This window comes from Actinoalloteichus caeruleus DSM 43889 (genome assembly GCF_000429185.2).
Taxonomy (GTDB): Bacteria; Actinomycetota; Actinomycetes; order Mycobacteriales; family Pseudonocardiaceae; genus Actinoalloteichus_B; species Actinoalloteichus_B caeruleus.
In genome coordinates this window covers 4,375,815-4,432,734 of record NZ_AUBJ02000001.1, presented here as the reverse complement: position 1 = coordinate 4,432,734, position 56,920 = coordinate 4,375,815, and the positions used below count along the sequence as shown (strand labels likewise).

General features: G+C 72.5%; 53 protein-coding genes and 4 tRNA genes (1 of these 57 running past the window's edge). 25 read left to right on the top strand and 32 right to left on the bottom strand.

The annotated features are described in order from the left end of the window. Positions 1-168: 168 nt before the first annotated feature. From G443_RS17665 to G443_RS17645, 5 genes are all read right to left on the bottom strand, one after another. Positions 169-242 (bottom strand) — tRNA-Phe (locus G443_RS17665). Positions 243-273: 31 nt separating this feature from the next. Beyond that, positions 274-350 (bottom strand) — tRNA-Asp (locus G443_RS17660). A gap of 22 nt (positions 351-372) precedes the next feature. Then, positions 373-445 (bottom strand) — tRNA-Glu (locus tag G443_RS17655). A 437-nt stretch (positions 446-882) separates the two neighbouring features. Next, positions 883-1,518: a ScbR family autoregulator-binding transcription factor gene (locus G443_RS17650; protein WP_162147322.1), complete on the bottom strand. Its 636-nt coding sequence runs from the start codon at positions 1,516-1,518 to the stop codon at positions 883-885. A gap of 352 nt (positions 1,519-1,870) precedes the next feature. Then, positions 1,871-2,107 (bottom strand): hypothetical protein, encoded by a 237-nt coding sequence (locus G443_RS17645; protein WP_016700499.1) that lies wholly within the window; start codon positions 2,105-2,107, stop codon positions 1,871-1,873. 817 nt (positions 2,108-2,924) lie between these two features. On the opposite strand from G443_RS17645, the gene G443_RS17640 reads away from it, so the two are divergent. Then, on the top strand, positions 2,925-3,221 hold the full coding sequence (locus tag G443_RS17640) for a hypothetical protein (protein WP_051314162.1): 297 nt from the start codon (positions 2,925-2,927) through the stop codon (positions 3,219-3,221). Between the two features lie 67 nt (positions 3,222-3,288). Here G443_RS17640 and G443_RS17635 read toward each other — a convergent pair whose 3' ends face one another. Next, positions 3,289-4,215: an LCP family protein gene (locus G443_RS17635; protein WP_030104579.1), complete on the bottom strand. Its 927-nt coding sequence runs from the start codon at positions 4,213-4,215 to the stop codon at positions 3,289-3,291. Between the two features lie 619 nt (positions 4,216-4,834). On the opposite strand from G443_RS17635, the gene G443_RS17630 reads away from it, so the two are divergent. Together G443_RS17630 and kynU are read left to right on the top strand one after the other, a co-directional pair. Next, positions 4,835-5,671, top strand: coding sequence for a tryptophan 2,3-dioxygenase (locus G443_RS17630; RefSeq protein ID WP_026419649.1), 837 nt, complete (start codon positions 4,835-4,837; stop codon positions 5,669-5,671). A gap of 5 nt (positions 5,672-5,676) precedes the next feature. Then, the gene (kynU, locus tag G443_RS17625) at positions 5,677-6,936 is read left to right on the top strand and encodes a kynureninase (protein WP_245588869.1); all 1,260 of its coding nucleotides are present in this window, start codon (positions 5,677-5,679) and stop codon (positions 6,934-6,936) included. Positions 6,937-6,991: 55 nt separating this feature from the next. Here the strand turns inward: kynU and G443_RS17620 are convergent, their stop codons facing one another. After that, entirely contained in the window at positions 6,992-8,260 is a 1,269-nt protein-coding gene (locus G443_RS17620) for a hypothetical protein (protein ID WP_026419651.1), read from the bottom strand. A gap of 790 nt (positions 8,261-9,050) precedes the next feature. Between G443_RS17620 and G443_RS17615 the strand changes: the two genes are divergently transcribed. Beyond that, a complete protein-coding gene (locus G443_RS17615; protein ID WP_026419652.1) occupies positions 9,051-9,668 on the top strand; it encodes a phosphoribosylanthranilate isomerase in 618 nt (205 codons plus the stop codon). Between the two features lie 93 nt (positions 9,669-9,761). Here G443_RS17615 and G443_RS17610 read toward each other — a convergent pair whose 3' ends face one another. From G443_RS17610 to xylA, 6 genes are all read right to left on the bottom strand, one after another. After that, positions 9,762-10,553: a cupin domain-containing protein gene (locus tag G443_RS17610; RefSeq protein ID WP_245588870.1), complete on the bottom strand. Its 792-nt coding sequence runs from the start codon at positions 10,551-10,553 to the stop codon at positions 9,762-9,764. Further along, positions 10,550-11,656 carry a DUF6807 domain-containing protein gene (locus tag G443_RS17605; RefSeq protein WP_245588871.1) on the bottom strand — a complete coding sequence of 369 codons (1,107 nt, stop codon included), beginning with the start codon at positions 11,654-11,656 and terminating at the stop codon, positions 10,550-10,552. Before G443_RS17605 ends, G443_RS17610 begins: the two co-directional genes overlap by 4 nt. Positions 11,657-11,778: 122 nt before the next feature. Beyond that, positions 11,779-12,867, bottom strand: coding sequence for a Gfo/Idh/MocA family protein (locus tag G443_RS17600; protein ID WP_026419655.1), 1,089 nt, complete (start codon positions 12,865-12,867; stop codon positions 11,779-11,781). A gap of 206 nt (positions 12,868-13,073) precedes the next feature. Then, positions 13,074-14,498 (bottom strand): xylulokinase, encoded by a 1,425-nt coding sequence (gene xylB, locus G443_RS17595; protein ID WP_026419656.1) that lies wholly within the window; start codon positions 14,496-14,498, stop codon positions 13,074-13,076. Then, the gene (locus G443_RS17590; protein ID WP_030226646.1) at positions 14,495-15,562 is read right to left on the bottom strand and encodes an alcohol dehydrogenase catalytic domain-containing protein; all 1,068 of its coding nucleotides are present in this window, start codon (positions 15,560-15,562) and stop codon (positions 14,495-14,497) included. Before G443_RS17590 ends, xylB begins: the two co-directional genes overlap by 4 nt. A 62-nt stretch (positions 15,563-15,624) precedes the next feature. Then, complete coding sequence (gene xylA, locus G443_RS17585) at positions 15,625-16,797, bottom strand: xylose isomerase (protein WP_026419658.1); 1,173 nt, start codon at positions 16,795-16,797, stop codon at positions 15,625-15,627. 208 nt (positions 16,798-17,005) lie between these two features. Here xylA and G443_RS17580 point away from each other — a divergent pair, with 208 nt between their 5' ends. Next, complete coding sequence (locus G443_RS17580; RefSeq protein WP_026419659.1) at positions 17,006-18,226, top strand: ROK family transcriptional regulator; 1,221 nt, start codon at positions 17,006-17,008, stop codon at positions 18,224-18,226. Positions 18,227-18,265: 39 nt separating this feature from the next. Here the strand turns inward: G443_RS17580 and G443_RS17575 are convergent, their stop codons facing one another. The 4 genes from G443_RS17575 to G443_RS17560 form a co-directional block, all read right to left on the bottom strand. Continuing rightward, the gene (locus tag G443_RS17575) at positions 18,266-19,309 is read right to left on the bottom strand and encodes a hemolysin family protein (protein WP_026065774.1); all 1,044 of its coding nucleotides are present in this window, start codon (positions 19,307-19,309) and stop codon (positions 18,266-18,268) included. Beyond that, entirely contained in the window at positions 19,299-20,753 is a 1,455-nt protein-coding gene (locus tag G443_RS17570; protein ID WP_026419660.1) for a hemolysin family protein, read from the bottom strand. Before G443_RS17570 ends, G443_RS17575 begins: the two co-directional genes overlap by 11 nt. A 140-nt stretch (positions 20,754-20,893) precedes the next feature. Further along, positions 20,894-21,910, bottom strand: a complete 1,017-nt coding sequence (locus G443_RS17565; RefSeq protein ID WP_155886207.1) for a GNAT family N-acetyltransferase — start codon at positions 21,908-21,910, stop codon at positions 20,894-20,896. Positions 21,911-22,402: 492 nt separating this feature from the next. Then, on the bottom strand, positions 22,403-22,921 hold the full coding sequence (locus G443_RS17560; RefSeq protein WP_155886208.1) for a nitroreductase family deazaflavin-dependent oxidoreductase: 519 nt from the start codon (positions 22,919-22,921) through the stop codon (positions 22,403-22,405). 144 nt (positions 22,922-23,065) lie between these two features. Between G443_RS17560 and G443_RS17555 the strand changes: the two genes are divergently transcribed. After that, on the top strand, positions 23,066-23,641 hold the full coding sequence (locus tag G443_RS17555; protein ID WP_051314164.1) for a Rossmann-fold NAD(P)-binding domain-containing protein: 576 nt from the start codon (positions 23,066-23,068) through the stop codon (positions 23,639-23,641). Positions 23,642-23,741: 100 nt separating this feature from the next. Here the strand turns inward: G443_RS17555 and G443_RS17550 are convergent, their stop codons facing one another. Further along, positions 23,742-24,458, bottom strand: coding sequence for a hypothetical protein (locus G443_RS17550; RefSeq protein ID WP_016697515.1), 717 nt, complete (start codon positions 24,456-24,458; stop codon positions 23,742-23,744). A 642-nt stretch (positions 24,459-25,100) separates the two neighbouring features. Here G443_RS17550 and G443_RS17545 point away from each other — a divergent pair. Together G443_RS17545 and G443_RS17540 are read left to right on the top strand one after the other, a co-directional pair. Continuing rightward, positions 25,101-26,249 (top strand): sensor histidine kinase, encoded by a 1,149-nt coding sequence (locus G443_RS17545; RefSeq protein WP_026419661.1) that lies wholly within the window; start codon positions 25,101-25,103, stop codon positions 26,247-26,249. Next, positions 26,246-26,905 (top strand): response regulator, encoded by a 660-nt coding sequence (locus G443_RS17540; protein WP_016697513.1) that lies wholly within the window; start codon positions 26,246-26,248, stop codon positions 26,903-26,905. The genes G443_RS17545 and G443_RS17540 overlap by 4 nt, the downstream gene beginning before the upstream one ends. A gap of 73 nt (positions 26,906-26,978) precedes the next feature. On the opposite strand, the gene G443_RS17535 is transcribed toward G443_RS17540, so the two are convergent. The 3 genes from G443_RS17535 to G443_RS17525 form a co-directional block, all read right to left on the bottom strand. Further along, complete coding sequence (locus G443_RS17535) at positions 26,979-27,884, bottom strand: alpha/beta fold hydrolase (RefSeq protein ID WP_026419662.1); 906 nt, start codon at positions 27,882-27,884, stop codon at positions 26,979-26,981. 803 nt (positions 27,885-28,687) lie between these two features. After that, entirely contained in the window at positions 28,688-28,894 is a 207-nt protein-coding gene (locus G443_RS17530; protein ID WP_026065773.1) for a DUF397 domain-containing protein, read from the bottom strand. A gap of 26 nt (positions 28,895-28,920) precedes the next feature. After that, on the bottom strand, positions 28,921-29,802 hold the full coding sequence (locus G443_RS17525; protein ID WP_026419664.1) for a helix-turn-helix domain-containing protein: 882 nt from the start codon (positions 29,800-29,802) through the stop codon (positions 28,921-28,923). A 429-nt stretch (positions 29,803-30,231) separates the two neighbouring features. Between G443_RS17525 and G443_RS17520 the strand changes: the two genes are divergently transcribed. Continuing rightward, on the top strand, positions 30,232-30,513 hold the full coding sequence (locus G443_RS17520) for a hypothetical protein (RefSeq protein ID WP_016697508.1): 282 nt from the start codon (positions 30,232-30,234) through the stop codon (positions 30,511-30,513). A gap of 167 nt (positions 30,514-30,680) precedes the next feature. Here G443_RS17520 and G443_RS17515 read toward each other — a convergent pair whose 3' ends face one another. The 4 genes from G443_RS17515 to G443_RS17500 form a co-directional block, all read right to left on the bottom strand. Continuing rightward, the gene (locus G443_RS17515) at positions 30,681-31,850 is read right to left on the bottom strand and encodes an erythromycin esterase family protein (RefSeq protein WP_016697507.1); all 1,170 of its coding nucleotides are present in this window, start codon (positions 31,848-31,850) and stop codon (positions 30,681-30,683) included. A gap of 436 nt (positions 31,851-32,286) precedes the next feature. Continuing rightward, positions 32,287-32,359, bottom strand: a tRNA-Lys gene (locus G443_RS17510). Between the two features lie 100 nt (positions 32,360-32,459). After that, entirely contained in the window at positions 32,460-33,389 is a 930-nt protein-coding gene (locus tag G443_RS17505) for an AEC family transporter (RefSeq protein ID WP_016697506.1), read from the bottom strand. Positions 33,390-33,440: 51 nt separating this feature from the next. After that, positions 33,441-34,388, bottom strand: coding sequence for a DMT family transporter (locus tag G443_RS17500; RefSeq protein WP_026419665.1), 948 nt, complete (start codon positions 34,386-34,388; stop codon positions 33,441-33,443). 407 nt (positions 34,389-34,795) lie between these two features. On the opposite strand from G443_RS17500, the gene dusB reads away from it, so the two are divergent. From dusB to G443_RS17470, 6 genes are all read left to right on the top strand, one after another. Beyond that, the gene (gene dusB, locus G443_RS17495; RefSeq protein WP_026419667.1) at positions 34,796-35,938 is read left to right on the top strand and encodes a tRNA dihydrouridine synthase DusB; all 1,143 of its coding nucleotides are present in this window, start codon (positions 34,796-34,798) and stop codon (positions 35,936-35,938) included. A 539-nt stretch (positions 35,939-36,477) separates the two neighbouring features. Next, complete coding sequence (locus G443_RS17490; RefSeq protein ID WP_051314165.1) at positions 36,478-37,281, top strand: GGDEF domain-containing protein; 804 nt, start codon at positions 36,478-36,480, stop codon at positions 37,279-37,281. Positions 37,282-37,492: 211 nt separating this feature from the next. Next, positions 37,493-38,446, top strand: a complete 954-nt coding sequence (locus tag G443_RS17485; RefSeq protein ID WP_253860240.1) for a hypothetical protein — start codon at positions 37,493-37,495, stop codon at positions 38,444-38,446. A 341-nt stretch (positions 38,447-38,787) separates the two neighbouring features. Then, positions 38,788-40,779 carry an LCP family protein gene (locus G443_RS17480; protein ID WP_051775673.1) on the top strand — a complete coding sequence of 664 codons (1,992 nt, stop codon included), beginning with the start codon at positions 38,788-38,790 and terminating at the stop codon, positions 40,777-40,779. An 85-nt stretch (positions 40,780-40,864) separates the two neighbouring features. Beyond that, positions 40,865-41,521, top strand: coding sequence for a phosphate signaling complex protein PhoU (gene phoU, locus G443_RS17475; protein ID WP_026419669.1), 657 nt, complete (start codon positions 40,865-40,867; stop codon positions 41,519-41,521). Between the two features lie 146 nt (positions 41,522-41,667). Beyond that, positions 41,668-42,516 (top strand): helix-turn-helix domain-containing protein, encoded by an 849-nt coding sequence (locus G443_RS17470; RefSeq protein WP_245588873.1) that lies wholly within the window; start codon positions 41,668-41,670, stop codon positions 42,514-42,516. A gap of 48 nt (positions 42,517-42,564) precedes the next feature. Here the strand turns inward: G443_RS17470 and pstB are convergent, their stop codons facing one another. The 6 genes from pstB to G443_RS17440 form a co-directional block, all read right to left on the bottom strand. Continuing rightward, complete coding sequence (gene pstB, locus G443_RS17465) at positions 42,565-43,341, bottom strand: phosphate ABC transporter ATP-binding protein PstB (protein WP_026419671.1); 777 nt, start codon at positions 43,339-43,341, stop codon at positions 42,565-42,567. Positions 43,342-43,357: 16 nt separating this feature from the next. Then, positions 43,358-44,269 (bottom strand): phosphate ABC transporter permease PstA, encoded by a 912-nt coding sequence (pstA, locus tag G443_RS17460; protein WP_026419672.1) that lies wholly within the window; start codon positions 44,267-44,269, stop codon positions 43,358-43,360. 5 nt (positions 44,270-44,274) lie between these two features. Beyond that, positions 44,275-45,180, bottom strand: coding sequence for a phosphate ABC transporter permease subunit PstC (gene pstC, locus G443_RS17455; RefSeq protein ID WP_035273710.1), 906 nt, complete (start codon positions 45,178-45,180; stop codon positions 44,275-44,277). Between the two features lie 209 nt (positions 45,181-45,389). Further along, on the bottom strand, positions 45,390-46,505 hold the full coding sequence (pstS, locus tag G443_RS17450; protein WP_026419673.1) for a phosphate ABC transporter substrate-binding protein PstS: 1,116 nt from the start codon (positions 46,503-46,505) through the stop codon (positions 45,390-45,392). 219 nt (positions 46,506-46,724) lie between these two features. Next, positions 46,725-47,687, bottom strand: a complete 963-nt coding sequence (gene mshD / locus G443_RS17445) for a mycothiol synthase (RefSeq protein ID WP_026419674.1) — start codon at positions 47,685-47,687, stop codon at positions 46,725-46,727. Positions 47,688-47,714: 27 nt separating this feature from the next. Continuing rightward, positions 47,715-48,485, bottom strand: coding sequence for a winged helix-turn-helix transcriptional regulator (locus G443_RS17440; protein WP_051314186.1), 771 nt, complete (start codon positions 48,483-48,485; stop codon positions 47,715-47,717). A 151-nt stretch (positions 48,486-48,636) separates the two neighbouring features. Between G443_RS17440 and G443_RS17435 the strand changes: the two genes are divergently transcribed. From G443_RS17435 to G443_RS17405, 8 genes are all read left to right on the top strand, one after another. Next, complete coding sequence (locus G443_RS17435; protein ID WP_245588874.1) at positions 48,637-49,413, top strand: alpha/beta hydrolase; 777 nt, start codon at positions 48,637-48,639, stop codon at positions 49,411-49,413. Further along, on the top strand, positions 49,410-50,201 hold the full coding sequence (locus G443_RS17430; protein ID WP_026419675.1) for an LmeA family phospholipid-binding protein: 792 nt from the start codon (positions 49,410-49,412) through the stop codon (positions 50,199-50,201). Before G443_RS17435 ends, G443_RS17430 begins: the two co-directional genes overlap by 4 nt. 120 nt (positions 50,202-50,321) lie before the next feature. After that, complete coding sequence (locus tag G443_RS17425; RefSeq protein WP_051314167.1) at positions 50,322-50,693, top strand: thioredoxin family protein; 372 nt, start codon at positions 50,322-50,324, stop codon at positions 50,691-50,693. A 53-nt stretch (positions 50,694-50,746) separates the two neighbouring features. Continuing rightward, complete coding sequence (locus tag G443_RS25890) at positions 50,747-50,941, top strand: putative leader peptide (RefSeq protein ID WP_372492987.1); 195 nt, start codon at positions 50,747-50,749, stop codon at positions 50,939-50,941. A gap of 138 nt (positions 50,942-51,079) precedes the next feature. Continuing rightward, a complete protein-coding gene (locus tag G443_RS17420; protein WP_026419677.1) occupies positions 51,080-51,550 on the top strand; it encodes a DUF4395 domain-containing protein in 471 nt (156 codons plus the stop codon). 29 nt (positions 51,551-51,579) lie between these two features. Continuing rightward, positions 51,580-52,422 (top strand): sulfurtransferase, encoded by an 843-nt coding sequence (locus tag G443_RS17415; RefSeq protein WP_026419678.1) that lies wholly within the window; start codon positions 51,580-51,582, stop codon positions 52,420-52,422. 2 nt (positions 52,423-52,424) lie between these two features. After that, positions 52,425-52,724, top strand: coding sequence for a DUF1416 domain-containing protein (locus G443_RS17410; protein ID WP_030104610.1), 300 nt, complete (start codon positions 52,425-52,427; stop codon positions 52,722-52,724). A gap of 247 nt (positions 52,725-52,971) precedes the next feature. Continuing rightward, on the top strand, positions 52,972-53,610 hold the full coding sequence (locus tag G443_RS17405; protein ID WP_026419679.1) for a heme-binding beta-barrel domain-containing protein: 639 nt from the start codon (positions 52,972-52,974) through the stop codon (positions 53,608-53,610). 127 nt (positions 53,611-53,737) lie between these two features. Here the strand turns inward: G443_RS17405 and G443_RS17400 are convergent, their stop codons facing one another. Further along, positions 53,738-54,595, bottom strand: coding sequence for an aminodeoxychorismate lyase (locus tag G443_RS17400; protein WP_026419680.1), 858 nt, complete (start codon positions 54,593-54,595; stop codon positions 53,738-53,740). 236 nt (positions 54,596-54,831) lie between these two features. Here G443_RS17400 and ygfZ point away from each other — a divergent pair, with 236 nt between their 5' ends. Then, positions 54,832-56,004 carry a CAF17-like 4Fe-4S cluster assembly/insertion protein YgfZ gene (gene ygfZ / locus G443_RS17395; protein WP_030104613.1) on the top strand — a complete coding sequence of 391 codons (1,173 nt, stop codon included), beginning with the start codon at positions 54,832-54,834 and terminating at the stop codon, positions 56,002-56,004. A gap of 93 nt (positions 56,005-56,097) precedes the next feature. Further along, positions 56,098-56,920 carry the 5' portion of a beta-keto acid cleavage family enzyme gene (locus G443_RS17390; protein WP_026419683.1) on the top strand. It continues 35 nt past the right edge of the window, so the window shows 823 of its 858 coding nt (coding positions 1-823); the start codon lies at positions 56,098-56,100; the stop codon falls past the right edge of the window.

Here is a 56,920-nt window from a genome sequence, read left to right as displayed (position 1 = left end):
GAGGTGCGGGGAGGTCGGGTGCGGAAGCCGCACCCTTCGCGAGTCGGTTCCCCGGGCCAGCAACGCGCGTCCGCCTGGGACCAGCACCCAGGCGGGGCCGCGTCCGGCACGCACGACGAAGGGCCCCACCCTGCTGGGTGGAGCCCTCTCGTTTCTGCTCGTCCGCTGTGGCCAGGGCCGGGGTCGAACCGGCGACCTTCCGCTTTTCAGGCGGACGCTCGTACCAACTGAGCTACCTGGCCGTTCGCTCCCGGTCATGCTGACCGATAGCTCTGGCGACCCCGACGGGACTCGAACCCGCGACCTCCGCCGTGACAGGGCGGCGCGCTAACCAACTGCGCCACGGGGCCTTGATGGCCTTGTGTTGTGCCGTGCTCCCAACGGGATTCGAACCCGCGCTACCGCCTTGAAAGGGCGGCGTCCTAGGCCGCTAGACGATGGGAGCGTGGCCGGACTAGCCTGACCCGGCCTCGCCCTCAACGATTTTGTTAACTTCTCTCGTTGGGAGCACGCATAGCTTAGGACACGTTCGAGGTGAATGCCAAAACGGGTGGTCAGAGGCCCGCGACCCCTCTGGGCACGCGAACGACAACCCCTTCCCCGTCCCGGCGATCGAGGGCATCTCCGCTGGTCAGAGGGCATTTTGACCCTTCAAGCCCTCCGCGGCGCCCCGGCGCGCGCCCCCCTCCCGAAGTGCCACGGGCGAACAACATCGCGAACGTGGCGCTGGTCACTCGCCAGATTACTCCGTTCGGCGTAGGGAACGAGTGGGGCCGCCCGGATGGCGACCCGGTGCCGGCGCGGGCCCCGATCGGCCACCCGGCCCCGTCGCCCGCCCCACCCGGCCGCGCCCCGTTGCCCCACCGGGGAGGGCGGACGGCGTCAGGCACCGACGAGAGCCGGGTCGCTGCCCTGGAACTCGCTCCACCACCCCGCCGTGGCCACACCGGGCAGCACCACGCGCCAGAGGCGGGAGACCCGATCCGCGAGATCGCCGCTCCCGGCGGTGCCGTGCGACACGGCTCTCGCCCCCACGACACCGGCGGCGATCACACCGGCCACGTCCCCCGGGTCGACGCCGGGCCGCAGCAGTCCCCTCCGCCCGGCGTCGGTCAACAACCGGCGCAGCAACCCCTCCCAACTGACGTACCAGGCCCCGAACAGCTCACCGGGTCCGCCGTCCTCCCCCAGGAGGCGGATCCCCGCCCAGGCGAGCTCGTCCTCGGTCAACAGGCGGGCGTAGTCGTCGACCATGAGGACCACGGTGCGCAGCGGGTCGGACGCGGCACGCAGCCGGTGCCGCTCGATTTCCATCCACCCCCTCCTTGAATGGTCAATTAAGTGCTGGGCGAGCGCCTCTTTCGACGGGAAGTGGAAATAGAAGGCGCCCTTGGTAACCCGGCTCCGTTCCAGAATGATGTTCAGCGAGGTGGCCCCGAACCCGAGACGGGCGAACTCCCTGGCGGCGGCCAGCACTATGGCCTCGCGGGTGACCCTGGCCCGATGTTGCTGCGGCATTGCGGCTCCAACATGGGGAAACACGGACAGGTGGACCCCGGCCGAGGCCCACACCGACGACATCGGTCGGTGATCAACAAAGTTACCGTGTCACCCACATTGGTGGCCCGAACGAGTAAGCCGCACGCCGGAACCATTACTGCCGATACGCGACCCGTTGCCGGGAAAGGGACCGGTCGGTATGTTTCCCCCGGGACGGTCGCCGCGTTTCGAGATCACCGATGCCTTCGCGGCCGCCAACCCGAGATCAGTCGCGCTCCGGGGGGTGCGCGCCTGGTTCGGCGCCCCGGCGCCGAACACGCGGCGGGGGTGGGCGCCAACGCGCCCACCCCCGCCGCTACCAACGTCGTGGTCACCGCCGCACGGGCGGCACCCCGTCCTCGCCGGGTGTCAGGCCGAGCATGTCCAGCAGCAACCGGCAGTCCTCCGCTCCGGTCGCGCCGGCCGCCACCGCCACCCGCGCCCGGTGCACCTGTTCCTCGGAGACCCTGGGCAGTTCGCCGTTCCGCGGCGCCGGCACCTGCGGCGTCGACGACAACGGCTCATCGCTCTGCCACAGGAACTTCCGCATGTCCAGTGAGCCGGCCATGACACCTCCCCGATCTGGTTTCGGCGCAGAGTATCTGCCCGCCGACCCCATCAGCAGCCCCCCGCAGGGGTGATTCGATTACTACCGTGTGTAGTGTGCTAACGCACCTCTGTCTTCGCTGTAGAGTGCCGCGCTGACGTCAGTTCAAACCACTCTTCCGGGGACAAATGGCTCCGCTCCCCGGAGTCGCCCACCCCGGTTGGGCGTGGCTTTCCCGGGCTTACCCCGCGCGGGCCCCGGAGACACCCTCCCGACCCCGCCTTCCCGACCCCTGGTCCCCACCACCCGCTTCGAACACGAAGAGTGACGCGTCGTCGGCGACAGGCGCGGTGGGCTCCCGGTACAACGGGGAACGCGTGGCCCCATCGTCGCCGCATGGCGGGCGGAGGTGACCGACCGCACCAGCCGGGGCCCTGGCTCAGGGCGGTCCGGGACCGAGTGCTCCGCTCGGCCCTCCCCACACGACCGTTGGGTGGTCATCAGCTGCCGCCCAACGGCGGCAGCTGGTCACCTCACGGAAAGATCACGAAGGAAAGTTGACGAATCCGATGCGGTATCACGGCCCGACGTGCGACAATTTCCCCGCTGGCAAACCCCCAGCCAGCACTGTGGAGATTCCCCTCCAGCCCCCGCGTTCCTCCCCCTGGCGCGGGGGCCTCCGCATTCCTGGGCCTCGCGCCACCCTCGGCCCCGGGCACGTCGAGTCCATTGAGGACGATGTGCTTGCCGCCGCCCACTTGGGCGACCGCAACCAAGTCGTTATCGTTGACGGGTGGCTTTCGGACGAGCGAAACCTTCAGGACGGCGGCGCCCCGCGGTGAAGCAGGGGACGGAGGCGGGTCCGGACAACGAACTCGACTCCTACCTGGCCGCGCTGGCGCCGGAGAGCGAGGAGGAGACGACCGCGACCGGGCTCCGCTTCGGCAAGGCCCAGGTGCTCCAGCTCCGGCTGCGACCGGAGTCCAGCGAGCAGCTGCGCCAGCTCGCCGAGGAGCTGGACACCGCTCCGACGACCCTGGCCCAGGAATGGCTTGAGCAGCGGTTGGCCTGGGAGGTGCGCCAACGCCAACAGCAGTGGACCGAACCGGAGAGCCAGCTGAGCGGCCAGATCTGACCGAGGCTCCACGCGAAGGGCGTCCGGGCGGGGACTCGTCAGCGATCCCGCCCGGACGCCCTCGTCATCAGCCGCCCACCAGTTCCGGCGGCACGGGGCGGTCCTCGGCGAGTGCGCCGAACAGCTGCTGGCTCGCCGCCTGGTCCCACAGCACCACAGCCATGCCCCGCCGGCGCTCCATCGACCCGATGGGCACCGTGGTGCTCACCCCCTCGCCGGAGGAGAAACTCCGCATCGCCAGGGCGAGCCCACCCAGGTGCCAGAGGTGGTCCCCCTCGGACACGGTCAGCATCTCGGCACCGTTGGAGGCGAGGGGGAAGACCCGGAAGGGGTTGGCGAGCACGCCCGCGCTGGTGGCCCGGTCCATCAACGCGGAGAAGAACTCCTGCTGCCGCTCGACCCGGTCGAGGTCCGCCCGCGCACTCGCACGGGTCCGCACGTAGCCCAGGGCCTGGGCGCCGTCCAGTTCCTGGCACCCCGCCTCGATGTCCAGTCCGGCCAACGGGTCCCGCATCGGCTCGTCCGGGCACATCTCGACACCGCCGACCGCGTCGACGATCCCGGCGAACCCGGCGAACCCCACCTCCGCGTAGTGGTCGATGCGCAGGCCCGTGGCGCCTTCGACGGTCCGGACCAGCAGTTGGGGGCCGCCGAAGGCGAAGGCCGCGTTGATCCGGTTGTCGTCGTACCCCTCGATCGGCACATAGGAGTCACGGGGCAGCGAGACCATCGTGGGCGGGGTGTCGTTGTCGGGGACGTGGACCAGCATGATGGTGTCGGTCCGCCGCCCCGCCGCGTCCCCGGCGGCGAGGTCGGAACGCTGGTCGTCGTCCAGGCCCTCCCGGCTGTCCGAGCCCACGATCAGCCAGTTGGTGCCCGCCGTGCCGGCGGGACGGCCGGGGTAGTCGGCGAGGATCTCCTCGCGGTTCAACCGGGTGTCCAACCAGAAGACCAGGGCACCGAGGCCGACCACGAGGACCAGCAGGAGGACCATCAGCCGCCGGCCCCAGCGCGGCCGCCGGCGCGCCCGGCCCCTCGGCGGCGGATGGGCGGTGCTGGTGGCCCGGGGTCGGTCCGCGTCGCCGGGGCGGGGCCGTCCACCCCCCGGGCGCGGCGGAGGACGTCGACCGTGCGGAGGTTGGGGCATCATCGCCGTCCGGTCCGGCGGCGGCTGTCGCGGGGGTCGTCTCGGGGGCTGCCGCGGACCGTCCCACCTACCACTCATACGCCTCGCACCCGCTACATCTCGGAATTCGGGCCGGTCGGCCCCCACGGAGAGTAGACGCGCCTTGACGCGGGAGGTTGCGCCGCCGGCGGCACCAACCAGGCGGTGCTCCCCGTCGAGGTGGCACATCAAGCACCATCGGATGCGCGTTCCGGCCCAGCTCAGGCGCCGTACAGCCGGCCTCGACCGGTCGAGGCCCGGCCCGTGGGCTCCCGGGGGCAGTGGGCGCGCGCCCCACCCGGCACCGGTGGACGCGGCCGCGCCGCGAACGGCGGGTGAGTCGCGGCGCGGTCCTTCCGCTTTCTCCGTCCAGCGGGTGGAATTGGGCGGGCCCCGCGGCGACCCCGAGGCGGTCCGACACCGACGCCGACACCGACAGGAGGACCCCATGCCGGTCGACGACGAATCCGAACCGAGGCTCGACTTCGGCGGAGCCACCCCGTACGAGGACTACGTGCGCGCATCCGTGCTGACCAGCCTCCAGCAACCCCGCTCCGGCGACCCGGCCGAGATGGCGTTCCTGGTCACCACCCAGGTGATGGAGCTCTGGTTCCGCCTGCTGACGCACGAGTGGGACCACGCGAGACGGGCGCTCCGGGATGACGACGTGGTCACGGGCGTGACCTCGTTGCGGAGGAGCCTTCCGACCCTCGCGGCGCTGGTCGCCTCCTGGCAGCCGATCGCCTGGCTCACCCCGACCCAGTTCAACTCCTACCGGTCGGCGTTGGGCGAGGGGTCGGGTTTCCAGTCCGCGCAGTACCGGCACCTGGAGTTCGTGCTGGGAGACCGCTCGACGAACTTCCTCACCCCGCACCGGGCCGATCCGGTGGCCCACGCCAGCCTGGAACGGGAGCTGGCGACCCCGAGCCTGTACGACGAGGCCCTCCGGCTGCTGCACCGTCGCGGCCACCGCCTCCCCGCGTCGGTGCTCGACCGCGAGCCCTCGCTGCGCCACGAGCACACGGAGGCCGTCGAACGCGCCTGGGCCGACATCTACCGCGCGGAGGGCACGGCCGACGAGGAGCGAGATCTCCTCTCGCTCGGCGAGGTGCTCACCGACGTGGCGGAGGGGGTGTGGCGGTGGCGGCAGGACCACCTGATGGCGACCCGGCGGGCGATGGGTGACAAGACTGGTACCGGTGGCTCCTCGGGGGTCGCCTGGTTGACGAAGCGAGCGGCTCGGCCGGTGTTCCCCGAACTCTGGTCCGCGCGAGGAAGGGTGTGAGGCACGTGGTGCCACAGCGAGTGGCTGACGGCCGGGACACGTCGGTCGCGGGGCTGGCCGCACGGGCGGCCGCCGCGGACACGGCCGACCCGCTGGCCCACCTCCGCGACCAGTTCGACCTGGACGAGGAGCTCGTGTACCTCGACGGCAACTCGCTCGGGGCGCTTCCCACCTCGGTCCCGAGCCGCCTGCGCGAGGTCGTCGAGCAGGAGTGGGGCCGGGGCCTGATCCGGTCGTGGCGCGACGCCGGGTGGTGGGACGCCCCGGAACGGGTGGGGGACCGGATCGCACCGCTCGTCGGCGCGGCTCCCGGCCAGATCGTGGTGGGCGACTCCACGAGCATCAACGTGTTCCGCCTGACCGTCGCGGGGCTGCGGGCGGCGGTCGGGCGGGACCCGCGTCGAACCGAACTCCTCGTCGACGGGACCACGTTCCCCACGGACGGCTACCTCGCGGAGTCCGCGGCCCGGCTCACCGGGGCAACACTGGTGCCGTGCCACCCCTCGGAGCTCGTGGACCGCCTCGACGACCGCACCGGGCTGGTGCTGCTCAACCACGTCGACTACCGCACCGGCGAGTTGTGGGACCTCCCCGCGCTCACCGCCGCCGCCCGGGGAGCGGGCGCCCTGACCCTCTGGGACCTCTCGCACAGCGCGGGAGCCCTGCCGGTCGGACTGGACCGGGCCGAGGTCGACCTCGCCGTGGGCTGCGGCTACAAGTACCTGAACGGCGGCCCGGGCGCGCCGGCCTTCTGCTATGCCAGCTCCGACCTCCAGGACCGGCTCGACCAACCGCTGGCCGGCTGGTGCTCGCACGCCGACCCCTTCGGCATGGAGCCGGAGTACCGGGCGGCCAAGGGGGCGACCCGCCTCCGCACCGGTACGCCCGAGATCCTCTCCCTGCTCTCGCTCGACGCGGCGCTGGACGTGTGGGCGGACGTGGACCTCGCCGAGGTCCGGCGGAAGAGCCTGGCCCTCACCGACTTCTTCGTGTCCTGCCTCGACGCCCTGGCGCCACCGGGCTCGTTCCGCCTCCTGACGCCCCGTGAGGACGGACGACGCGGGAGCCAGGTGGCGTTGGAGTGCGACGACGCGCGGGCGGTGATGGCGACGCTGGAACGCCAGGGGGTCATCGGGGACCACCGCCCGCCGAACGTCTGCCGGTTCGGCTTCGCGCCGCTGTACACGCGGTTCGTCGACGCGCTCACCGCCGCCGACGCGCTCTCCACCTGTCTGCGGGCACGGGTCGGCATCGGTCGCGCCTGAGGTGAGGAACGGTCGCCGGACGCCCCGCCACGGGTGGCGGGTCCGGCGACCCCCTTCAGCGGCGCGACTTCGCCGGACGCCGAGACCGGGCGCGTGCGTTGCGGTTCTTCTTCGCCGACTGCGCGGCGAGCGACTTCCCGGGTTGTTGCCGCGCGGGCGGGGCGTCGTCGTCCCCCTCCTCGGCGGCCTCGTCCGTCACCGCGCCGGGGGCCTGGTCCCGGCTGGCGGGTCCCGTCGTGGCCCGGGCGGGGAGGTCCGCCGGCGGGAAGGCACCCACCGTTCCCTGCTCGGCCGGGGGTGTTGGGCGAGCATCCGAGGGCTGCCGCGACGGCCGGGCGGCGTCCCGGCGCTCCGGCAGGACGTGGACGCTGTCCGCCGCCTGGTCGAGCAGTCGCCGGGCCACCTCGAACTGGGCGAGCGCGGAACGCTGGGCGTCCCGGACCTCGTCCTCCCTGTCCTGGGCGTGGCGCAGTCGGTTCTCGACGTGGTCGTCGACCTGCCTGGTCCTGGCGTGGAGGCGTCGTTCGACCTCGGCCTCGTGCTCGCGCAGCCTCCGCGCCGCGTCGCTGCGCCGCTTGGCCATCGCGATCTCGAAGTCCTTCTCCACCTGGCGTCGCCTGGCGGCGGAGGAGGACTCGATGTGGGTGCACCTGCGGGTGGCCTCGGCGACCATCCCCTCCGCGGTCGCGGTCGCCTCCGCGACCATCCGCTCCGCGGTGGTGGTGGCCTCGGCCACCGTCTGCTCCGCGGCGGCCGTCGCGTCGGAGACCAGCTGTTCGGCCTTGGCCTTCGCGTCCGCGAGGACCGCCTCCGCCTCGGCCAACATGCCGGCGTACCGGCGTTCGTACTCCCTGGCCATGTCGGCGACACGGCGCTCGTAGTCCCGCTCGACCTGGCGGCGATGCTCCTCCTGGCCGGCGACGAGTCCTTCGTACTCGCGGCAGAGGTCGTCGCGTTCGCGCTCCGCCTCCGCCCTGCGGTTGACGACGTACTCGTCGGCCTGGGCCCGCAGCGCGTCCGCCTCGGACTCGGCCAGGGCGAGCATCCGCTGGAGGCGTTCACTCAGCGTCGCGGCGCTGACCGGCTCCTGGACCATGCGGTCGGCGGCCTCCCGCGCCTGGTCCAGGTCCCGCCGGGTGAGTTCCAGGCTGTTCCGTAAATCGGCGCACTGCGATAACGCGGCGTCCCGGTCGGCCGCGATTATGCGCAGGTCGCCCTCCAGCGACCGAACGTAATCCAGGACCTGGGTTCTGTGGAAACCGCGATAGACGACGTCGAAGGGCGGGTTGAGAGGGATCAGTTCTCCATCCTCTTCGCGCGCCATCGCACGATTCTAACACCGTCGACGATTCCCGTTGTGCCTCCACCGAGCGGAGCGACCGGAGCGGCCGGGGGCGGTCCGTCCCGGAGGAGTCACGACGCGACGACCAGGCGAGATCACGTCGCGATCACGGCAGAGCGGGCATCGGCCACATCGGGTGCGGTTCTGACGAATGATCCATAACCCGGCCGGGGGACCGCTCGGCCGACGACGGCCACCACCCGGGGCTCGAGCGATCGACTCACCGGTTCCCGGGCGGCCCGCCCCCGGAATGGGGGACACTCCACGGGATGTCGCGGTCGATCAGGTGTTCGAAGGCGACGGGCGCGTCGACGGCGCCCCTCCCCCACGCAGGGTGACGGCGTCCCGGCCCGGCACCGCGCCGAGCACGGGCGCGCCCATCCCGGCCACGGGGCGGCACGAGCCGAGGAGCGCGCGCCGCCCATTTCCGGAGAAGCGGCGTCCCGTTATCGAGAAAGGGCGGAGCGCGAAACGTGATCCGGTTCCGGCGGCGGCGGAAAACCCGCGACCGCTCGCCCGCCACGAGAACCCGCACGACTCCTCGACGGATTGTTCCCAGCCGGCGCGGGGACCTGCCCGACCCGTTTCCGCATCCCGTCGGCGGAGGTGTTTTCCGAGGAACGGGTCCGACCACGAATGGGGTTGGCATTCCCATTCCCGTCCGCTGGGGTGCGGGCCCCGCGACCGGGCGCCCCCGAGAGGACGGGTCCCCGGGATTCGGGAGCCGGACCGGGCGCCACCGGGTTCCGCCCGGTGGCACTAGGCTTGGGGGGTGTTCGTCAAGATCTGTGGGCTCACGACCGAGGCCGCGGTCGAGGTGGCGGTGTCCTCGGGAGCGGACGCGATCGGTTTCGTGTTGACCGAGAGCCCGCGCCAGCTCGCGCCCGGACGGGTGCGTGAGCTCGCCGAACTGGTTCCCCCCGAGGTGCTCACCGTCGGAGTGGTCCGGGGTGTGTCCGCAGCCGGTGCGCGCGCACTGGCGGTGGAGTCCGGGGTCGGCGCGCTCCAGCTCCACGGCGACTACCCGGCGTCGGCCTTCGACGAGGTGCGCGACCTCCCCGTTCGGCTGGTGCGGGCCGTGCCGATCGACTCGGTTCGCGGTGGTCCCGCCGACGGCGAGGAACCTCGGGCGGACCTGCTGCTGGTCGACTCCCCGGTCGCGGGCTCCGGCGAGAGCTGGGACTGGTCCCCGACCGACGCGGAACTCCTCGCGGGCCGGCGGTGGCTGCTCGCGGGTGGTCTTCGCCCCGGCAACGTCGGAACCGCCGTCCGGGTGCTCCGCCCCTGGGGTGTGGACGTCTCCAGCGGCGTGGAGCGCGAACGGGGTGTGAAGGACCACCTCCTGATCGAGGAGTTCGTCCGCGCGGCGCGCGCCGCCGCCACCGACTGACCTCGGGACCAGCGCGCGGCGGAGCACGCCCTACCGGCCCGGTCGCGGGGAGCGGCCGGAACGGGGCCGTCGCCCGCGCCCCGGCCGCCGGTCTCAGTCGCCGCCGCCCGCTACCACGGCTCCATCCAGGTCCCAGACCCGCAGCCGGCCGCACATCCCGTATCCGAGGGGCCCGGTCCTCGGGAGCACCGAACGCACCCGCGCGTCCCTGAGGTGGGGGCCGCGCCCGCTGGCCAGGTCCGCCAACGCGCGCCCGGTGTGATCCGCCTGGGCGGCCGCGCCCCGCTCCCACCTCGACCGCCACTCGTCGATCCTGGGCGCCACGAGGCGGGCCGCCGCGTCGTGCAGTGGCTCCAGCGCGCCAGGGCCCTCGGCGCGAACCCGCTCCCGCAGCTCCAGGTAACCGCTGACGGCGAGATCGCGGCGGGCGCGGGCGGCCAGCGCGGCGGGGCTGTCGAGGTCCTCGGGTCCCTCGTCGGGTGCCGGGGCGGGGATGCGGTGCGCGTCGGCGTACCGCGCCCCGTCCGCCAGCACCTCGGCGGGGAAGGTGAGGACCGCGTCACCTGCCTCCGGAAGCCCGGCGTTCTGCATGACGACGAGGATCTCCAGGTCACCACTGAGGTTGACCAGCCGGTGCACCGTCCCCGGGGTGAACCACAACAGGGTCCCCCTGGTCAGCGGGGTCTCCTGGTATCCATCGGCGCCGAGCGTCTCCAGCCGGCCCTCGCCGGACAGCACGACGTAGCCCTCGCTCGAGGCCGTGTGCAGGTGCGGCGACCCGCCCCGCCGGCCGTCCTCGGCCGGCCAGTCGTACACGCGGAGGTGGGAGACGGCCGTCGCGCCGGGGAAGCCCTCGGCGGACCCGGGCTCGATCCCGCCAGTCACCGCTGGCCCCCCTCGTCCGACGCGAGCGAGGCGAGCGCGCGGACCCCGGCCTCGGCCAGACGAGCGCAGCCGTCCTGTCCCCGGTCCCCGTCCGCGATCACGACGGCGTAGCGCAGGGTGAGCGCCGCCCCCGGGTCGAGGTCGACTTCGGTGGAGAAGAAGGGAGCGGGGCAGACCGCCGCGAAGGGGTCCGACCGGAGGAACCACCGGGTGGGCCCGCCGGCCCCGGTGGCCGCCGCGTTGGACTCGTCGTCGACGAAGGTGAGCGTCGACCACCTGCCGTGGTCGTCGTGTTGGCCGACGAACGCCGCCCACGGCGCCCGTTCGCCCATGAGTTCGTCGGCTCCGGTGGTGCCGGGCAGCTCGATGCGCCCACCCGTGAAGGATCGGGGCCCCCGCCAGAAGAAACCGCCGTAGCCCGCGTTCTCCCTGCCCTTGGTGGTGGGGCTGCCGAAGGCCACGGCCTCGGCTCCGAGGTTGGTCATCGTCGACTCGAAGGCCAGCGCCCAGGCGTCGACCTCCGGAGCGAGCCCGACCGCGAAGCGGCGGTGTTCGGCGATCCTCGGCACGCCCTGTTGGGTGTGCCAGCGCAGCGCCTCCTCGACGACGGCGGTGCCCCGGGTGAGCTCGGCCCGGGCGAAGCCCTCGTGGTCCATCGACCCGTCGTTGTCCAGCTGCTGGTAACCGCTGCCCGTCACGTAGGTGGGGCCGCCCCAGAAGTTGTCCTCGCCGACGTGCGGCAGTGACCAGGCGATGCCCCGGTGCCACACGTGGTCGTGCGGGCGGAACAGGCTGACCAGGTCACCGCCGAGCGTCCGCAGCGGGTGGAAGAACGGTCGGGGGGACTCCAGTTGGACGTCCCAGGGCCGGTAGACGTAGCGGACGATCTCCCGACCGTCCACGGTCACCTGGAGCGAGCGCTCCGCGTCGTGGTGGAGGCCGAGGCCGGCCGGGGCTGGTTCTGTCGAGGTGGGCAGTGGCCGGTGTCCGGAGGCAGGTTGCTCCGGACGGGGGCTGGCGTACTCGGTGCGCACGGACGGCTCGCCTCCGCTGGTCGGGTCGGTGCTCTCGGGGTTCGGGTCCGGGGTCCCGGGGGCGGTCATCACCCGGGGAACGCTCTGGTCCGCTGGTGCCGGGGTGCCGGGTGCCGGGTGGCGGTCCGCACGGACGCGCTCGCCCCGCGCCAGACCCCTCTCGGGACGGATGTCAGGTGGACAACGCTTTCCTAGGGAGCTGGCCACGGCACCGCGCCACCGCTCATCCGGCCGTGGAAGGGGTGGCCGTCGGTGATCTCGCCCCGGCGGACCGGCGTGCCGGTGAAGGACGAGGCGTAGATCGCGGCCACCAGTTCCAGGGTGGACCGCGAGTCGGCGGCCGACACGGGGAGCGGCAGGCCGCCCTCGTGGGCCGTCAGCAGCGCGTCGAACTGGGCGCGGTGCCCACTGGCCACGTCCTCGTCCCCGGTGTCCCACGCCGCGCGCACCTCCGCCTCCCGCCCCGGCGCCGGGGTGACCCGCCAGTCCTGGTCCTGGTACCCGTACAGGTGCTCCACCTCGACGGTCGCGTGTTCGAGGTCGAACCGCAGGTAGCTCGTCTCCCTGGGCGACAGCAGCGAGTTCACCACGGTGGCCACGGCACCGTTCTCGAAGCGCACGAGGGCGCAGGACACGTCCTCGGTGGCCGTGGGGCGCGCCTTCCGGTCGGCGACGGCGGTGACCTCGGCCCACTCGCCCAGCACGGAGAGCAGGAGGTCCATCTGGTGGATGCCGTGGCCCATCGTGGGACCACCGCCCTCGATCTCCCAGTTCCCGCGCCACGGCACCGCGAAGTACTCGTCAGGCCGATACCAGAGCGTGTGGCAGACCGCCACGAGCGGCCTGCCGAGGTCACCGGCCTCGACCAGGCGGCGCAGCCGCAGCGCGGCGCTGCCGAAGCGGTGTTGGAAGACGGTGGCGAACCGGGCCCCGCCGGCCCGCTCGGCGGCCAGGATGTCGTCGAGTTCGGCCAGCGAGAGGGTCGGGGGTTTCTCGCACAGCACCGGGACACCCGCCGACAGGCAGGCGATGGCCTGCTGGTGGTGCGCCCCAGGGGGCGTGCAGAGGTGGACGAGGTCGGGTGCCGCCTCCCGCAACGCCGTGGCCAGGTCGGTGTACCGGTTCTCGATGCCCCACCGCTCGGCGAACTCGTCGAGCCGCCCCTGGTCCACGTCGACCGCGGCGACCAGTTCCGCACGCTCGGCCAGCCCGCTGAGCCCGTCGGCATGGGCGTGGGCGATGCCCCCCGTGCCGACGATGGCGATACGCGTTCGTCCCATCGTTCCTTTGTTTCACACCGACGTGGGAACGGACCGACCACGGCGGGACACGCGGCCGGTGCCGGCCACGAGCGGCGCGCCGGCGGCCCGGTTCCGCCGCGCCCGCCCGCGCCCGGAGCCGCTGGAACGAACGTCCCGGTGCCGCGGGTGGCCGACACCGCGACGGTCCCGAACCCGCATCGGCCCACCACCCGGGGTGCGCGAGGTCAACCGACCTGGGGCAGCACCTTGTCCCGGGCGGCGGCGTACCGTTCCCGCACCTGGGGAGCGGCGTCCTCCTCGTAACCGAGGGTGTCACCGATGGACCACTCCGGCGGCTCCGTGCCGCCCGAGAGCAGCCACGCGGCCTGCCGCGCCGCGCCGTCGGCCACGTACTCGCCGGGAGCGGGCACCACCACGGGACGTCCGAGCAGCGCCGAGGCGATGCGGCACACGGCCTCCGACCGCGCGCCCCCACCCACCAGGAGGACCCGGTCACAGCGGACCCCCTGGGCGATGAGGGCGTCGAGCCCGTCGGCCAGGCCGCAGAGCATGCCCTCGATCGCGGCCCTGGCCAGGTGCGCGGCCGTGGAGGTGCGCAGGGTCAGGCCGTGCACCGAACCGGTGGCGTCCGGGCGGTCCGGGGTGCGCTCTCCCTCCAGGTAGGGGACGACGACGAGCCCGTCGCTGCCCGCCGGGGCGGACAGCGCGAGGCGCCCCAGTTCGTCCAGGGTGACCCCGAGGGTGCCGGCGACGGCGTCGAGCACCCGGGCGGCGTTGAGGGTGCAGACCAGGGGGAGGTGCCGACCGGTGGCGTCGGCGAACCCGGCGACGATGCCGCTGGGGTCGGCGACGGCGTTGTCGGCGACCGCGAACACGGTGCCGGAGGTGCCGATCGAGATGACGACGTCACCGGGGCGCGCGCCGACACCGAGACCGGCGGCCGCGTTGTCTCCAGCGCCGGCCCCCAGGGCCGCCCCGGTCGGCGTGCTGCCCGCCGTGTCCCTCGGCCCCAGCACCGCCGGCAGCACCGCGTCGTGCCCGAGGCCGAGGGTGAGCAGGTCGCGCCGGTACTCCCCGGTCGTGGCCGACCAGTACCCGGTACCGCTGGCGTCGCTGCGGTCGGTGGTGAGGGTCTCGATCCCGGCGGCGCCGGCCAGTTTCCAGGTGAGCCAGTCGTGGGGGAGCGCGACCGCCGCGGTCCGTTCGGCCGCCGCCGGCTCGTTGCGCGCCAACCAGCGCAGCTTCGTCACGGTGAAGGAGGAGACCGGGACCACCCCGACCGCCTCGGCCCAGGCCCGGTCGCCGGCACCGTCCGCGCCCAGTTCGGCGCGGAGGTCGAGCGCGGCCTGACCGGAACGGGTGTCGTTCCAGAGCAGGGCGGGCCGGACGACCTCCCCCGCCTCGTCGAGGCACACCATGCCGTGCTGCTGGGCCCCCACCGAGAGCGCCTGGACGTCGTCCAGCCCTCCCGCCTGGTCCACCGCCTCGCCTAAGGCCCCCCACCACAGGGCGGGGTCGATCTCCGTCCCGTCCGGGTGGCTCGCCCGCCCCTGCCGGACGAGCTCCCCGGTGTCGGCGTCCCGCACCACCACCTTGCAGGACTGGGTGGACGAGTCGATGCCGGCGACCAGCGTGCGCTGCTCGGTCATGCCTGTTCTCCTGCTCGGTCGGAGGTGGTTGGTGCCGACGCCCGGGAGAGCCCTCCGGGGCTGACCACGGACTTGAGTGCGGTCGGGTCCCGGCGGGCGGAGAGGAGCGCGTCCTCCACGCCGTCGAGGTCGAACCGGCCGGTGACCAGGTCGTCGAGCTCGACGGCTCCCGAGGACGCGAGAGCGATCGCGGCGGGGTACGCGTGGGCGTACCGGAAGGTGCCGGTGATCCACAGTTCCCTGGCCTGGATCAGGTCGAGCGGCAAGGTCACCGTGGCGCCCATCCCGACCAGGACGACGGTGCCGGCCGGTGCGGCGCGCCGCACCGACCACTCGACCGCGCGGGCAGCCCCGCTGCACTCGAGCACCACCTCGGCGGGTGCCACGTCCGCGTCGGGTTCCTCCGCCACGTTCAGCACCTGGTGGGCGCCGAGGCGGGCGGCCACCCGCAGCCGGTGCTCGTTGACGTCGGTGACGGTCACCCGGCCGGCGCCCCTGGCCAGCGCGACCTGGGCGCACAGCAGTCCGACGGGCCCGGCTCCGCTGACCAGGACGCTCTGCCCCGGCTCCACCCGGGCCTTGGCGGTGGCGTGGACGGCCACGGCCAGCGGCTCGATCAGGGCGGCGGCCTCGTCGGACAACCCGTCGGGCACCGGGTGGGCCCGACGGGCGTCGACGACCACGTACTCGGCGAAGGCGCCGTCCACCGGGGGCGTCGCGAAGAAGACCACGTTGGGGCACAGGTTGTAGCGGCCCCGCGCGCACTGCTCGCAACGGTCGCAGGTGCTCTGCGGTTCCAGTGCCACCCGCTGGCCCACCTCCGGTCCGAGGACCTCCGGGCCGAGTCGGACCACGGTTCCGGAGGCCTCGTGGCCGAGGACCAGCGGCGAGTCGACGACGAAGTCCCCGATCCTGCCGTGTTCGTAGTAGTGGACGTCGGAACCGCAGACGCCGACGGCGGCGACCCGGACCAGGACCTGCCCCACTCCCGGTTCCGGTACCTCCCGCTCCTCGGTCCTGACATGACCGACGCGGTCCAGGACGGCCACGCGCTGCCTGGTCATCTTCACCCCCGTGCTCGGTGTGGCGCGCCCAGCCGGCCGCGCCACACCCAGGGCGTCTCGGGTCAGCCGCGAGCGCCGACCAGGTGCTCCAGCGCCAGCTGGGCCAGATCGACGTAACCGTAACCCCGGCGTGCCACGGCCTCCACGTCGAAGTCCTCGAACGCGGTGCGGTCGGCGCGGAAGGCGGCGACGGACTCGCCGGGCGCGAGGGTGGGCTGGGACAGCTCCGGCACCCGGGACGCCTCCAGGGCGGCCTGGACCTCGGGGTCGGCGCGGAAGGCGGCCGCCCGCTCCTTCAGCAGCAGGTAGGTGCGCATGTTCGCCGCGGCACTCGCCCACACGCCGTCGGTGTCCTCGGTGCGCAGCGGCTTGTAGTCGAAGTGCCGGGGTCCGTCGTACCCGCCGTGCTCGAGGAGGTCGACGAGGAAGAACGCCGAGAGCAGGTCACCGTGCCCGAACACGAGGTCCTGGTCGTAGCGCGGTCCCTTCTGGCCGTTCAGGTCGATGTGGAAGAGCTTGCCCTGCCACAGCGCCTGGCCGATGCCGTGGACGAAGTTCAGGCCGGCCATCTGCTCGTGGCCGACCTCGGGGTTCACGCCGACGAGCTCGTGGTGCTCCAGGGTGGACACGAAGGACAGCACGTGCCCGATCGTGGGCAGCAGGATGTCCCCGCGCGGTTCGTTCGGCTTGGGTTCGATGGCGAACCGCAGGCCGTAGCCCTGGTCGATGGAGTACTGGGCGAGGGTGTCGACGCCCTCGCGGTAGCGGTCCAGCGCGGCGGCGACGTCCTTGGCGGCGTCGGTCTCGGAACCCTCACGGCCGCCCCAGAGCACGTAGGTGCTCGCCCCGAGTTCGGCGGCGAGGTCCATGTTGCGCATGACCTTCCGCAGCGCGAACCGGCGCACCGACCGGTCGTTGCTGGTCAGGGCGCCGTCCTTGAAGATCGGGTGCCCGAACAGGTTGGTGGTCACCATCGGGACGACCAGCCCGGTCTCCTCGAGGGCCTGCTTGAAGCGGCCGATGTGCCCGTCGCGGGCGGCGGCGTCGCTCCCGAAGGGGATGAGGTCGTCGTCGTGGAAGGTGATGCCCCAGGCGCCGAGTTCGGAGAGTCGGCGCACGGCCTCCGCCGGGTCGAGCGCGGCGCGGGTGGCGTCCCCGAAGGGGTCGTTCGCCCGCCAGCCAACGGTCCACAGACCGAAGCTGAACCTGTCCTCGCGAGTCGGCTTGTCGGCCACGCTGCCTCCCGGTGCCCCAAATAGTTTGATGACTGAATTTGTACGCGCGTGGTCCGGTCGGGTCAACCCTCCACCTGGCCGGCGCACGACCGGGGTGGTGCGGCCCGGCCCCGCGGGCGTCCTGGCCAGGACGTTCCCCTCAGGGCGCGGCGGCCAGGACCTCACCGCGCTCGTCCGCCTGGCACCGGCCGGAAACTAGGGTGGCCGGGTGAACCAGTCGGGCCCGGCCGGGCAGCACACGGTGCGCAGGCACAACTCGGCGTTGGTGCTCAACACCATCGCGACGGCCGACGGGCTGTCGAGAGCGTCCGTCGCGGCGCGTACCGGCCTCACCAAGGCCACCGTCTCCAGCCTCGTCGACCGGATGATCACGGCCGGCCTCGTGGTCGACGGCGGCCCCGAACACCGGGTCGGCCGGGGGCGGCGGGGGACCGCGCTGTCGCTGTCCCCCACCGGGCCGCACGGGCTCGGCGTCGAGATCGGGGTGGACACCCTCTCCTGCGCGCTGGTCGACCTCACCGGACGCGTCCGCGTCAGCTGGACGCTGGAGGTGGAACCTCGGGGACGGACCGTCGAGGAGGGCCTCTCCCAGGTGGCGGACCTCGTCGGGCTCGCCCAGGCGGAGGCGGCCCGGCTCGGGGTGTCGGTGGGCGGCGTGGGCGTGGCGGTCCCCGGCCTGGTGGAGTCCTCGACCGGCCTGCTGCGGAGCGCCCCCAACCTCGGCTGGCGCGACGTCCCGCTCCACACCGAGCTGCGCGCCCGCACGGGTGTGACCGACCGCCCCCTGCTCGTCGGGAACGAGGCGAACCTCGCCGGCCTCGCCGAACTCTGGTTCGGTGGCCGGGAGGACCGTCGCGACTTCGTGCACGTGTCCGGCGAGATCGGCATCGGGGCCGGTCTCGTGGTGTCGGGAGAGCTCTTCCCCGGCGTGCGGGGCTTCGGCGGCGAGATCGGCCACCTGTCGGTGGACCCGGCCGGCCCACCCTGTTCCTGCGGCGGCCGGGGCTGCCTCGAACGGCTCGCCGGCCGGGCGGCCGTGCTCGCCGCGGCCGGGGTTCCGGCCGAGCCCGAAGGCGGTGGAGGGGACGGGATGGCCGACCTGCTCGGGCGGCTGCGCGACCACGACGCCGCCGCGCTGACGGCGGTGACCGACGCGGGACGCTGGCTCGGGATCGCGATGGCCGACGTGATCAACCTCGTGGACATCCCCACCGTCGTGCTCGGGGGTACCTACGCCAGGCTCGAGCCCTGGTTGCGCTCGACGCTGCTGGCCGAGCTGGACCGCAGGGTCGTGTCCTCCGGGTGGGCTCCGATCGCGGTGGAACCCTCGGTGCTGGGCAGCCGGGCCGCGGTCCAGGGGGCCGCCGGTTGGGTGGTGCGGGGAATCCTCGACGACCCGGAGCCCTTCCTCGTCGGACCGCCCACCTGAGCCGGAACCCGGCCCCGGGGACGGAGGGCGTGGCCGGGATCAGCGCCGACGGGTGGCGTCCCGGATCTCCCCCACCAGCTCCTCCACCACGTCCTCGAGCGCCACGATCCCCAGCGTCCGCCCGTCCGCGCCCCGCACGGCCGCGACGTGCGCGCGGTGCCGACGCATCAACCCCAACGCGCTCTCCAGCGTGTCCTCCGGCCGCACGCCGATCAGGGGCCGCACCCGCTCCGAGGGCACCGGCCGCTCCCGCCGCGCCGGGTCCTCCTCGAGGACGTCCTTCAGGTGCAGGTAGCCGACCGGTTCTCCCGCGTCGTCGACCACCGGGAACCGGGAGAAACCGGTGCGGGTCGCCGCCCGCTCGAGGTCGGCCGGTGTCACGGAGGTCGGTACCGCGTCCAGGTCGGCCAAGGGGAGCAGCACCGAGCGCACACTGCTCTCCGGCAGCGCCAGCGCACCCGTGAGCAGCCGGTACTCGTCCGCGTCCAGCAGTCCCTCCCGCCGGGACTCGGCGGCCAGCGCGGACACCTCCTCCCGGGTGAAGGCCGACGCCACCTCCTCCCTCGGTTCGACCCGCAGAAGCCGGAGCAGGCCGTTCGCCACCGCGTTGAGCACCACGATCGCGGGTTTCAGGATGGTGACCAGCAGGTAGAGCGGCGGCCCCAGCACCAGGGCGGCGGGCACGGGGCCCGCGACCGCCAGGTTCTTCGGCACCATCTCCCCCAACACCATGTGCAGGTAGACGACCACCGCCATCGCGACCGCGAAGGCCACCGGGTGGACCAGCCCCGCCGGAACCCCCAACGCCTCGAACGGCCCCTCCAACAGCCGCGCGACCGCCGGCTCGGCCACCGCGCCCAGGCCGAGGGAGCACATCGTGATCCCCAGCTGCGCGCCGGCCATCATCAACGACACCCGTTCCACGGCGCGCAGGGTGAGCCGGGCGACCCGGGAACCCGCCTGGACCCGCGGTTCCAACTGGGTGCGCCGCACCGAGATGAGGGCGAACTCCGCTCCGACGAAGAAGGCGTTGCCGGCAAGCAGCGCGACGGCCACGACCAGGGCGGTGAGCTCACCGGTCACGGTCCTCACCCCCTCGATCCGCGCGGCCGCCCCGGCCGTGCGGGCCGGGGTCGCCCCGGCCCGTCCCACCCGGTGAACCCGACGCCGGGTCACCCGGCTCGGCATCCGGACCGGCGCGCCGGCCGGGCTCTCCCTCCGCCTCGTCCCGCACCAGGAGCTCCACCAGATCGACCCGGAGCGCGTCCCGACGCCGAACGGTGAGGACCACCTCCTGGCCCGGCAGCGCCAGCCTGGCCTCGTCACCGACCTCGGGGATGCGGCCCAGCAGGTGGCTCACCAGCCCGGCCACCGTGTCGTAGTCGGGGTGTTCGGGCAGCGCGGTCCCCGTGATCTCGGCGATCTCGTCCGGCCGGAGCAACCCGGACAGCAGCCAGGCCCCCGAGGCGAGTCGGCGCGCCTGGGACACCGGCCGGTCGTGCTCGTCGCTGATGTCCCCGACGATCTCCTCGACCACGTCCTCCAAGGTGACCACGCCGGCGGTGCCACCGAACTCGTCGACGACCACCCCCAGCTGCAGCCCGTACCCCCGCAGCCGGACCAGCAACGGGTCGAGCGGCAGCGTCTCCGGCACCAGCAGGGCGTCGGAGACGACCGCCCGCACCTCGGTGGCGGCCCGGCGGTCGACGGGGACCGCGACCGCGTGCTTCAGGTGCACCACCCCCACCAGGTCGTCGAGGTCGTCGACGACCACCGGGAACCGGGAGTGGCCGGTGGCCCTGGCTCGGGAGACCACCTCGGACACCGGCGCGTCCGCCCGGACGAAGCGCACCCGCCCGCGCGGGGTCATCACGTCCCCCGCGGTGCGTTCGCCGAACTCGAGGGACCGGGTGACCAGGCGCGCCGTCCCCGAGTCGAGCGTGCCCTCCTCACCGGACCGCTGCACCAGTGACGCGAGTTCCTGCGCGGACCTCGCCGAGGCCAGCTCCTCCCGGGGCTCGACACCGACCGCCCGCAGCAGTGCGTTGGCGCTGCCGTTCAGCACCCGCAGCAGGGGGCGGGCGAGCGCGGTGAAACCACGTTGGGCACCGGCGACCGCCCGCGCGACCACGAGGGGCCTCGCGATCGCCCAGTTCTTGGGCAGCAACTCACCCAGCACCATCTGGAAGGCGGTGACCAGGACGAACGCCAGGGTGAACGCCACGCCGGAGGCGGCGGCCCCCAGACCGACGGCGTCGAGCGGGCCGACCAGCAACGCGCCGAGGGAGGGCTCCGCGACGTACCCGGCGACGAGACTGGTCACGGTGATGCCCAGCTGCGCGCCGGACAGCTGGGTCGAGAGCGTCCGCAGCGCGGAGAGGACCCCGGCGGAACGGGCGTCCCCGCGCTGGGCCCGCTCCTCGACGGTGGCGCGGTCGACCGTGACGAGGCTGAACTCGGCGGCGACGAACAACGCGTTCAGGAACACCAGCAGGACCACGACGCCCAACAGCAACCACTCGGTCACAGACAACCCCCGCGGATGATCGCCGACCGTGGATCGACGGTACCGCCTTGGTGCCCCACCGGCCGGAGGACCAAACCCGCCGCCCCTCCCCCGAGATCAGGAGCGGGCACCACCAGGCCCCCCGACCACCTTCCCGGGGATCAGGAGCGGGGACGGCCGGGGCGGGGCGCCCCGCCCACCGGCCCGCGCGGGCCGCGTGCCGCCAGGTCGGCGGGCAGCTCGACCCGGGTGAGCGGAACGCTGCGCCGCACGTCCGCCCCTGCGGCGTACCGCATCACCTCGTGCCCGGTGTGCGGGCAGGCGGACACCCCGCTCACCTCGCGGTAGGCGTCACCGGTCCGGCGCGCCATCTCGCGCCAGAACGTTTCCGCCGTGTCGTACTGGCTGGTGGTCAACCAGCTGCACCCGGGCGCCAGCTCGCGGGCCGCCAGCACCATCCGCCTCCCCAGCCCGCGCCCACGGAACGCGTCGTCGACGACCACGTTGCCGACGTACCCGAGCCGGCACTCCGCGCACACCTGGAAGAGCATCCAGCCGACGGCGGTCCGCCCCTGCCGCACCTCGATGCGTTGGATCCCGGCCGGGCGGGCCGGCCGGCGGTGCACCAGCCTGAGCTGCTCGGCGCGGAGTCTCCGCAGCCAGTACACGGGGTTGAGCCGGCGCAACCCACGGCGCACCGCGCCGTGCCGGTGCCAGGAGCCCTGGACGTAGGGCTCCGTGGTGCCGAAGGGCGTCCCCGCCCCGGCTGGTCCGCGCTGTCGGCCGTCCACCGGCCCACGGGGCTCGATGGTGTCGAGTGCCTGTCCCACCAGGTCGGCCGCGACCCGGTACACCTGCCGGCGGTCGTCGTCGAGTTCCGTCGCGGTGTGGCCCTCCGAGCGACGACGGCAGACCTGCCGTGTCGCGGCCAGCCGTGACGGATCGCTGTCGACGCTGCGGACCAGGAGTCTCATGTAGAGGGCGAGTCGCTGCGGACCACCGGCCGAGCGGGAGGAACCGCGCCTCGACGGGCCGCGCACCTGCGGGTCGAAGTCCTCCCGCACTCGGATGGCGTAGGCGTAGGTCCGGAGAACGTCTCGTTCCAGCCTCGCCGAATCCTCGGCCGTGCGTGGTCGCGGCACCCCGGCGCCTCGCGTCTCCACGCGATGGCCAGTCATACCAGAAGCCCTACCGATAGCCCGTCACCCGTCGATCTCACCGCAGCGACCATGACCCATTATTGATACGGGACTCGATCGGGTAAAGCGAGGTATCCATCGAGTGTTGATGATTACGTGGGGACAGTGAATCACTTCCAGGTCGACCCGATCTCGTTCGGTGCTCGGCTCTCCCCCGTCCACCGGTGACCGTTCCTCGCACGCCGCCACGCACCGCCCGGGACGAGGGACCACTCACTTCGACCCCGGCCGCCGACCGCGTTGGGGGTGGTCGGGGCCGACCGCATGCCGCCGGGAGTCCGGGTGGGGGATCCACCGGCACCTGCCCGGACGTCGCACCTCAGATGTCGGGGACGCCCTGCCCCACGCCCCGGCCCTCAGAGCACCCGGCGGCCCCACCGGGTGCACCGCGCGGCGCGGGAACGGGATCCGCCCGCTTCCGCCGGGGGCGGCGCGGGGCCGGCAGGCGCACGGCGCGGCTCCGGCGGGCGGTCAACCACGGCGGGAACGCGACCGCCGACCTCCGACTGGTAGGACGCGGAACACGGGCACGTGCCGGGCCGCCCGCGCGAAATCCGGTTCGGACAGCCCGGTGGGCAGGGGGCGTCCCGGCCAGCGGCTCCCACGCCACTCCAGGCGCCGACGCAGCACGGGTGCCCTGTCGGCCGGATCGACCTCCACCAGGCGCACCGGCCTCCGCCCCCGGCCGAGCACGGCCCGGCCTCGGGCGGCACGCACGTCGGCGAGCCACTCCGAACCGGAAATCGTCGACACGAGGTATCGGCCGCCCTCGTACCGGGTGACGAGGACGGGCCTGGCGACCACACGGCCGCCGCGCCAACCGCGCACCCGCAGCGTCGTCCGACCGTTCCCCCGGAGCTGGAGGACCATCCCGGCAACCGTGCCCATCCCGCCTCGGAGCCGGCGGAGCGACCCGCCAGCGGGAACACGGGCGCGACGCCACCAGCCGGGTACCACCGCGAGTCGTCGCGTCGCGACCAACGCGCCCATCGGCCGCCTCCCTCCCCCGCCAGGGCACGGCCAGCCGGGCCGGGGCCATCCGGCCCTGGCCGAGGACCGCGTCCCCGCTCCGCCACGTACCACCGGCCCGCAAGACCTACCCGCGGTCGTGGCCCCCAAACCGACCCGGGCGGGGTGGTCCCGCCGCTCCGCCGTTCCCCGCTGGTCGGCTGGCCGGTAGCGAGGGGACACGCCACCGCGCTCGTCCGGCCGAGCGAGTGTGCCGCCGACAGCGACCTGGAGTGGACGGCGCTGATCCCGGGCGAGTTCATGTCGAACCTGCTGGAGTGGGCGGAGACCCTCCGGGAACGCGGGTACGTCACCGAACCGTTCCCCGACGTCCGGAGCGCGATCGTGCACGAGGCCGACATCGCGGCCGTCGCCGCCACCGCCCTCGTCCAGGGGGGCCACGGTGGACGCGAGTACTGGGTGACCGGGCCGGAGGCCCTCACCGTGCACGACAAGGTCCGGACGATCTCGGACGTGCTGGGGCGGGAGATCCGGTACGTCGAACAGACCCGTGAGGAGGCGGTGGCCGGCTGGCGGGCGGCCGGCTTCACCCAGGAACACATCGAGTTCTTCCTCGAGATGCGGACCAATCCGCCCCGGCAGGGGGCCGTGCCACAACCCACCGTCGAGGAGGTCACCGGTCACCCGCCTCGGGCCTTCGAGCGGTGGGTCCGGGAGAACGCCGCCGCCTTCGGCGGCTGACAGCGGTCAGGGCACCCCGCACCGGGGTGCCCTGCCACCACACCGTTGGCTGTCGGGTCGACAGGGGGCAGGCGAACCGTGCCGGTTCCCGGCGGCCGGGTCAGACGAGCAGGATCGCCCGGTCCCGCACGCGGTCCCAGACCTCCACCGGGAGCTCCGCGGCGATCAGCAACTCCTCGACCGTGAAGAAGGACGTCCCCTGCTGTCCCCTGGTCCGCACGATGGTCGCGGCCTGCTCCGGGGTGAGGCCGCAGGTCTGGGCGATCGCCTCGGCCGGGGCGGCACCGAGGTCGACCAGGCCGCCGTCGTCGTAGGTGCCCGCCAGGTCGGGACGGCCGATCTTGAGTTCCCTGGCGAGCAGCGGGTCATCCGCGACGAGGGTGCGGGCCTCGTCGCGCTTCGCCCGCGCGGCGAGGGCCGCGGCGACGGCGGGATCGGACGCGGACGCGGGCGCGCCCTCCTGGGGAGCCCCCTCGTACACCTGGCGGCGCAACGGCGAGATCAGGACACAACCCAGGATCATGGCGGTCAACGCCAACAGCCCGCCGAACGCACCCACCGAGGGTTCGCCCTCGGGCCCCGTCTCGGGCGTGGCCAACACCAGGACGTAGAGGACCGCGTCGATGGCGCCGAACAGCCAGGCGTACCTCCGCGCCTTGGGGGTGCGCAGCCTGGACGCCGCGTGGGCGAACGGCACCCAGGCGAACAGGCCCAGCGAAACGAGGACCACCGGGTAGTACCAGAAGCCGCGAGGCCCCCTGCCGCCGGTGGCGACCGCACCGGTCTGGTCGCCCCGCGTGCCTTCCTGGCTCGTCATGTCCCTCCCCCTCACCACGACGCCCGTCCGACGTCAGCTGGTATGTCCACCGACGCTCTCCCGCCGAGGGCCACCGTGTCGCCCCGGAGATCGACGGCCAGCGACCCGCCGTTACAGCCTTCGAGTCGACACCGGGACGAGCTCGCGACGCTCGACAGCCGGCCTGTCGGGCAGGCGGCGGGCCGACGCTACCACCGCGCCGACAGGCGGCAGGCCACGCGAGGACGGCGACCGGCGACGGCCGCACCAGGCGATCGGGTCCGGCTGGCACGCCCTCGCTCCGGCCCCGGATCCCGATCGATGCCAGGCCACAGCACCGACGAGGTGGGACGGGAGGTGTTGGTCGTTCCCGCCTCGTTCGGTGCCTCGGGTTCCAGCCACGCGTTCGGGCACTGCTCGCCCGGTTCAGGACATCGCGCCTGGCGACCCCTCGGGAACACCCAAGCTCCCCACCAGGCACCGAACGGCGCGACGGCACGCCCCCACGCCGGCGAGCGGGTACCGCGATCCTCGGCGACGGCCACCGATCCCGCCGCCACGGCCCGCTGGGGGGCGCTCACCCCGGCACCACCTCCCCCGCTCAGCGACGGCCAGCTCCGGGAGCTTGTCACTCGTCCGAGGGGCCGCCACTAGGCTTCCCCGGTGATCACTCCGAGGTGGATCCCGGAGTCGTGGCAACGGTTCGGCGGCACGGCCTGGTACTCCCTGCTGGGACTGGTGCTCCTCGTCGGGTCGCTGGTACCGGCGTCGCACGGTCACGGAACGAGGTTCGGCGGGATGCCGGACCGCCCGTTCGACGTCCTGGCCGTCGTGGCGATCGCCCTCCAGTGCCTCCCGCTGGTGGCGTGCCGGCGGTGGCCGGTGCCCTGCCTCGCGCTGGTGTCCGTGGGCTTCGCCGCCGACCAGCTCCTGGGCTACCACTCGTTCGCGGGCACCGCCCTGCCGCTCGCCCTGCTGAACGCGGGGTCACGGCTCGACCGGCGGCGGCGGGCCACCGCACTCGGGTTCTCCGCGGCGTACGTGCCGTTCGCCGCCGCGTTCCCCCTGCTCGGCGCCGGTGAGCCGCTCGCGGAGGTCCTGACCTTCTACCTGGCGCTGGTCCTCTTCTGGGCCGTCGGGACGTGGTTGCGCTCCACCCGCCTGCTGGAGGCCGAACGTCGCCGCCGGGTCGCCGAGGACACCCGTGCCGCCGAACGCGCCCGGATCGCGCGGGAGCTCCACGACGTGGTCACCCACCACGTGACGGCGATGGTCGTGCAGGCCGAGGCCGCCCGTTACCTCACCTCGGCGCCCGAACGCCTGGACCAGAGCCTGACCTCGGTCACCGCCACCGGCCGGCGTGCCATCTCCGACCTGCGACACCTGCTCGACGTGCTCAGTCCGGACCACGAGGTCCAGTCGTCGTCCTCCGACGAGCTCCGCGCGCTCGTCGAGCGGACACGCCAGGCCGGGCAACCCGTGGAGTTCACGGAGGAGGGCACCCCCTCGACGGTGGCCGGGCGTGCCGGTCCGGTCGCCTACCGCGTGGTGCGGGAGGCACTGACCAACGCCCTCAAGTACGCGCACGGCAGCGGCACCCGGGTGCGGGTGCGGCACGGCGAGGAGGAGATCACCGTGGAGGTCAGCACCGACGGTTCCGGCACCTCGGCCGGCTCACCAGGCGGGAACGGCCGGGGCCTCGCCGGGCTGCGCGACCGGGTCGACGCCCTCGACGGCGAGTTCACCGCCGGCCGGGACGCCGACGGCGGGTTCCTCGTGCGGGCCCGCCTCCCGACCGGGGTCCCGTCATGACCGCTCCGATCCGCGTCCTGGTCTGCGACGACCAGGTGCTGGTCCGCACCGGGCTGGTGACGATCATCGACGCGCAACCCGACCTCGACGTGGTGGGCGAGTGCGGGGACGGGAAGACCGCCGTCACGCTGGCCGGCCGGCTGGAGCCGGACGTGGTCGTGATGGACGTGCGGATGCCGGTGCTCGACGGCATCGAGGCGACCCGCCTCCTGGCCGGTGCCGACGTCGCCCAACCGGTCAAGGTGCTCGTGGTGACCACGTTCAACCTGGACGAGTACGTCTACCAGGCGCTGCGCGCCGGGGCGAGCGGGTTCCTGCTCAAGGACGCTCCGCCGAGCCAGCTCCTGGACGGCATCCGGACCGTGGCGTCGGGCGCGGCGCTGTTGGCGCCGGAGGTGACGCGGCAGCTCGTGGGCAGGTACGCGACGCGGATCCGGCCGGCGGCCAGCGCCCCGAACGACCTGCCGCTGACCCCGCGTGAACTCGAGGTGCTCCGGCTCGTCGCGGACGGCCTTTCCAACAGGGAGATCGCCACGGCACTGGTGCTCAGCCAGGAGACCGTCAAGACCTTCGTGTCCCGCATGCTCGGAAAACTGGGACTGCGCGACCGCGTCCAGGCCGTCGTCTTCGCCTACCGCAACGGCCTGGTCACCTGATCGCTCGGCCGCCAGGCGCGTGGCGCGGGCGGCGACCAGCACCAGCCCGCGCCGGGAAGCGGCGGTTCGGCGCCTACGAGGGGTCCGCCGCTTCGGAGACGACCCGCTGGATCGCCTCGACCACGACCTCGGGTTCGTCGAGGTAGATGTGGTGCCCACTGTCGCTCGCGGTGCTCAGGGTGCTCTGGCTCGACACGGCCAGCCACTTCCGCTGCCCCTCGGACCACGCCCGCTCCAGGTCCGGCCCGTACTCGGGAATGGCCGTGAGGTAGTCCCCGCCGTGCTGGAGGACCTCCACCGGGATGTCCCCGGCGGTGGCGACCTCGCCGTCGGCGACCGCCAGCCGCTCGGGCCACTCCCCCTCGAAGACGGCCAGGGTCTGGTCCCGCAGCTCGGCCGCCGGCCCGGTGGCTGATTCCGGGATGCTCGCCCGGAGGTCCGCGCCCTGCGTCGGGGAGGTGGCGTCGATGAGGACGAGGCCGCGGACCCGGTCCTGGTGGTCGGGGGCGTACCGGGCGGCGATCAGCCCGCCGAGGGAATGCCCGGCCAGGACGACCGGGGCGTCGCCGGCGACCTGGTCGATCACCTCGGTCAGGACCTCCCCGGTGCTGTCGAGGGTCTGCGGGCCGGCTGGCTCGTCGCTGTCACCGGCGCCGAGGCGGTCGTAGGAGCAGACCCGGTCCCGCTCACCCAGGGTCTCCTGGAGGTCCGCCAGCTCCGCGAGCCCGTCGCCTCCCCCGTGCAGGAGGACGACGACCGGCCTGCCCTCCACCGGGTCGCCCGAACAGGACACCCGCACGGAACGGCCGTCGACGTCGATCGACGAGACGCCGGTGAACGCGTCCCGTGGCTCGCCGGCGGTCGAGGTGGCGTTCGCGGAGGGGGCCGGGGAGGGCTGCGGGGCCGCGCCGCAGCCCGCCAACGCGGTTCCGGCGACGGCGGCCACCAACGCGGCCGCGACGGATGCCTTACGGGTCATGAGGAACTCCAGGTGCGGAAGCTGTGGGCGGACCGGCACGCGATGACGCGGGCGTGCCGGAACCGGTGTCGCTGGCACGGAACGGGAAGTCGGGGGCCGGTCGGACCACTGGCCCGGTGCGGGGTCCACCGCCCCGCGCCATCGCTGGGTCAAGAAGCTACGGAGCCACGGGCGCCATGTCGTCACCACTCGGTGGACACTCGCGTGTAGCTCGCTCGGGGGACAGCGCGGAGCCACACCGGCGACGGTTCGTGCGCGTCGGTCGCGACGGAGGTGGTCGCCCGTCCTGGGCGGCGATCCCACCTCCCCAAGGACGGCCCGGCCGTGACCCGCTGGCCGCGATCGCCCACCGGCGGAGAGACGACCCGGGACGGGCGGGGGAGGGAACGGGGCTGGGCGGCCGAACCGGACGCGGTGGACGCGGCGGGCACGAACGTGCCGGGCCCGCTCAACCTCCTGACCGGTGCCGCCGCCGATCGCCGCCCGCAGGGGTGGTGCCGCTGGTGATCGGGGCCATCGTCGTGCACGGCGGGAGGTGGGAGTTCGACCCCGTGGCCGGGGTCGTCGCCTGGACCCGGTTCGGCCCGGTGCCCTGCTGATCCTGTGACGGAACCCGGGTCGGCGCCGACCCGCCGACCACCCGGATCGACGCGATGTCGACCGGAGCATCGGCGAGGTGGGATTCGCTTCACCGATGGGACATCGAGCCGCCCCGACGGTGCGCCGGGGCCGGTCCGGTGGACCCGAGGGGTTCGGACAGGGAAGGGGTGGGACGCCCGCCCCGGCAACCTCGAGGAGCTGGACTAGGCGCTACCCGCTCTGCCCGCCTTGACCGCCGCGAGGAAGGTGTTCCAGGAGCGTTCGCTCACGATCAGGATGCCGCCGTCCCGGTCCTTCGTGTCGCGGATCGCGGCGCCGCCGCCCACAGGCGCGATTTCGACGCAGGAGCCGTTGCTCGCGGTGTAGCTGCTGGTACGCCATCGGAGCTGGCCGGGGTCCACTGGAACCATCGCAGCCACCTCCTCTCCTTGTCTGGTCATCGGTATCGTTCAACCAGTTTAGCGATCAGCTCGCGGGACGACCCCGGATCCCGTGCGACGTTGCGCAACCGCTGGTACGCGGCGGCATACTCCTGGATGACGGTGATGTCCTCGGGGTAGGTCGCTCCGGCGAAGTCGTCGAGGTAGAGCATCGTGCCTCGTTCGGGCAGCTTCAACAAGGTGAACCGCGCTCCGGCGACGAACGACTCGTCGTGGTTGGACGTGGGTTCGGGCCGAAAGGGCAGTACGCGGATGTCGACGTTCGCGCGCTCGCCGATGTCGAGCAGGTGCGCCAGCTGGGCTGCCATGACCGCGTCGTCGCCGATGACCCTGTGCAGTGCCGCCTCGTGCAGGATCGCCTCGACCTTGGCTGGTGGTGGCTCGTCGCGGGTGAGGATGCGTTGCCGCCCGATCCGCAGGTCGACCCGTTTGTCGACCTCCTGCCTGCTGGCCAGCGGTGCGCCTGCCTGGAGGATCGCCCGCGCGTAGTCGGCGGTCTGGAGCAGCCCGGTGATCGCCTCGTTCTCGTAGACGCAGATGTCGCTGGCCTCACCCTCCAGGACGAGGAAGCGGGTGAACCAGTTGGGTGCGGCGTCCCGGTACGAGGCACTGCGTCGACGCCGGGCACGCGGTTTGGGCACCGCCGCGAGCCGCAGTGCTTCCGCCGAATCCGCGTCTCCGGCCTCATACAGCTCCAGCAGTGCCGCGACGACCTCCGGCCTGGCCTCCTGCTTGCCGTTCTCGATGCGGCTCATGCTCGCTGACGACAGGTCGACGGATCGGCGCGCTTCGTCGGCGGTGAGGCCGGCGCGCTCTCGCAGCTCGCGCAGCAGGATGCCGAGCTGGATCTGGGCGACGACCGGGTCGTCTACGAACATCGGTACACCCTCCACGTCCGGGGCGCAGGGGCAACGCACGGCCCCGCGACCACCGACAGTCACGAGCAGATTCACCCGTTTATGCGCATGTACGACGGAACTTTCGTCGTAAGCTACATCTAACACCGCCCAGGAAAATCCGCAGGTTCTGCGGTGGCGACTTTAGCCCAGGGCTACGGGGCGGGGAATCGAGCCGGGGGAGGAGGGCTGGGGTGCGGAACAGCCAGCTGCGAGAAACCATTCGCACCGACGACACGAAGCGAAACCGAGTAGCGAGGTCGGTCGCGGCCGAGACCGAGCACATCGGCATCCAGCCACTTCCTGGGGAGTGCGTGGAGCTGGCGCTCACCCGGTCGCGGGCGCTCGCCGTCGCCCGAACCTCCTGGCACTCCACCACGCGTTCTGGAACAGCACCAGGAGGGGGACGTCATGTACAGCGATCTGATCGTCAGCTCGTGGGTTGGCATCCGTGATGACTGTCAGATGACATACCGGATCAACGGCAGTGACGCGGTGGAGTTCACGGTCAGCGGCCACTCACAGACATTCGAGTTGGTCTACGAGGGCGAAGCACTTCGGAAGTTCGTCGAACTGGCCGGCCGGGCGTTGGTCGAGATGAGTGCGCTGGACGAGCAGGGCCGCGAGCTGGCGGATTCACCGAACACGGTGCTGTTGCTGGAGGAAGCCGTTGACCCGGGGCAGCGGGAGTGAGCGGTCCGACGACGGTGCCGTCCTGACCATCTCAGCCGCCGCTGCCCCTGCTCCGGCCGCTGTACGGGGCAGCCGCCGCGGTACACCGCCGCCCAGACCTGGGTCGAGGTCACCCGCTGGCTGGCATGCCCACCCCTTGCCCGGGTTTCGTAGGAGCGGCCGGGACGTCATTCGTCGGCGAGTGGACGGATGGGCGTGATCGTCGGGATGTACACGAGCGCGTCGAAGCTCCCGGTGAGGGAGGGCAGGTCGAAGTAGTGCTCGTCATCGTCGGCGGGGTCGTACAGCCCGGAGATGAGCCTGGTCGGCCAGGAGCGGCCGAGGTCTCCCGCGACCGTCGCCGGGGGTGGTGTGCGCAGGTCGATGGTGCGCTCACCGTGCGCGCCGGCGAGTCGTGCGTCGATGGAGTCCGCGCGCGGAGCGGGGATCGTCGCTCTGGTGATGTGGCCCTGGCCGAAGGTGATGTGCACGGCGAGATACCGATCGTCCAACGCGGTGCGCAGGTGTGAACCGAGCATCGGGCCGGGGTGCGCGGCGATGTGGGCGCTGCCCTCCCACAGCACGATCCGCTCTCCGGTGCGGCGGTGGTGGTCCAGGAGCCGGTCGGCGGCCAGGTGTTCCTCGCGAGCCATGTCGTGGCCGACACCGATCGCGTTCGCGTGGAAGTCCACCACCGCGTCGAGGAGCTCCAGCGCGGCATCCCTCTCGCCGCTGGGCGCCAGCCTGGCCGTGTGGGCTCGGGCTGTGCGGGCCATCTCCACGAAGGGCGTGCCGGGGTGGGTGCCGCGTGCGCGCAGGACGTGCTCGCCGCTGCCGTGCGCGACGCGGATGACGTCGAGGAGCGCTTCGACCCTCACGGCCGTGCCGGCGTCGATCCCGGCCAGCAGGTCGACGACGCGGTCATAGTCCGAGGACAGGACGCGCGAGCTGGCCACGCCGACGATCCGCACCCGAGCACCGGCCCGGGTCCGGTTGAGCTCACGCAACCGGACCAGCGCGTCTCGCATCTCAACGACCTGCCACGGTCCCCACGCCTGGGCGAGCGCGCGGTCGAGGTCGATGTCCTCACCGGACACGTACCGGTCGTACAGGTCGGCGACGCGCTGGTTGTCGAGCACGGCGATGGTCGTGAACCCGCGCTCGACCAGGAGCCAGGTGGTGTCGGTGACGAAGGCGAACACCTCGTGGGCCTCGCGGGTGCTCACACCCAGGCCCACGATCACCGCCTCGCGGGCGGCCTCGGCGATCAGCTCCGGGCGCGCGCCGACAGGCTGCGTGGTGAGCCATGCGGCAACGGGAGGCGACGGGTCGGGCGGGAGGACTGGTGGCGTGCTCATACCAGCAGCCTCGTCTCTCAACATATGTTGAGGTCAAGGGGTGCGGCCGGATCACCTCAGCCGCGTCCACGGGCTGGCGGAGCTCAGGAGCCCGGTGCCGCGCCCGGCTCACCGAGCTCAGCCGAACCGGGCGAGTTCAGCTGGCCATTGAGGTCGGCCACCCGTTGCTCGGCCTGGCGTGGCGATCCGATCGCCGAGGCTGGTGCTCCGGTAGGGACTCGTCGGGTGCACCGCCGTGCCGGATGGGCACGTCGTCCCTTGTGTCGTTGCTCGTGTTCCCGGCGTGGTGGCCACCGGGCCTGACCGGCCGGTGCTCGGGGCTCGGCAGGGCACCACGATGGCGACGACACGGGAGCGGCCCCGCCCGATGCGGGAGAACGAGCTCGAACCCCGGCCAACGATCCCATCGGCAAGGGTTCGAGCCTCGTGCGCGAGGTGGGGCGCCTGGGGCTCGAACCCAGAACCTACGGATTAAAAGTCCGCAGCTCTACCAATTGAGCTAACGCCCCGCGCTGGCATTCTAGACCACCGCGACGCGCCCGGGGTTCCTGGAGCGCGGTGGCCGGGGCTCGGCCCCGGCTCCCATCTCGCCGAGGCGCTCCTCCGGGGTCAGCCGGGGGCCAGGAGGGCCGTGATGGTGACGATCACCGGCACCGAGACCACCGTGGTGATGAGGATGGCGTCCCGGGCCAGGTCGACGGCCCGGTCGTAGCGGATGGCGTACACGAAGATGTTCTGCGCGGTGGGCAGGGCCGCGGTGATGGTCGCGGCGAGCAGCATGGTCCCCTCCAGGCCGAGCGCGTAGCGGGCGAGGAGGAAGGCCACGACCGGTTGCAGCAGGTTCTTCAGCGCCACGGCGGTCCACAGGTCCCGCTTGTACCGGCCGCTGCCGGGGCGGCCTCCGCCGTGCAGCGAGATCCCGAACGCCAACAGCATCGCCGGAACCGCCATCGCGCCGACCAGCTGGAACGGCTGGAGCACCAGCTCGGGCAGCGGGAGGCCCGCCAGCGCCACCCCCAGCCCGAGGAATGACGCGATGGTCACCGGGTTGCGCAGCGGCTGGGCGAAGACGCGCCACAGGGAACGCCGCCGCCCGGCGGTCGCCGTGTCGAGCACGGCGAACGACAGGGGCGTCATGACGACGAGCTGGAAGATCATGATCGGTGCGGCGTAGGCGGCGTCCCCGAGCACGTAGACCGAGATGGGGATACCGAGGTTCCCGGCGTTGACGTAGCTCGCGGTGAGCGCGCCGATCGTGGTCTCCGCGACGGAACGCCGCAGTACCAGCCAACTGACGAGGACGAAGACGAGCGCGGCGACCACGGTGCTGGCGACGGTGACCACGAGCGTGGGGGAGAAGACCGTTCCCACGTCGGCGGTGGCGAGCGTCTCGAAGAGCAACGCGGGAGTCGCGACGAAGAAGGCCAGTGTGGACAGCACGTCCCGACCGGACGGCCCCAGGGTCCCGGTGCGACCGAGGAGGTAGCCGATCCCGATGACCACCGCGATGACGCTGAACCCGGCGATGACGCCCTGCACCGCACTCCTCCCGTTCCTCGGCCCTCCGCTCGCCCCGGCGCCCGGAGCGGGTCAGGCCGGTGGCGTGCCGGCCAGCACCGCCCTGCGCCCCACGCGTTCGTGCCACCCCAGCGCGGTGATCGCGGTGATCACGACGACGAACCCGATCCACTGGGTGGCGACGAGGTGCTCGCCGAGCACCGTGACGCCGATGAACGCCGCGGTGGCGGGGAAGGCGAGTTCGGCGAGGGTCGCCCTGGCGGCCGGTGTCCCCCGCAGCCCCAGGTAGTACACGCTGAGCGAGATCAGCCCGGGAATCAGCGCGAGCAGGATGAGACCGACCGCGTTCTCCCAGCCCACCGCGAGGGGATCGCCCTGAACGGTGAGCACCGCCAGTGCGGCGGGCAGCCCGAGCCCGAAGCGGAGGACCGTGACGTCACGGGCTGGGATCGAACGGCTCACCACCCGCCCGAGCACGGTGCCAGCGGCCCACAGCACCGCCGCCCCGATCGCCAGCAGGGCTGGCTGGAGGGCGCTGATCTGGACGGACAGCGGGTCGGGGAAGCTGAGCAGCCAGGCTCCGGCCAACGCGGGGAGCGCGAAGGCCCAGTAGCGGGCCCGCACCCGTTCCCCGAGCAGGAGGTAGGCGGCCAGGACGGCGAACAGGGGTTGCAGCTTCTGGAGCACCAGTGGCGTGATCCCATCGCCCACCGCGAAGGCCGCGGTGAACAACGCCGTGGCCAGCGCCGAGGAGCCGACGCCGATGGTCACCATCGCCACCCGCTCCCGGACCCCGGAGCGGCGGAAGGCCCGCACGGCGCTCGGCAGGAACGGCAGCATCACCAGCACGATGATCAGGTGTTCCCAGAACACCACCGAGGAGGCGGGCAGGGTCTCGGCCAGCGGTTTGCGCAGGAGCCCGTCCGTGCCCCACAGCGCGGCGGCGCAGGCGACCAACCAGGTCCGGTCTCCGGTTCCCGAGGTGCGGGCTCCGCCCGCTGTCTCCCCTGCCGTCGTCACTCGAACACGGTAATCACCGAGGCCAGGGGACATTTCGGGCTCCGGCGCGCGCCCACTCCTCCGCCGGCGGGGCACTGGTCGACGCCCACCGCCGCTGACCAGGTACGACGGAGGCTGGACCACGCGGGACGGCGGCCGTTCCGGCCGATCGGGAGTGATGCGGGGCGCAAAGCGACAACGGTCACTGCCCGGTCCGCGCCCGCGGTGTCCCGTCCGCCGCCCTGGTCGGTCCACGACAGGGCGCGGATCCTCGGGCCCTCGTGCCGCCGGGCGCCGCCCCGCTCGGCGTCGAGGAACGCGGTCGGCCTGGGCTCGACGAACGCGGTCGGCCGGAGGCGGCCCGTCGGCCCGCCCACCGACCAGCCCTCCACCCGTGGGGTGTCCCCCGTCACGGCCACAATGGGGACGTGACTACCGAGGCCCTGACCAAGCCAGCGCTGCGGATCGGCCCGCACGCGGTCGACCCGCCCGTGGTGCTCGCGCCGATGGCCGGCATCACCAACATCGCCTTCCGGCAGCTGTGCCGCGGCTACGGCGCGGGTCTCTACGTGTGCGAGATGATCACCTCGCGCGCCCTGGTCGAGCGCCACCCGGGGACGCTGCACATGATCCGGTTCGACGAGGACGAGCGCCCCCGCTCGATGCAGCTCTACGGCGTCGACCCGGTGACGATGGGGCGCGCGGTCCGCATGATCGTCGACGAGGACCTCGCGGACCACGTGGACATGAACTTCGGTTGCCCCGTCCCCAAGGTGACCAGGCAGGGTGGCGGCGCGGCGCTGCCGTTCAAACGTCGGCTGTTCGCCTCCATCGTCCGGGCCGCCGTCCGCGAGGCCGCCCCCGCCGGGATTCCCGTGACCGTGAAGTTCCGGGTCGGTATCGACGCCGACCACACGACGTTCCTCGACGCTGGTCGGATCGCCGAGGAGGAGGGCGCGGCGGCGGTGGCCCTCCACGCCAGGACCGCCGCGCAGCGGTACTCCGGCACCGCCGACTGGACGCGGATCGCCGAGCTCAAACAGGCCGTGCGCACCATTCCCGTACTCGGCAACGGCGACATCTTCAGCGCCGACGACGCGCTGCGCATGGTCCGGGAAACCGGTTGTGACGGGGTGGTGGTGGGGCGGGGCTGCCTCGGACGCCCCTGGCTGTTCCGCGATCTGGAGGCGATGTTCGCCGGTCGTCCGGTGCCGCCCGCTCCCAGGCTCGGCGAGGTGGCGGGGGTGCTGCTCCGCCACGCGGAACTGCTGGCGGACCACCTCGGGGAGGACAAGGCCTGCCGCGACCTGCGCAAGCACATGTCCTGGTACCTGCGCGGGTTCCCGGTGGGCAACGACCTGCGCCGGTCCTTCGGGCTCATCACGAGCATCGCCGAGCTCACCGACCTGCTGGGCAGGCTGGACGCGTCCGCCCCGTTCCCCTCGGACGCCGAGGGACCGAGAGGCCGGCAGGGCTCGGCCGGCAAGGTGGCCCTGCCCGCCGGTTGGCTGAACGACGCCGAGGACGACACCGTGCCAGCGGGAGCCGAGATCGACCACTCGGGAGGATGACCGGGCTCGCTCGAACGAGTGGGATTCGGCCGGTAAACCCGGATTACGGCACCGGAGTGTCGCCTGGCAATCCATCCATCGCACAGTGACAGCGCTGGGCGCGGGCAGGAGACTGGGCGGTGGGCCGGGAAGCGACCTCCACTCCGACCCGCCGCCGAACCCCCAGCGTCCGTCGGCCGCGGCTCCCGACGAACGAACCGCGCCCCGAGGAGGCGGCCGCCGCGGTGGCCGCCGCCACGACCTCCACCGGGAGGATGAGGGCACCCACGATCAGCCCAACAGGACCCCGACGGACGTCGCCACGACGGTCAGCCAGATGAGCGAAATCGAAACTTCACTGCGATGGCGCCTCAAGCGACACCGTCGGAGAGTCGACACCTCAGACATGTAGGGAGGTGTGTGCGGTGACCGTACTGCAACCCGATGTCAGCGAGTCCGGACCGGGGCGTGAGCGAGGGCAGACGGGCACGGGCGCTGCCGCCGGCTCTCGGGACGGCGGCCCCAGGCGACGCGGAGAGCGGGCGCACCACCTCGCCGACATGATCGACACCTCGGGTCTCGTCCGCCTGCACGAGTCCATCGCGGCGCTCCACGCCTCGCGGGGGCAGTGGCGGGAGGCGTACCAGCACCTGCGGTCCGCGCTCGACCTGGCGAGCACCGAGGGTTCCGAGCCCATCCGGGTACCGGAACAGCTCCGCAGGGAGGTCGACCGCCTGCGGCGGGAACACGCCGAGGTGCACGAGCAGAGCCTGCGGGACGACCTGACGGCCAGCTACAACCGCCGGTACCTCGACCAGCGCCTCGTCGGCATGCTGGCCGACCTCGGCCGGGCCGGGACCCCCGGTCGGGGGCTCGCGGTGGCCCTGGTCGATCTGGACCTCTTCAAGCAGGTGAACGACACCTACGGACACCTGGTCGGTGACCGGGTGCTCCAGCGCGTCGTCGACCTGTTGCAGGAAGGACTCCCGGGCGAGGCGTTCTGCGCCCGGTACGGAGGCGAGGAGTTCGTGTTGGTGCTGCCCGACATCGACGAGGCCACCGCCGTGGCCGTCTGCGAGACCGCCCGGGCTCGTATCGAGCGGCACCCGTGGCAGCAGTTGACGGCGGGTCTCCGGGTGACGGTGAGCATCGGGCTCGCCCACCAGCCCCGGCCGGCGGAGGGCGCCGCGAGACCTCCGGAGAACCACGAGGAGCAGTTGCTCCAGGCCGACAGCCTGTTGTACACGGCGAAGCAGTCCGGCCGGAACGCCGTCGCCTACCGGGACCAGGGCCGGGCTCGGCTCGCCGGGGCGGCCGGCGGCCGCCGTACCGTGGTGCAACCCCGGGTGGTCGGGTACTACTGATTGTCAGGGGTTGTTCGCCTTTCCGGTCAGCCGATCCGCGCCGTGCGCGGAGGGTGACGGTTCTCCGGGAATGCTTCGCGGCCGAACGGCGTAGCCGTACCATCGCCTGGCGGACGGCTCACCCGTTCGGGCAACCTGCTCGGTAGCTCGGCGTCTATACGCATGGCGAGTCAGACCGCCACGTTCCTGTCACCAGAGGGAAGGAGACCCGGTGGCCGACGATCCTCGTCCCGGTGGTTTCCGCTCTCGGCGCTCCCAGGACTCCGGTTCGTCCGAGGACCGGCCCCGGCGCCGCCGCGCGCGGTACACCGAGCCACCCACCGGCCGCCGCCGTCGCTCGATGGAGGACACCGGCGGCACCTCCGTCTCCGACCTGCTCGCCAGACACCGCACCGGAGCGCCGGACCAGCTCGAGGACGAGGAACCCGCCTTACGAGCGGATCAACCCGGGTCGTCCTTCGAGGACTCCCACGCTGAGCCATCCCCGTACGGCGAGCCGGACCCCTACGCCGAGCCCTATGACGAGGCGCCGACGCACTACTCCGACGCCAGCTCCTACCCCGGTGCCCCCTCGTACACAGAGGACCCCTCGTACACGGAGGACCCCTCGTACGCCGAGGGGCGGGCGTACGAGGAGGAGCGGGCGGAGGAGCCGGCCCGCCGATCCCGGCGCGCGGCACGGGAAACGCCGGCCGTCCCCGAGGAACGACCGGAGAAGCTGGGGCGCCGGGCCCGGCGCGCGGCGAGGGACACCGAGACCGAGCAGCGGCTCTCCTCCCGGCACCAGGCTCCCAGCTCTCAGGAACCCGAGCACCAGGACGAGCGGCCGGCCGGGCCGCTCGCCCCCCGCCCGGGCGACGAGCGCGGCCTCCGGCCGGCGGACTCGGATCCGCCCGGCGCGCGCAGCAGCGACCGGCACCGAGGCCGGACCCCGCTCCCCCGGCCCGCCCGGCCGACGCCGATCTCGACGACGCGCCGACGACCGTCTGGGAGGCCGAGACCCCGCTGGACGCGGCCGAACCTCCCGCGCGTCCACCCGCACCGCCGCGCAGGCCACTGGGCCAGCAGGGCAGGTCAAGGCCGAGCAAGCTGGGTCGCCGCCCGGCGCCTCCCCCGCCCGACACCCCGCCGCCCGTGGTGGAGGACCAGGACACTCCTGATCTGACGCAGGAGATGCCGGCGGTTCAGCGAGCGACTCGACCGGGCCCGCCAGCACCGCCGACCGGGCAGCCGCCGACCGGGCGGGCTCCAGCGGGGCAGGCTGCGGCGGGGCAGGCTTCCTCGAACCCCCGGCTACCCACGGTTCCCGACGACGGCGACCGCGCCGGCCCGCCAGGACGTCAGCGCCCCGCGCCCAGCGGCCGCCCGCCGGCCCCGGGGGGTGGTGGCCCGCGTCCCGGGCCGCGCCCCCCCGGAGCGGGAGCCGGGGCCGCCGGAGTGGGCTCGCCGCAGCCGGGAGACCCCGCCGGGCCGCACCAGGACCCTGGCCCCCGTTCCAACCCCAACGTGCCCAGGCCACCCCGGCCGGCCCCGCCGCCCGAGTACGACGACGGTCCGAAGACCGAGGAGACCGTCCTCACCCACCGCACCCGGTCCATCGACGCGACCCTCGCGCGGTTCTCCGCCGTGCACGACGAACTCGCCGAGGAGGAACAGGAGCGCGAGAAGAAGCGCAGGAAGCGGCTCGGCAAGCTCATCAGCAAGCTGGAGCCCCAGGACCAGTACGCGGACCTGGACAGCGCCGTCGAGAAGTTCGACCCGTCGACGAAACCTCGGATGTCCGAGGCGGACGCCCAGGGATCGGCCCCCGCCGATCCGGACCGGACCGAGGTGCACCAGGACGGTCTGGTCGACGACGCGGACGAGCGGCCTGGGGAGACGAGCGGGAAGGACGACGACCGGGACGACACCGGCTCGGAGGAACGGAAACCGAAGGCGGCCGCCAAGGCGGTGGTCGGCAAGCTGGTCGCGTTCAGCGGCTTGCGCTCCCCCCATTCCAGCCGCGCCAGGGTGGTCGGCAAGGGCGTCGCGCTCGCGGCGGCGGTCACCACGTTCCTGGCCACCGGGTTCGGCTGGGGCGCGCGGGGCTGGGTCGACAACCAGTTCTCCCATGTGTCCGCACTGGACACCGAGTCCGACGCGATCGCGGACCCCGACAAGCAGTACGGCGACGAGAACTTCCTGATCGTGGGTTCGGACAGCCGGTACGGCGCCACCGAGGAGGACAACGCGGGCACTGTGGAGGACGCCGACGGCGACCGGGCCGACACCACGATGCTCGCCCACATCCCCGCCGACCGGGAGCGGCTGGTGATCGTGTCCTTCCCCCGGGACCTCGAGGTGGACCGCCCGGAGTGCGACCGGTGGAACCCGGAGACCCGCGACTACACCGAGGAGCTCGTCGGCCCGGCCACCCAGGTGAAGCTCAACGCGGTGTACGCCGTCGGCGGGCCCCGGTGCATGGTGAAGACCATCCAGAACATCACGACCCTGAAGATGACGAACTTCGTCGGCCTCGACTTCGGGGGCTTCCGCGAGATGGTGGACGCGGTCGACGGCGTGGACGTCTGCGTCGAGGCGCCGATGATCGACCAGGAGCTGGGCACGATCCTCCCGGAGGCGGGCTGGCAGACGATCACCGGCTCGACGGCGCTGAACTTCGTGCGGGCCAGGAAGGTCCAGGGCGACGTGACCTCGGACTACGGGCGCATGCACCGGCAGCAGCTGTTCCTGTCCTCGCTGCTGCGCAAGGTCACCTCGGGCGACGTGCTGCTGGACCCCTCGCGTCTCACCGACTTCGTCGGCACCTTCGCGAGGAACACCTACGGCGACAACCTGAGCACCGACGGCCTGCTCAGCCTCGCGCAGTCCATGCAGGGCCTGGACACCGGCCGGGTCACCTTCGTCACGCTTCCGACCGTCGGGGAATCCAACGAGCGGGGCAACGAGGTGATGATCCAGGAGGCCGTGGACGCGTTGTTCCGCGCGATCATCGAGGACGTCCCGCTGCCCGGCGAGGACGTCGACGAGGCGGAGGGCGAGGACGCCGCCGAGAACCAGGCCGAGGGCGCGGGTGCTGGCGGTCCCGACCTGGTCGACCCCACCGGCATCAAGATCCAGGTGCTCAACGGCAGCTCGATCTCCGGAGCGGCCACCACGGCGTCCACCGCGCTCGCGGCGGCGGGCTTCGAGATCGTCACAAGCACCAACGCCCCGGAGCAGGTCGAGGGCACCCTGGTGCTGTACTCGGCCGAGTTCCACGCCCAGGCGGCGACGCTGGCCGCGATGGTCCCGGGAGCGGAGTTGCGGGAGGACCCGGCGCTGGGTGGCGCCATCCAGCTGGTCATCGGCCCGAACTTCACCGGGGTCGAGTCGGCGCCGCCGGTCTCGCCGTCCGCGACGGGAGGCGCCGAGGGCACCTCGGGCAGCGAGGAGCCCCAGCTCCCCGGCAACCTGGACACGGTGAACGCCGGCCAGGAGATCTGCGGTATCCGCTGATCAGGGCGCGGCCGATCGGAGGAGGTTCATCGCTCGTTCACCCGCGCATTCCGTGTGCGGCACTCCGATTACGTATGGTGGGTGCATGCGTGAGGCCTACCAGGACCAGCTTGACCAGCTCGCGGACGCGCTCGCCCGCATGTGTGAGATGGATGCCACGGCGATCGAGCTCGCCACCAAAGCACTGCTGGACGCGGACCTCACGCTCGCCGAGCAGGTGATCGGCGACGACGCGAAGATCGACGAGGCGAGGTCGGACTGCGAGGAGCACGCCTTCGCGCTGCTCGCCCTCCAGGCTCCGGTGGCGGGCGACCTGCGCAACGTCATCAGCGCGATCCACGCGGCCGAGAGCCTGGAGCGGATGGGTGACCTCGCACTGCACGTCGCGAAGGCCGCTCGCCGCCGCCACCCGCAGCCCGTGCTGCCGGACGAGGTCCGCCCCTACTTCGTGGAGATGGGGCGCGTCGCCGTCGAACTCGCCAAGCAGGCCGAGCAGGTCATCAGGACCAGGAACATCAGCCTGGCGCGCCAGCTCGAGGAGGCCGACGACGAGATGGACGACCTGCACCGGCACCTCTTCACCGTGCTGATGCAGCAGAGCTGGCCGCACGGCCTGCCCGCGGCAGTGGACATCACCCTGCTGGGCCGCTTCTACGAGCGGTTCGCCGACCACGCCGTCTCGGTCGCCCGTCGGGTGATCTTCGTCGTGACGGGCGAGCCGCCGCACCCCACCAACGACTGAGGCCCAGCGGCCGCGCGCTGTTAGTAGCAGCGGCTGCGAGCACGGGGTACCGCCGTCCCCGGCGTTTTGTTCCGCCGCCCGCGTGAACCGTGTGCGATGCTGACTCGGGTCGCTGGGATCTTGTCGGGTGACTTCGAGGGGGACTCGTGGGCGGTAATCCGACGCTGGACAGACGCCGGCTTGGCACGGAACTCCGCGGCCTCCGCGAGGCCGCCGGCAAGACCCACCGCGAGGTCGCCGCCCACCTCGACTGCTCCCAGGGCAAGATCAGCCAGATCGAGCTGGGCAAGGTCCCCGTCCGCACCTCCGACGTCCGGCTCATGCTCGAGTTCTACGGCGCGGCGGCGGACGAGTTCGAGCGCCTGCGCACCCTGGCGAGCGAGTCGAAGCGGGTTGGCTGGTGGCAGGAGTACGGGAAGATCCTCCAGCCCGGCTTCGACACCTACATCGGGTTGGAGGCCGGGGCGACGGCGCTCCGGTCCTTCCACTCCGACGTGGTGCCCAGCCTGCTCCAGACCGAGGAGTACGCCCGGTGCAGCATGGCGGCGGGCGCCGACCCGGGCTGCGCGACCGGGCGGCTGTTGCGCGTGCAGCAGCGGCGCCAGGAACGGCTGGCCGCGCCGGAGCCCCTCGACCTGCGGGTGGTGATCGACGAGGGCGCGCTGCGCCGCTTCGTCGGCGGCCCCGGGGTCCTGCGGGCTCAGCTCGAACACCTGGTGCTGGTGTCCTACCGCCGGAACGTCACCGTCCGCGTGCTGCCGTTCAGCGCCGGCGAGCACCCCCTGCTCGGTGACAACGTGACCTACGTCGAGTTGCCGGACCCCGCCAACCCCGCCGTGGTCTTCCTCCAGAACTCGGCCGCCTGCACCTTCCTGGACAAGCCGGCGCAGACCCGGCGGTACGCGACGGCCCTCGACCAGCTGGAGAAACTGGCCCTCGACCCCAGGGACTCGATCAGGCTGATCGCCGGGGTCGCCGACGGGATCGGGGGTTGAGGCCCACCGTCCCGCCGGCGGCGGGCGGACCGCCTCGACCGGGTCGGATCAGCCGAAGCGGCCGGAGATGTAGTCCTCGGTGGCCCGCTGGCTGGGGTTGGAGAAGATCCTGCTGGTCTCGTCGATCTCGACCAAACGGCCCGGCTGCCCCACCCCGTGCAGGTTGAAGAAGGCGGTCTGGTCACTGACCCGCGCGGCCTGCTGCATGTTGTGGGTGACGATGACGATCGTGAAGTCCTGCTTGAGCTCGGTGATCAGGTCCTCGATGGCCAGGGTGGAGATCGGGTCGAGAGCCGAGCAGGGCTCGTCCATGAGCAGCACGTCCGGTTGGACGGCGATGGCCCTGGCGATGCAGAGCCGCTGCTGCTGTCCGCCGGACAGCCCACCACCGGGCTTGTTCAGCCGGTCCTTGACCTCCTCCCAGAGGTTCGCGCCGCGCAGCGACCGCTCGCAGACCTCGTCGAGCTGCTGGCGGTTCTTCGTCCCCGCGAGCCGCAGCCCGGCCACGACGTTGTCGCGGATGGACATGGTCGGGAACGGGTTGGGCCGCTGGAAGACCATGCCGATGGTGCGGCGTACCTCGACCGGGTCCACGCCGGCGCCGTAGATGTCGGCGCCGTCGAGCAGGACGCTGCCGTCGACCCGCGCGCCGGGGATCACCTCGTGCATCCGGTTCAGCGAACGGAGCACGGTCGACTTCCCGCACCCCGAGGGGCCGATGAACGCCGTGACGCTGCGCGGCGGCACCGAGAGCGTCACGTTCTCCACGGCGTGGAACTTGCCGTAGTAGATGTTCAGGTCCTTGACGTCAATGCGCTTGGCCATCGTGATTACGTCCCGACTACTTGGTCTTGACCGCGGACAGCCTCGACACGAGGGTGGCGGCGAGATTGAAGAGCATGATGATCAGGATCAGGGTGAGCGCGGCTCCCCAGGTCCGGTTGAAGCCGGCGGCCTCCGGGTTGGTGAACTCCTTGACCATCAACAGCGGCAGGTTGGCCATGCTGCCCTCGAAGATGTCCATGTTGATCCGCGCCGAGTAGGCCATCAGGATCAGCGCGGGCGCGGTCTCACCCATGATCCGCGCGACGCCCAGCATGACGCCGGTGACGATACCGGAGAGGGCCGTCGGTATGACGACCTTGACGATCGTCTTCCACTTGGGGATGCCCAGGGCGTAGGAGGCCTCCCGCAACTCGTTGGGCACCACCCGCAGCATCTCCTCGGTGCTGCGCACGACCATCGGGATCATCAGCAGCAGCAACGCGAGGCAGTTCGCGAACGCGCTGCGGGAGAACCCGAAGATGCTGATCCAGACCGAGTACACGAACAGCGCGGCAACGATGGACGGCACGCCGGTGAGGATGTCCACCGTGAAGGTCGTCACCCGGGCGAAGCGGGTTCCGGCCCCGTACTCCACCAGGTAGATGCCGACCAGGATGCCGATGGGCACGGCGATCACGGCGGTGACGAGTCCCTGCGCGATGGTGCCGTAGATGGCGTGGTACGCGCCACCGAGGTCCTCGTTCGCCCGGACTCCCGAGAGGGAGTGGCTCCACCAGTCGGCTCGGAGCAGGCTCTCCATGCCCCGGCTCGCCACGGTCCACAGCACCCAGACCAGGGGGATGACCGCCACGACGAAGCACAGCGACACCATCACCGTGGCCGCGAGGTTCTTCGCCTTGCGTCCGGTGCTGATGCCCTGGAACGACGGGGGCTGGGCGGGGCGTTCCAGTTCGAGTTCGGTGCTCACTTCTCTCACTTCCCCGTCCGGCTGGTGGTGATCCAGCGAGCCAGCGCGTTCACCACGAAGGTGAGCACGAAGAGCACCAACCCGGCGGCGATGTAGGCCCCGGCGGAGATCTCGTTGTTGAACTCGGCGGCGTCGTTGGCGATCTTCGACGCGATGGTGGCGTCCCCGTCGAACAGGGACAGCTCCGGGGCCCTCCCGGAGGCCCCCGAGAGGATCAGGTAGAGGGCGACGGTCTCACCGAGCGCCCGGCCGAGGCCCAGCATCGAACCGCTGACGTACCCGGCGCGCCCGAAGGGCAGCACGGTGGTCCTGATGACCTCCCACCGGGTCGCGCCGAGCGCGAGCGCGCCCTCGATCTGGTCCTTCGGTGTCCGCTCGAAGATCTCGCGCGTGATGGCGGTGATGATCGGCAGGATCATGACCGCGAGGACGATGCCGGCCGTGAAGATCGTGCCGCCGCCACGGATGGAGACGTTGCCGTCGGAGAACAGCGGGAACCAACCGAGGTTGGTGTTCAGCCACTCGGCGGTCGGGACGAGCGCCGGGCCGAGCACCTGGAGCCCCCACAGGCCGAAGATGATCGAGGGCACCGCGGCGAGCAGGTCGATGATGTAGGCGAAGACCCGGGCCAGGGCCCTTGGCGCGTACTGGGTGAGGAACAGCGCGATGCCCAACGCCACCGGCATCGCCAGCACCAGCGCGAAGGCGGCGGTGGCGACCGTCACCCAGAGCAGGTAGAGGATGCCGAACCGCATGTCGTTCGGGTCCCCGGTGGTCCACTCACCGCTGGTGAGGAAGGAGACCTGGTTGGCCTGGAGCGAGGGGAGCGCCTGGAGCAGCAGGAAGATCCCGATCGCGGCGATGAGCGCCACCACGAAGCCGCCGGAGCCGAGCGCGAGGCCCCGGAACACGCGGTCGCCGGGACGCCGGACCGTGCCACCCCGACCGGCGGAACCGGCCGCTGGCGGCTCCGCGCCACTGCCAGTGTTGGTGGTTTCGGTTGCGTTGCTGATGGGACCCTCCGGAAAAGCCGGTGACGCCCCACGCTGGGTGGGGCGTCAAGCCGCTCACTTACTGCTGACCCAGTGTCCCGCGCGGGGGAACACGGCAGGCGCCCTGGTCACGAAATGGTCTCGACGGAGTCCAGCAGCTGCTCCTGGAACTCGTCGGGCAGCGGCACGTACCCGAGGGTGGAGAGGTTCTCCTGGCCGGTGGTGGCCGCGACCCGCAGGAAGGACTTCACGGCCTCCGCCGTCTCGCTCTCGGGGTACTCCGAGCACACGATCTGGTAGGTCGCCATGACCAGCGGGTAGGCGCCCTCGGCCTGGGTCCCGTACACCGAGTCGAGGTCGATGACCATGTCGGCGCCGTCACCGGCGAGCGAGGCGTTGGTGATCGCGGCCCCGGTGCTCTCGTCGTTCAGCTCGACCGCGCCGGAACCGTTGTCGATCTGGGCGATGCTCAGGTCGTTGCTGTGCGCGAAGGACACCTCGACGTAGGTGACGGAGCCCTCGGTGCTGGCGACGCCGCTGGCGACACCGTCGGACTTGGCCCGGCCGTCACCGACGCCGCCGGTGAAGGACTTGCCCCCGCCGGAGGTCCAGGCGTCACCGGCCGCGGCCTCCAGGTACTGCTGGAAGTTCTCGGTGGTGCCGGACTCGTCACTGCGGAAGATCGGGAGGATCTCCTGGTCCGGGAGGTCCACGCCCTCGTTCAGCGCGGCGATGGCGTCGTCGTTCCAGGACGTGATGGTCCCGTTGAAGATCTGGGCGATGGTCTCGCCGTCCAGCACCAGGTCGTCCACACCCGGGAGGTTGTAGGCGATCGCGACCGGGCCGAAGACCATCGGCAGGTGCAGCGGGACCGCGCCCTCGCACCGGTCCGTCGCGGCGGTGATCTCCTCGTCCTTCAGGGGCGAGTCGGAACCGGCGAAGTCGACCTGACCCGCGTTGAACTGCTTGATGCCCGCACCGGAACCGGTGGGGTTGTAGTCGATGGAGAAGCCCGCGCACTCTTCCTGGTAGACGACGCTGAACTCGTCCATCGCGTTGGCCTGGGAGGACGCACCCTCGGCCTGGATGTTCTCCTGGCCAGCGCACTCGCCGCTGGTGCCGCCGTTGCCCCCCTGCGCGTCGTCACCACGGCTGGCACTGTTGTCGTCGGTACCGCAGGCCGAGAGCAGCAGAGCGCTAGCGGCGGCCAGGCCCAACGCGGTGAGGTGCCGCTTGGTCTTCACGTGATCCTCCAGAACCGGAGATTTCCCTCTGGGCAGCGGTTTGCCGCCGATGAGGACGGTAGGCAGTGCTGGTGGCCTACTCCTGGGGGGAAGGTGAACGAAAGGTGAACAAGTCGCTGCGAGTCACGATTCCGCGCGGCAGGAGGCCCCTCCTGGCAGGAACTACCCCGCCTATCAGGCGACTTGGGCATCACGTTCGGTAGTTGCCGCCGCAGCAGCTCACCGGGAGAACTGAACATCGGTCTCGCGGTGGGTGAAGCCCAGCTTCTCGTACACCCGGATGGCTGCCCCGTTGTCGCCCTCGACGTAGAGCAGCACGTCATCGAGCCCCTGGCCCGCGAGGTGGCGCAGCCCCGCCAGGGTCAGCGCCGTGCCAAGACCGGTGCCCTGGGCCTCCGGGTGCACGCCGAGCACGTAGACCTCGCCGTGCGGTTGGTCGCCCTGGTGCACCTTCGTCCAGTGGAAACCCAGCACCCTGCCCTCGCCGTCGACGGCGAGCAGGAACCCCGCCGGGTCGAACCACGCCTCCTCCTGCTGGCGCCGCAGGTCGGCGACGCTCAACGAGCCCTGCTCCGGGTGCCAGGCGAAGGCGAGGCGGTTGACCTCGACCACCTCCTCCTCGTCCCGCCCCGGGACGAAGGAGCGCACCCCGACCCCCTCCGGCCAGCGGGGCTCCGGCAAGGTCGGCGACAGCTTCGCCCACATCCGCCAGAGCTGGCGGGCCTCCCGGAAACCGAAGCGGGCCGCGAGCCGCGCCGCCGCCGGGTGCCCGCTGTGGGACCACACGCGCAGCGTGTCGCCGGGTTCGCCCTCCTGGGTCACGGGCAGGCCCATCCGCTCGAGGAGCGCACGGACCAGCTCCGAGCCGACCCCGGCACCCCGGTGTTCGGGGTGCACGACCAGTTCGGCGACGGCGCGCCCCTCGGAGTCGCCCTCGGTGTCGAGGAACGCGTACCCGGCCAGCTCTCCCCCGGCCAGGCGGGCGACGAAGTGCTCCGAGCCGGCGAGGTCGCCCTGGACCCGCTCCACCTGCTCGGCGGCGGGGCTCCGCTCGCGCAGTCGGCGCAGCACCTGATCGGACACCGGTGCCGCCCCGTCGGCGGCCGTCGCCGCGTCGAGCAGGGCATCCACCTCGGCCACGGTTCCGGCGGACAGGCCGTTGCGCCAGGTCACAGTCAGCACGACTCCACGGTAACCGTCGCCGGCGGGCTAGCGAGCGCCCCGTCCGACTGGCACCGCGCCACGCTCCGGCCGGGCCCCCGACTCCGGCGTGGAGTCGACCTCCGCGCCCCTGGCCGCGCGCGCCGAACCCAGGCGCACGAACTTGTACCCGACGTTGCGGACGGTCCCGATGAGCTGCTCGTGCTCGGGTCCGAGCTTCGCCCGCAGCCGCCGCACGTGCACGTCGACGGTGCGCGCTCCACCGAAGAAGTCGTAACCCCAGACCTCCTGGAGCAGCTGGGCCCTGGTGAAGACGCGGCCCGCGTGCTGCGCGAGGTACTTGAGCAGCTCGAACTCCTTGTAGGTCAGTTCGAGCGCCCGGCCACGCAGCCTGGCCGTGTAGGTGGCCTCCTCGATGACGAGGTCACCGAACGCGACGACGTCGCCGTCACCGTCCCGCTGACGTCCGCCTCGACCTCGGACCAGGCGGAGCCGCGCCTCGACCTCGGCCGGCCCGGCGGTGGGGAGGAGGAAGTCCGCGACGCCCCACTCCTCGGTGAGGGCGACCAGGCCCCCCTCACCGACGATCGCCACGACCGGGGTCTCGGATCCAGCCCCTTCGAGCAGGGCGCAGAGCCGTCGCGCCTCGGCCAGGTCGGTGGTGGCGTCCACCAGGATGAGATCGCTGGACCTGCGGTCGATGAGCGTGGTGGGCTCCGGGGGAGCGACCTGCACCCAGTGCGGCAGCAGGGACAGCGCCGGTAGGACGGCGTGCGGATTCGGGGCGGAGGTGAGGAGCAGAATCTCGAAACCAGCCATGCCGTGGCCTCCCTTCGTGCCGGCCACGGCGAGCAACGTCACGACCGGCGTACCAGGCCTCGTTGCCCTCCGAACATGAGGGAGTATAAGCACTGTGACCCGCCCGAAACGAGAGCTGACCGCGCATGTCACAGCCGTGACGAACGACGGCGTGCGGTTACGTGGCGTACACCTGCCCGGTCCCTCGGCCGGCTGCCCGGCCCCCGGCCGCCCCGACACCGCCATCGTGGTCGCGCACGGATTCACCAACCACAGCGCCACCCCGGCGATGGACCGCCTCCTGCGCCGGCTCGCCAGGCGCGCGGCGGTCTTCGCCTTCGACTTCCGCGGGCACGGCCGGTCCGGCGGCGCCACGAGCGTGGGCGACCGGGAGGTCCTGGACATCGCCGCCGCGGTGGAGTTCGCCCGCAACTGCGGGTTCCGGCACGTCGCGACACTCGGGTTCTCCCTCGGCGCCGCCGTGGTGCTCCGGCACACCGCGCTGAGCGACCCCGCCCACCGCCCCCAGGCCGTCTGCGCGGTGAGCGGTCCCGCTCGCTGGTGGGTCCGGGAGACCGCTCCCATGCGCCGCGTGCACTGGCTGCTGGAGCAGCCGGCCGGGCGGCTGGTGGCCAGGTCGCTGGGGGTCCGACTCGGCGCTCCGTGGCGGGAGGTCCCGCTCTCCCCTGTCGAGGTCGCGGACCGGGTCGCACCGACCCCGCTGCTGCTCCTGCACGGAGAACGGGACCACTACCTGCCCACCGACCACGCCGTGGCGCTGCACGACGCCGCCGGGGAACACGGCGAGTTGTGGCTCGAACGGGACATGGGCCACGGCGAGGGCGGCATGACCCCCGCCGTCGCCGACCGGGTCGCCGAGTGGCTGCTCGACCACGCGGTTCCCCCGACTCGCCACCGCCACCTCATCAAGACGGGAATGTCCGGTTGAAGAAGTTAGTCATCGCGATCGTCATCCTGGCCGGGCTCCTCGTGGTCGCCGACTTCGGCGCGGCGGCCGCCGCCGAGTACCAGGTGTCCAACCGGCTCCGCAACGTCCTCGGCCTCGCGGACGACCCCGAGGTGCGGGTGAACGGCTTCCCGTTCCTCACCCAGGCGGCGGCGGGCGACTTCCGGGACGTCCAGGTCTCGGCGAACGGGGTCCCGGTCGGTGAGCTGCGGGACGTGGGTGTCGAGGCCACCCTCCGCCACGTGCGGCTCTCGCTGTCCGACGTCATCGGCGGCTCCCTCCAGGAGGTGCGCATCGACGAGGTCGAGGGCCGGGTCCGCCTCCGGGCCAGCGACCTCGGCCGGGTGATCGGCATCCCCGACCTGCGGATCGAACCCGCTCCCCCCGAGGAGGTCGAGGAGGCTGCCGAGGGGGGCGACGAGGCCGGCGACGGGGCCGCCACGGCCAGTGACGCCACCACTGCCGCCGTGCAGCTGACCGGGTCCATCGACCTGGCCGGCGAGCAGGTGGAGGTCTCGGTGATCGGGACCATCTCGCTCACCGGCGGCACCCAGGTGGCGATCTCCCCGAGCCGGCTGGCGGTCGATCCCGGCGGCACGGGCCCCGTGGAGCTCGCACCCCAGCTCCAGCAGTCCCTGCTGGGTTCGTTCAGCACGACGGTGGAGGCTGGCAACCTCCCGCTCGACGTCACGCCCACCGCCGTGCGGGTGGAGAGCGGGGCGCTGCTGGTGGCGGGCTCCGCCACCGACGTGGTGATCCGGAACGGGTGAGCGGCGCTGCACTCGGGACTCGTCGGGCTGCTGGCGGCCCTGGTCGGCGCCGGGGGGTTGGGGATGGCCCACCGGGCGTGGCAGGGCCGGCCCCGCGTGCCTCGGAAGGGAGTGGAAACGGTGACAGGCCCGCCGGAACGCGTCCGTGAGCTGGCCGCCCGGCTGCTCGCCGAGCCCGAGGAGGATGGTCGCCCGGCCACCGTGGCCCTCGTCCAGCTCTCCAGCACCTTCTGCGCCCCATGCCGGCACACCAGGGTCGTGCTGGCGCGGCTCGCCCGGTCGACCCCCGGGCTGCGCCACACCGAGCTCGACCTGGGCAGCGCACCCGAGGTCGGAGAACGGCTCCGGGTCAGCCGGACACCGACCACTCTCGTGCTGCGGGCCGACGGCACCGAGGCCTTCCGCTTCGCCGGTGTCCCGAAGGGGGAGGCGCTCGCCGAGGCGTTGGCTCCCCTGCTGGCGCCCCCTCCTCCCGCCGCTGGCCCGACCTGACCCACCCGAGCACCCGGCACGGCTCCTCTTCGGACCCGTCGAACACCGGGCTGGTGGGAGCCCGCCGCTGGCCCGGGGCTCCCGGTGGTTCTGACAACCGGCGCGTGGACGGCCGTTTCGGATGGTGGGAAGCCTTCCCGCGCCCCGGGCGTTCGGGTAACCTCGGACACGTGCATGTACTGCTGCTGACCAAGCGACGGGCGGTTGACCTGTGCCGCGTCGCGAGCAGCCTGTGTCGCACCTGCTGACCGGGCGGTAGCAGCAGCCCAGCCGCGCGATACGAGCGGTGGCCCGACCGGCCACGCCGTGTCCGCCGCGCGCGGGTCGTCCCCCACCGCCCCTGACGGACTTCGCCGAGATGTCTTCTCACCGTCAGGAGGGCCAGCATGTCCGTTGAGCAGACCGTCGACCCGCGCGGTGCGCGGTTCTCCGCCCTGATCACCAGTGTGGTCCTGGGAATCGTCCTGCTCACCGGGAGCTGGCGCCTGCTGGCCGCGCAGGTGGTGCTGTTCGCGATGTGCGCGTTCGTGAGTCTTCGGCTCAACCCGTGGGGGCATCTCTACCGGAGGACCATCCAGCCACGGCTGCGGTCGGAAGCGGACCGGGAGGACAGCGGTCCGGTCCGGTTCGCCCAGGGGGTGGGCTTCGCCTTCTCCCTGCTCGGGTTGGTCGGCTACGCGAGCGGACTCACGCTGCTCGGAGTCGTCGCCACCGCCGTCGCCCTGGCCGCGGCCCTGCTCAACGCCGTGTTCGGTCTCTGCCTCGGGTGCGAGCTGCACGCGCTGGTCCGGCGCGTCGTCGTCACGAGGAGCACGCGCACCGAGCCGACCGGGCACCCCATGACCGACAGCCCCTGACACCCACCGAACAACCGAGGAGCCGCCAGATGAGCCGCGAGAAAGTCCTGGTCTCGACCGAATGGGCCGAACGGAACCTGAACACCGAGGGGGTCGTGTTCGCCGAGGTGGACGAGGACACCACCGCCTACGACGGTGGTCACATCCCCGGCGCCGTCCGGCTGGACTGGCGGGAGGAGCTCCAGGACCACGTCCGACGCGACTTCGTGGACCGGTCCGGGTTCGAGAAGCTCCTGTCCGAGAAGGGCATCGCGAACAGCGACACCGTCGTGCTCTACGGGGGCAACAACAACTGGTTCGCCGCGTACGCCTACTGGTACTTCACGCTCTACGGGCACCAGGACGTGCGGCTGCTCGACGGCGGCCGCAAGAAGTGGGAGCTGGACGGGCGGGAGCTGACCAAGGAGGTCCCGGTCCGGGAGGCGACCACCTACACCGCCTCAGAACAGGACCTCTCGCTGCGGGCGTTCCGCGACGAGGTCGTCGACGCGATCAACGTGAAGAACCTCGTCGACGTCCGCTCCCCCGACGAGTTCGCCGGCAGGTTGCTGGCGCCGGCTCACCTGCCGCAGGAGGCGGCCCAGCGGGCCGGCCACATCCCCAGCGCGATCAACGTGCCCTGGAGCAAGGCGGCCAACGAGGACGGGACCTTCAAGTCCGACGAGGAACTGAGGGCGTTGTACGAGGAGGCCGGGCTGGACGGCTCCCGGCCGACCATCGCCTACTGCCGGATCGGCGAACGCTCCTCCCACAGCTGGTTCGTGCTGCGGGAGTTGCTCGGCCACCAGGACGTGAAGAACTACGACGGCTCCTGGACGGAGTACGGCTCGCTGGTCGGGGTCCCCGTCTCGAACCCCTCGGAGGTGTCCTGACGATGGAGGGTTGCGGAGCTCCCCCGCAGTCGGCCGAGCCGACTCGGGACAGCGGGGACCAGGTCGTCGTCACCGGGCGCGTGTTGGCCGGGTCCGAGCCGGTGGGTGGCGCGTACGTCCGGCTGCTCGACAGCGGAGGCGAGTTCACGGCCGAGGTCGTCTCCGCCGGTAGCGGCGACTTCCGCTTCTACGCCGCCCCGGGTTCCTGGCGGGTGCGGGCCCTGCACCGCTCGGGGACCGGCGAGGCACTGGTCACCGCCGACGGTGTCGGCGTCCACCGCACGGACGTCGTCCTGACCTGATCGCGGCGGCCGGCGCCACGCCGGGGTTCCCGGCGGCGCCGGCCCCGCCACGGGCCTGGTCCACCGCGACCTCGCCCACGGTTCCCGTCGTGGCCGACGACCTCATGGGTATGCTCGGCACGTGGGATGGGAATGGTTCTTCACCGGTCTGCTGGGGCTCGCCACGGTGCTCGTACTGTGGTTCGCCGTGTACGTCATCTACCGGCTGTACTCCGACCAGCGCTGACCCGGGATTGCTGAAGTAGCTATGTCGACGCCAGACGAGCCAGGGACCCGCAGTGGCGACGAGGCGGTGCGCAGGGCCGATGAGCGCGCCGCGAGCACACGGGACCGGAACATCCCCGAGTTCGACGACCTCCCGTCGACTCCGGACACCGCGAACCTCCGGCTCGGACCCAACCTGAACGACGCCTGCCTGTCCCTGCTGCCGCTGGTCGGCGTGTGGCGCGGCGACGGCGTCGCGGAGCACCCGTCGCTCGACGAGCCCTACCAGTACCGCCAGCAGGTGACCTTCGCCCACGACGGGCGACCGTTCCTCTACTACGAGGCGCGTTCCTGGCTGTTGGACCAGGACGGCGAGCTGATCGGACCGGGTGCCCGGGAGGTCGGCTGGTGGCGTCCGCAGCCGGACGACACCATCGAACTGCTGTTGACCCACTCCGGTGGTGTGGCGGAGATCTTCTACGGGCGGCAGCGCAACCAGACCTCCTGGGAGCTGACGACCGACACCGTGGTGCGGACCGCGTCCGCCGAGGAGGTCAGCTCGGCGCACCGGCTGTACGGCATCGTCGAGGACGGTGACCTCGCCTACGTCGAGGAGCGGTCGTTGGCCGGTCAGCCGCCCCAGCCGCACATCTCGGCGCGCCTGCGCCGCGTCGTCGGCTGACGGGGTCCCCCGACGTCGAGGCGGTCGGGCGCCCACCGGCGCCCGGTGCCCCGCCCGCCCGGCCCGATCACCCCCACGAGGGACACCGGGTGTCCGGGCGCGGTCGGGGAGGGCGCTCCTCCCGGTCTCACACCCGGTACTCCGAGGCGAGCAGGTCGGTGAGCTCGGAGTGCAGCGCCGCCCGCGTCCCCGTGTCCGGCAGTTCCCGCCCGTCCAGCGTCCTGACCTGGGTCAACTGCCGGACGCTCGACACGAGCCAGAGACCGTCGGCACCCACCAGCTCGTCCACGCCGACCGGCTCGACGCTGGTCGTGAACCCGGCGCGTTCCGCCGCCCGGAACAGGGCCAGCTGGGTCGTGCCGACGAGGATGCCGCTGTCCGGCGGCGGGGTCCGCAGGTGGCGCCCCTCCGCCAGCACGACCGTGGACGTGGGCCCCTCCAACACGCTCCCGTCCGTCGCGACGAAGACGACCTCGTCGGCGTCCCGACGGGCCGCCTCCCGGAGCGCGGCCATGTTGACGGCGTAGGAGAGCGTCTTCGCGCCCAGCAGCAGCCACGGCGCCCGCTCCACCAGGTCGGGGGCGTACCCCCGGTCCAGGGTGATCACGGAGACGCCCTGCTCCCGCCTGCGCAGCACCTCCGGCGAGACGGCGGTGCCCATCGCCCAGGCGGTCGGTGTGCCGTCGCCGCCCTCGACGCCCCGGGTGCACACGAGCCTGAGGGCCATCTCCCCCGGCTCGCGCCACGCGCCCAGCACCGCCTCGACGCCTCGCTCCCAGTCGGCCCTGGGCGGCGGGGAGAGGTCGAGGAGCGCCGCCGACCGGGCCAGCCGCTCCAGGTGGGGACCCAGCTCACGGGGCCGGCCGTCGACGACCAGGATCGTCTCGAAGACGCCGTCCCCGCGCAGCGGACCCAGGTCGTCCGCTCGCAGCAGGGGGGCGGTGTGGTCGACGATCGTTCCGTCCAACAGCGCCAGCACGGTCATGGGCACAGACGATACGACCTCGGTGGCCGCACCCGGTGGGCGGTGGGAACGGCCAGTCGAACTCCCCGGGCCCGTCCCGGAGGTGGTTACCATCGGGCGGGTGGGCCTCGTGGGACCAACCAGCCCACCCGGTGCGGTTCGTCGGGAACGCCGCCGTGCCGACGGCCCGACCGAACCCGCGCCGGGGCTTCCGGTGCCCGACGGGCTCGCGGCCACCGAATCGGAGGACTGAACTCATGGCAGACCCGACCAGCGGGTCCTCGACCACCTACCGCTCCCCCCTGCTGGAGCTGCCGAAGGCGGTGCCGGCCCCGGACGATTCGCCGGACAGCGCGGTGCCCTGGCACTTCGGCGATCCCTTCGTCGAGCAGCGGGCCGCGGAGACCGGTGCCGTCGTGGTGGACCGCTCCCACCGGCAGGTCATCGCCGTTCCCGGCGAGGAGCGGCTCAGCTGGCTGCACCTGCTGATCTCCCAGCACGTCACCGAACTGCCCGACGGGGCGGGGACCGAGGCGCTCATCCTCGACAGCCAGGGGCGGGTCGAGACCCACCTGGTGCTGGCCCACCTCGACGGCTGCGTGTGGATGGACACCGACCCCGGCAGCACCGTGACCGGGGCCCGCCAGCAGGCCAACCAGCCGGTGCTCCAGTACCTGGAGGAGATGCGGTTCTGGTCGAAGGTGGAGCCGAGGGACGCCAGCGACGAGTACGCGGTGCTGTCCGTGGTCGGGCCAGCGGTCCCCACGATCCTGGAGGGCGTCCTCGGTTCCACCCCGGCCCCGCTGTCCGACCCGAACCTGACCCCGGTCGCCGCCCTCCCGGGAGGTGGCCTGGTCCGGGTCGTGGGCTGGCGCACCGGTCCGACGGCCGACCTGCTCGTGCCGCGTGGCGAGCTGCTCGACTGGTGGCGTCGTCTCGTCGAGCTCGGCGCGCGCCCCGCGGGCAGCTGGGCGTACGAGTCGCTGCGGGTCGCGGCGCTCCGCCCCAGGGCCGGGTTGGACACCGACGGCAGGAGCATCCCGCACGAGCTGGGCTGGATCGGGGGGGCAGCGCACGTCGCCAAGGGCTGCTACCGGGGCCAGGAAACCGTGTCGAAGGTGCACAACGTGGGCCGTCCGCCCCGCCGTCTGCTGCTGCTGCACCTCGACGGGACGCCGGAACTGCTGCCCGAGCCGGGCGACCCGGTCAGCTCGGAGGGCAGGTCGGTCGGCCGGGTCGGTACCGTCGTCCGGCACCACGAGTTGGGGACGATCGCGCTGGCCCTGGTCAAGCGGTCGGTTCCGGTCGAACGTGAGCTCACCGCCGGGATCCCCGAACGCGAGGTCGCCGCGGCGGTGGATCCGGACTCGGTGCCGCCGGAGGCCGGCGATCCGCCCGGGCGGATCGCGGCGCAGCGCCTGCGGGGCTGAGCCGTTCGCCGGGCGACGGGCCCCGACCCGGGGGATTTGATCTTGATGGGCGGCTTCTCGATCGCGTTCCGCCGCCTGTGCCAAGATTCCGGAATGGCTTCTCCGACGGCGCGACCGCCCGAGCCCGGCACGATCATCACGGTCGCCCCGACCGGTTCGGTCCACCGCCCCGCCGAGGTGCCGAACCTGCCGGTGTCCCTGGACGAACTGGTGGCGACGGCGCGGGACTGCGAGCGGGTCGGGGCCAGCAGGGCGCACGTGCACGTGCGGGCCCCGGGAGGTGAACCGTCCCTGGACCTGGGTCGGCTGATCGACACCGTCTCCGCGCTCCGCGCGGAGACGGCACTGGTGGTCCAGCTCGCGACCGCCGCCGTCGGCGCGGTCGGCGAGGACGAGCGGCTCCGGGTGCTCGAGGCGATGCCGGACATGGCGTCCTGCCCCCTCGGGTCCGTCAACGTGGGCGACGACGTCCTCGTCAACCGCTGGCCCTTCGTGGTCGAGTGCCACCGCCGGATGCGGGACCGCGAGATCGTCCCCGAGTACGAGGCGTACGACCTGGGGCACCTCGCGGCCCTGCGCCGCCTGCTGGCCGAGCACGGTCCACCGGTGGGACGGGTCCACGTCAACCTGGTGATGGGGCTCCCCGGTGGGATGCCCGGCGACGCGGACACCGTCGTGGCGGCGGCCAGGCTGCTCCCGCCGGGAGCGAGCCTGTCCGTGATGGGGCTCGGGCGGGTGGGGCTGCCGGTGATGCTGGCCGCCCTCGCTGTCGGCGGGCACCTCCGGGTGGGTATGCAGGGAACACTGTCCTATGCCGCCGGGGAGCGGGTGCGGAACAATGCGCAACTGGTGGCCAGGGCGGCCGGCCTGGCCAGGATCGCGCAGCGCCCCCCGCTCTCCCCCACGGCGGCGCGCG

What these genes read in the sequence shown, in the direction of transcription:
- G443_RS17535 (WP_026419662.1), bottom strand. Translation starts at nt 27,884, where the DNA reads ATGACCCGTAAGGCATCCGTCGCGGCCGCGTTGGTGGCCGCCGTCGCC.
- G443_RS17550 (WP_016697515.1), bottom strand. Translation starts at nt 24,458, where the DNA reads ATGACGAGCCAGGAAGGCACGCGGGGCGACCAGACCGGTGCGGTCGCC.
- G443_RS17645 (WP_016700499.1), bottom strand. Translation starts at nt 2,107, where the DNA reads ATGGCCGGCTCACTGGACATGCGGAAGTTCCTGTGGCAGAGCGATGAG.
- G443_RS17530 (WP_026065773.1), bottom strand. Translation starts at nt 28,894, where the DNA reads ATGGTTCCAGTGGACCCCGGCCAGCTCCGATGGCGTACCAGCAGCTAC.
- G443_RS17620 (WP_026419651.1), bottom strand. Translation starts at nt 8,260, where the DNA reads ATGGCGCGCGAAGAGGATGGAGAACTGATCCCTCTCAACCCGCCCTTC.
- G443_RS17400 (WP_026419680.1), bottom strand. Translation starts at nt 54,595, where the DNA reads ATGACCGTGCTGGCGCTGTTGGACGGAACGATCGTCGACCACACCGCC.
- xylB (WP_026419656.1), bottom strand. Translation starts at nt 14,498, where the DNA reads ATGACCGAGCAGCGCACGCTGGTCGCCGGCATCGACTCGTCCACCCAG.
- pstB (WP_026419671.1), bottom strand. Translation starts at nt 43,341, where the DNA reads ATGGCCAAGCGCATTGACGTCAAGGACCTGAACATCTACTACGGCAAG.
- G443_RS17600 (WP_026419655.1), bottom strand. Translation starts at nt 12,867, where the DNA reads ATGGGACGAACGCGTATCGCCATCGTCGGCACGGGGGGCATCGCCCAC.
- G443_RS17405 (WP_026419679.1), top strand. Translation starts at nt 52,972, where the DNA reads ATGTCGACGCCAGACGAGCCAGGGACCCGCAGTGGCGACGAGGCGGTG.
- G443_RS17515 (WP_016697507.1), bottom strand. Translation starts at nt 31,850, where the DNA reads ATGAGCACGCCACCAGTCCTCCCGCCCGACCCGTCGCCTCCCGTTGCC.
- G443_RS17605 (WP_245588871.1), bottom strand. Translation starts at nt 11,656, where the DNA reads ATGACCGCCCCCGGGACCCCGGACCCGAACCCCGAGAGCACCGACCCG.
- G443_RS17415 (WP_026419678.1), top strand. Translation starts at nt 51,580, where the DNA reads ATGAGCCGCGAGAAAGTCCTGGTCTCGACCGAATGGGCCGAACGGAAC.
- G443_RS17440 (WP_051314186.1), bottom strand. Translation starts at nt 48,485, where the DNA reads ATGGCTGGTTTCGAGATTCTGCTCCTCACCTCCGCCCCGAATCCGCAC.
- G443_RS17525 (WP_026419664.1), bottom strand. Translation starts at nt 29,802, where the DNA reads ATGTTCGTAGACGACCCGGTCGTCGCCCAGATCCAGCTCGGCATCCTG.
- G443_RS17540 (WP_016697513.1), top strand. Translation starts at nt 26,246, where the DNA reads ATGACCGCTCCGATCCGCGTCCTGGTCTGCGACGACCAGGTGCTGGTC.
- G443_RS17410 (WP_030104610.1), top strand. Translation starts at nt 52,425, where the DNA reads ATGGAGGGTTGCGGAGCTCCCCCGCAGTCGGCCGAGCCGACTCGGGAC.
- G443_RS17420 (WP_026419677.1), top strand. Translation starts at nt 51,080, where the DNA reads ATGTCCGTTGAGCAGACCGTCGACCCGCGCGGTGCGCGGTTCTCCGCC.
- ygfZ (WP_030104613.1), top strand. Translation starts at nt 54,832, where the DNA reads ATGGCAGACCCGACCAGCGGGTCCTCGACCACCTACCGCTCCCCCCTG.
- G443_RS17590 (WP_030226646.1), bottom strand. Translation starts at nt 15,562, where the DNA reads ATGACCAGGCAGCGCGTGGCCGTCCTGGACCGCGTCGGTCATGTCAGG.
- G443_RS17565 (WP_155886207.1), bottom strand. Translation starts at nt 21,910, where the DNA reads ATGACTGGCCATCGCGTGGAGACGCGAGGCGCCGGGGTGCCGCGACCA.
- G443_RS17630 (WP_026419649.1), top strand. Translation starts at nt 4,835, where the DNA reads ATGCCGGTCGACGACGAATCCGAACCGAGGCTCGACTTCGGCGGAGCC.
- G443_RS17650 (WP_162147322.1), bottom strand. Translation starts at nt 1,518, where the DNA reads ATGCCGCAGCAACATCGGGCCAGGGTCACCCGCGAGGCCATAGTGCTG.
- G443_RS17490 (WP_051314165.1), top strand. Translation starts at nt 36,478, where the DNA reads ATGATCGACACCTCGGGTCTCGTCCGCCTGCACGAGTCCATCGCGGCG.
- G443_RS17520 (WP_016697508.1), top strand. Translation starts at nt 30,232, where the DNA reads ATGTACAGCGATCTGATCGTCAGCTCGTGGGTTGGCATCCGTGATGAC.
- phoU (WP_026419669.1), top strand. Translation starts at nt 40,865, where the DNA reads ATGCGTGAGGCCTACCAGGACCAGCTTGACCAGCTCGCGGACGCGCTC.
- G443_RS17635 (WP_030104579.1), bottom strand. Translation starts at nt 4,215, where the DNA reads ATGGTCCTCCTGCTGGTCCTCGTGGTCGGCCTCGGTGCCCTGGTCTTC.
- G443_RS17560 (WP_155886208.1), bottom strand. Translation starts at nt 22,921, where the DNA reads ATGGGCGCGTTGGTCGCGACGCGACGACTCGCGGTGGTACCCGGCTGG.